Source organism: Arenimonas sp. (assembly GCF_041919775.1).
Lineage (GTDB): Bacteria > Pseudomonadota > Gammaproteobacteria > Xanthomonadales > Xanthomonadaceae > Arenimonas.
In genome coordinates this window covers 111,044-164,012 of sequence record NZ_JAYRTE010000004.1, presented here as the reverse complement: position 1 = coordinate 164,012, position 52,969 = coordinate 111,044, and the positions used below count along the sequence as shown (strand labels likewise).

At 69.1% G+C, this 52,969-nt stretch carries 59 protein-coding genes (2 of these 59 cut by a window edge); 37 read left to right on the top strand and 22 right to left on the bottom strand.

The genetic code is table 11. The features are described from left to right. From ACE3TE_RS04485 to ACE3TE_RS04470, 4 genes are all read left to right on the top strand, one after another. A protein-coding gene (locus tag ACE3TE_RS04485; protein WP_374602618.1) for a M14 family metallocarboxypeptidase crosses the window boundary here: on the top strand, positions 1-445 show its 3' end. Its footprint begins 479 nt before the window's first position; 445 of the gene's 924 nt are visible here — the last part of the coding sequence; the start codon falls outside the window, past its left edge; it ends in the stop codon at positions 443-445. A 16-nt stretch (positions 446-461) separates the two neighbouring features. Beyond that, positions 462-656 carry a hypothetical protein gene (locus tag ACE3TE_RS04480; RefSeq protein ID WP_374602571.1) on the top strand — a complete coding sequence of 65 codons (195 nt, stop codon included), beginning with the start codon at positions 462-464 and terminating at the stop codon, positions 654-656. A gap of 2 nt (positions 657-658) precedes the next feature. Next, on the top strand, positions 659-1,747 hold the full coding sequence (locus ACE3TE_RS04475; RefSeq protein ID WP_374602569.1) for a DUF1615 domain-containing protein: 1,089 nt from the start codon (positions 659-661) through the stop codon (positions 1,745-1,747). Positions 1,748-1,840: 93 nt separating this feature from the next. After that, positions 1,841-2,368, top strand: a complete 528-nt coding sequence (locus ACE3TE_RS04470; RefSeq protein WP_374602567.1) for a type 1 glutamine amidotransferase domain-containing protein — start codon at positions 1,841-1,843, stop codon at positions 2,366-2,368. 48 nt (positions 2,369-2,416) lie between these two features. Here the strand turns inward: ACE3TE_RS04470 and ACE3TE_RS04465 are convergent, their stop codons facing one another. Then, the gene (locus tag ACE3TE_RS04465) at positions 2,417-3,067 is read right to left on the bottom strand and encodes a hypothetical protein (RefSeq protein WP_374602565.1); all 651 of its coding nucleotides are present in this window, start codon (positions 3,065-3,067) and stop codon (positions 2,417-2,419) included. A 163-nt stretch (positions 3,068-3,230) separates the two neighbouring features. Here ACE3TE_RS04465 and ACE3TE_RS04460 point away from each other — a divergent pair, with 163 nt between their 5' ends. Further along, positions 3,231-4,373: an NAD-dependent epimerase/dehydratase family protein gene (locus ACE3TE_RS04460; RefSeq protein WP_374602564.1), complete on the top strand. Its 1,143-nt coding sequence runs from the start codon at positions 3,231-3,233 to the stop codon at positions 4,371-4,373. A gap of 93 nt (positions 4,374-4,466) precedes the next feature. Then, a complete protein-coding gene (locus tag ACE3TE_RS04455; RefSeq protein WP_374602562.1) occupies positions 4,467-5,543 on the top strand; it encodes a c-type cytochrome in 1,077 nt (358 codons plus the stop codon). On the opposite strand, the gene ACE3TE_RS04450 is transcribed toward ACE3TE_RS04455, so the two are convergent. Next, on the bottom strand, positions 5,510-6,727 hold the full coding sequence (locus ACE3TE_RS04450) for a diguanylate cyclase (RefSeq protein ID WP_374602560.1): 1,218 nt from the start codon (positions 6,725-6,727) through the stop codon (positions 5,510-5,512). The two genes, ACE3TE_RS04455 and ACE3TE_RS04450, sit on opposite strands and share 34 nt — an antisense overlap. A gap of 150 nt (positions 6,728-6,877) precedes the next feature. Here ACE3TE_RS04450 and ACE3TE_RS04445 point away from each other — a divergent pair, with 150 nt between their 5' ends. After that, positions 6,878-7,117 carry a hypothetical protein gene (locus ACE3TE_RS04445; protein ID WP_374602559.1) on the top strand — a complete coding sequence of 80 codons (240 nt, stop codon included), beginning with the start codon at positions 6,878-6,880 and terminating at the stop codon, positions 7,115-7,117. 64 nt (positions 7,118-7,181) lie between these two features. Next, complete coding sequence (locus ACE3TE_RS04440; protein ID WP_374602557.1) at positions 7,182-7,448, top strand: DksA/TraR family C4-type zinc finger protein; 267 nt, start codon at positions 7,182-7,184, stop codon at positions 7,446-7,448. Between the two features lie 2 nt (positions 7,449-7,450). On the opposite strand, the gene ACE3TE_RS04435 is transcribed toward ACE3TE_RS04440, so the two are convergent. The 4 genes from ACE3TE_RS04435 to ACE3TE_RS04420 all read right to left on the bottom strand — a co-directional run bounded on the left by ACE3TE_RS04435 (position 7,451) and on the right by ACE3TE_RS04420 (position 13,737). Next, positions 7,451-10,033 (bottom strand): hypothetical protein, encoded by a 2,583-nt coding sequence (locus ACE3TE_RS04435; protein WP_374602555.1) that lies wholly within the window; start codon positions 10,031-10,033, stop codon positions 7,451-7,453. Positions 10,034-10,102: 69 nt separating this feature from the next. Then, a complete protein-coding gene (locus tag ACE3TE_RS04430; RefSeq protein ID WP_374602553.1) occupies positions 10,103-11,785 on the bottom strand; it encodes a Zn-dependent hydrolase in 1,683 nt (560 codons plus the stop codon). Positions 11,786-11,855: 70 nt separating this feature from the next. Then, on the bottom strand, positions 11,856-12,902 hold the full coding sequence (locus ACE3TE_RS04425) for a diguanylate cyclase (RefSeq protein WP_374602551.1): 1,047 nt from the start codon (positions 12,900-12,902) through the stop codon (positions 11,856-11,858). Between the two features lie 67 nt (positions 12,903-12,969). Continuing rightward, the gene (locus ACE3TE_RS04420) at positions 12,970-13,737 is read right to left on the bottom strand and encodes a histone H1-like repetitive region-containing protein (protein ID WP_374602549.1); all 768 of its coding nucleotides are present in this window, start codon (positions 13,735-13,737) and stop codon (positions 12,970-12,972) included. A 235-nt stretch (positions 13,738-13,972) separates the two neighbouring features. On the opposite strand from ACE3TE_RS04420, the gene ACE3TE_RS04415 reads away from it, so the two are divergent. The 3 genes from ACE3TE_RS04415 (at position 13,973) to ACE3TE_RS04405 (ending at position 16,887) form a co-directional block, all read left to right on the top strand. Continuing rightward, a complete protein-coding gene (locus tag ACE3TE_RS04415; protein ID WP_374602547.1) occupies positions 13,973-14,842 on the top strand; it encodes a transporter substrate-binding domain-containing protein in 870 nt (289 codons plus the stop codon). Between the two features lie 112 nt (positions 14,843-14,954). Continuing rightward, positions 14,955-15,530 (top strand): hypothetical protein, encoded by a 576-nt coding sequence (locus ACE3TE_RS04410; protein ID WP_374602545.1) that lies wholly within the window; start codon positions 14,955-14,957, stop codon positions 15,528-15,530. An 88-nt stretch (positions 15,531-15,618) separates the two neighbouring features. Beyond that, on the top strand, positions 15,619-16,887 hold the full coding sequence (locus ACE3TE_RS04405) for a response regulator (protein WP_374602544.1): 1,269 nt from the start codon (positions 15,619-15,621) through the stop codon (positions 16,885-16,887). A 3-nt stretch (positions 16,888-16,890) separates the two neighbouring features. On the opposite strand, the gene ACE3TE_RS04400 is transcribed toward ACE3TE_RS04405, so the two are convergent. Then, entirely contained in the window at positions 16,891-17,724 is an 834-nt protein-coding gene (locus tag ACE3TE_RS04400; RefSeq protein ID WP_374602542.1) for a PhzF family phenazine biosynthesis protein, read from the bottom strand. A 128-nt stretch (positions 17,725-17,852) separates the two neighbouring features. On the opposite strand from ACE3TE_RS04400, the gene ACE3TE_RS04395 reads away from it, so the two are divergent. Beyond that, positions 17,853-19,187 (top strand): M24 family metallopeptidase, encoded by a 1,335-nt coding sequence (locus ACE3TE_RS04395; RefSeq protein ID WP_374602540.1) that lies wholly within the window; start codon positions 17,853-17,855, stop codon positions 19,185-19,187. A gap of 6 nt (positions 19,188-19,193) precedes the next feature. On the opposite strand, the gene ACE3TE_RS04390 is transcribed toward ACE3TE_RS04395, so the two are convergent. Further along, on the bottom strand, positions 19,194-20,150 hold the full coding sequence (locus ACE3TE_RS04390; protein WP_374602538.1) for a DUF808 domain-containing protein: 957 nt from the start codon (positions 20,148-20,150) through the stop codon (positions 19,194-19,196). A 69-nt stretch (positions 20,151-20,219) separates the two neighbouring features. Here ACE3TE_RS04390 and ACE3TE_RS04385 point away from each other — a divergent pair, with 69 nt between their 5' ends. The 4 genes from ACE3TE_RS04385 to ACE3TE_RS04370 all read left to right on the top strand — a co-directional run bounded on the left by ACE3TE_RS04385 (position 20,220) and on the right by ACE3TE_RS04370 (position 22,714). Continuing rightward, complete coding sequence (locus ACE3TE_RS04385) at positions 20,220-20,792, top strand: hypothetical protein (protein ID WP_374602537.1); 573 nt, start codon at positions 20,220-20,222, stop codon at positions 20,790-20,792. A 62-nt stretch (positions 20,793-20,854) separates the two neighbouring features. Further along, the gene (locus tag ACE3TE_RS04380; protein WP_374602535.1) at positions 20,855-21,406 is read left to right on the top strand and encodes an SRPBCC family protein; all 552 of its coding nucleotides are present in this window, start codon (positions 20,855-20,857) and stop codon (positions 21,404-21,406) included. A 2-nt stretch (positions 21,407-21,408) separates the two neighbouring features. Continuing rightward, entirely contained in the window at positions 21,409-21,777 is a 369-nt protein-coding gene (locus ACE3TE_RS04375; RefSeq protein WP_374602533.1) for a DUF6164 family protein, read from the top strand. After that, positions 21,770-22,714 (top strand): acyltransferase, encoded by a 945-nt coding sequence (locus tag ACE3TE_RS04370; RefSeq protein WP_374602531.1) that lies wholly within the window; start codon positions 21,770-21,772, stop codon positions 22,712-22,714. Before ACE3TE_RS04375 ends, ACE3TE_RS04370 begins: the two co-directional genes overlap by 8 nt. Before the next feature lie 24 nt (positions 22,715-22,738). On the opposite strand, the gene ACE3TE_RS04365 is transcribed toward ACE3TE_RS04370, so the two are convergent. Together ACE3TE_RS04365 and ACE3TE_RS04360 are read right to left on the bottom strand one after the other, a co-directional pair. After that, positions 22,739-23,602: a neutral zinc metallopeptidase gene (locus ACE3TE_RS04365; protein ID WP_374602529.1), complete on the bottom strand. Its 864-nt coding sequence runs from the start codon at positions 23,600-23,602 to the stop codon at positions 22,739-22,741. 36 nt (positions 23,603-23,638) lie between these two features. After that, positions 23,639-24,850: a lytic murein transglycosylase gene (locus tag ACE3TE_RS04360; protein ID WP_374602527.1), complete on the bottom strand. Its 1,212-nt coding sequence runs from the start codon at positions 24,848-24,850 to the stop codon at positions 23,639-23,641. An 85-nt stretch (positions 24,851-24,935) separates the two neighbouring features. On the opposite strand from ACE3TE_RS04360, the gene ACE3TE_RS04355 reads away from it, so the two are divergent. From ACE3TE_RS04355 to dbpA, 3 genes are read left to right on the top strand one after another with little or no spacing between them, the layout of a single operon-like run. Continuing rightward, a complete protein-coding gene (locus ACE3TE_RS04355) occupies positions 24,936-25,388 on the top strand; it encodes a hypothetical protein (RefSeq protein WP_374602525.1) in 453 nt (150 codons plus the stop codon). Between the two features lie 25 nt (positions 25,389-25,413). Next, on the top strand, positions 25,414-26,019 hold the full coding sequence (locus ACE3TE_RS04350) for a rhomboid family intramembrane serine protease (protein ID WP_374602523.1): 606 nt from the start codon (positions 25,414-25,416) through the stop codon (positions 26,017-26,019). 34 nt (positions 26,020-26,053) lie between these two features. Then, the gene (gene dbpA, locus ACE3TE_RS04345) at positions 26,054-27,424 is read left to right on the top strand and encodes an ATP-dependent RNA helicase DbpA (RefSeq protein WP_374602521.1); all 1,371 of its coding nucleotides are present in this window, start codon (positions 26,054-26,056) and stop codon (positions 27,422-27,424) included. Between the two features lie 66 nt (positions 27,425-27,490). On the opposite strand, the gene ACE3TE_RS04340 is transcribed toward dbpA, so the two are convergent. Beyond that, complete coding sequence (locus tag ACE3TE_RS04340; RefSeq protein ID WP_374602519.1) at positions 27,491-27,673, bottom strand: hypothetical protein; 183 nt, start codon at positions 27,671-27,673, stop codon at positions 27,491-27,493. Between the two features lie 243 nt (positions 27,674-27,916). Here ACE3TE_RS04340 and ACE3TE_RS04335 point away from each other — a divergent pair, with 243 nt between their 5' ends. Further along, positions 27,917-28,630, top strand: a complete 714-nt coding sequence (locus tag ACE3TE_RS04335) for a pseudouridine synthase (protein ID WP_374602517.1) — start codon at positions 27,917-27,919, stop codon at positions 28,628-28,630. Between the two features lie 49 nt (positions 28,631-28,679). Continuing rightward, the gene (locus ACE3TE_RS04330) at positions 28,680-29,558 is read left to right on the top strand and encodes an FKBP-type peptidyl-prolyl cis-trans isomerase (RefSeq protein ID WP_374602516.1); all 879 of its coding nucleotides are present in this window, start codon (positions 28,680-28,682) and stop codon (positions 29,556-29,558) included. Here the strand turns inward: ACE3TE_RS04330 and ACE3TE_RS04325 are convergent. Beyond that, entirely contained in the window at positions 29,555-30,799 is a 1,245-nt protein-coding gene (locus tag ACE3TE_RS04325; RefSeq protein ID WP_374602514.1) for a TIGR03862 family flavoprotein, read from the bottom strand. The genes ACE3TE_RS04330 and ACE3TE_RS04325 overlap by 4 nt on opposite strands. 43 nt (positions 30,800-30,842) lie before the next feature. Between ACE3TE_RS04325 and ACE3TE_RS04320 the strand changes: the two genes are divergently transcribed. Next, positions 30,843-31,328: an NUDIX domain-containing protein gene (locus tag ACE3TE_RS04320; RefSeq protein WP_374602616.1), complete on the top strand. Its 486-nt coding sequence runs from the start codon at positions 30,843-30,845 to the stop codon at positions 31,326-31,328. A 255-nt stretch (positions 31,329-31,583) separates the two neighbouring features. Beyond that, a complete protein-coding gene (locus ACE3TE_RS04315; RefSeq protein ID WP_374602512.1) occupies positions 31,584-32,033 on the top strand; it encodes a PA2169 family four-helix-bundle protein in 450 nt (149 codons plus the stop codon). 78 nt (positions 32,034-32,111) lie between these two features. Here the strand turns inward: ACE3TE_RS04315 and ACE3TE_RS04310 are convergent, their stop codons facing one another. After that, positions 32,112-34,271, bottom strand: a complete 2,160-nt coding sequence (locus tag ACE3TE_RS04310; protein WP_374602510.1) for a M3 family metallopeptidase — start codon at positions 34,269-34,271, stop codon at positions 32,112-32,114. A gap of 161 nt (positions 34,272-34,432) precedes the next feature. Between ACE3TE_RS04310 and ACE3TE_RS04305 the strand changes: the two genes are divergently transcribed. Beyond that, entirely contained in the window at positions 34,433-34,915 is a 483-nt protein-coding gene (locus tag ACE3TE_RS04305; RefSeq protein WP_374602508.1) for a glutathione peroxidase, read from the top strand. A 2-nt stretch (positions 34,916-34,917) separates the two neighbouring features. On the opposite strand, the gene ACE3TE_RS04300 is transcribed toward ACE3TE_RS04305, so the two are convergent. Further along, complete coding sequence (locus tag ACE3TE_RS04300; protein WP_374602506.1) at positions 34,918-35,451, bottom strand: TlpA family protein disulfide reductase; 534 nt, start codon at positions 35,449-35,451, stop codon at positions 34,918-34,920. A 62-nt stretch (positions 35,452-35,513) separates the two neighbouring features. Continuing rightward, positions 35,514-36,290 (bottom strand): ferredoxin--NADP reductase, encoded by a 777-nt coding sequence (locus ACE3TE_RS04295; protein ID WP_374602504.1) that lies wholly within the window; start codon positions 36,288-36,290, stop codon positions 35,514-35,516. A gap of 176 nt (positions 36,291-36,466) precedes the next feature. Between ACE3TE_RS04295 and ACE3TE_RS04290 the strand changes: the two genes are divergently transcribed. The 9 genes from ACE3TE_RS04290 to ACE3TE_RS04250 all read left to right on the top strand — a co-directional run bounded on the left by ACE3TE_RS04290 (position 36,467) and on the right by ACE3TE_RS04250 (position 43,751). Next, positions 36,467-36,676, top strand: coding sequence for a cold-shock protein (locus tag ACE3TE_RS04290; RefSeq protein WP_034220063.1), 210 nt, complete (start codon positions 36,467-36,469; stop codon positions 36,674-36,676). Between the two features lie 164 nt (positions 36,677-36,840). Continuing rightward, positions 36,841-37,323: a peptidylprolyl isomerase gene (slyD, locus tag ACE3TE_RS04285; protein ID WP_374602502.1), complete on the top strand. Its 483-nt coding sequence runs from the start codon at positions 36,841-36,843 to the stop codon at positions 37,321-37,323. A 3-nt stretch (positions 37,324-37,326) separates the two neighbouring features. After that, a complete protein-coding gene (locus ACE3TE_RS04280) occupies positions 37,327-37,773 on the top strand; it encodes a CoA-binding protein (RefSeq protein WP_374602500.1) in 447 nt (148 codons plus the stop codon). A gap of 98 nt (positions 37,774-37,871) precedes the next feature. Next, positions 37,872-38,261 carry a hypothetical protein gene (locus ACE3TE_RS04275; protein ID WP_374602498.1) on the top strand — a complete coding sequence of 130 codons (390 nt, stop codon included), beginning with the start codon at positions 37,872-37,874 and terminating at the stop codon, positions 38,259-38,261. Positions 38,262-38,298: 37 nt separating this feature from the next. Then, complete coding sequence (locus ACE3TE_RS04270; RefSeq protein WP_374602496.1) at positions 38,299-40,191, top strand: ATP-binding cassette domain-containing protein; 1,893 nt, start codon at positions 38,299-38,301, stop codon at positions 40,189-40,191. 139 nt (positions 40,192-40,330) lie between these two features. Then, complete coding sequence (locus ACE3TE_RS04265; protein WP_374602494.1) at positions 40,331-41,848, top strand: fumarate hydratase; 1,518 nt, start codon at positions 40,331-40,333, stop codon at positions 41,846-41,848. Positions 41,849-42,111: 263 nt separating this feature from the next. Next, on the top strand, positions 42,112-42,321 hold the full coding sequence (locus ACE3TE_RS04260) for a cold-shock protein (RefSeq protein WP_188661981.1): 210 nt from the start codon (positions 42,112-42,114) through the stop codon (positions 42,319-42,321). 109 nt (positions 42,322-42,430) lie between these two features. After that, positions 42,431-43,063, top strand: a complete 633-nt coding sequence (locus ACE3TE_RS04255) for a glutathione S-transferase family protein (protein ID WP_374602492.1) — start codon at positions 42,431-42,433, stop codon at positions 43,061-43,063. Positions 43,064-43,067: 4 nt separating this feature from the next. Next, positions 43,068-43,751 (top strand): NAD-dependent dehydratase, encoded by a 684-nt coding sequence (locus ACE3TE_RS04250; protein WP_374602490.1) that lies wholly within the window; start codon positions 43,068-43,070, stop codon positions 43,749-43,751. Positions 43,752-43,755: 4 nt separating this feature from the next. Here ACE3TE_RS04250 and ACE3TE_RS04245 read toward each other — a convergent pair whose 3' ends face one another. Continuing rightward, positions 43,756-44,892 carry a PQQ-dependent sugar dehydrogenase gene (locus tag ACE3TE_RS04245; RefSeq protein WP_374602488.1) on the bottom strand — a complete coding sequence of 379 codons (1,137 nt, stop codon included), beginning with the start codon at positions 44,890-44,892 and terminating at the stop codon, positions 43,756-43,758. A gap of 25 nt (positions 44,893-44,917) precedes the next feature. After that, a complete protein-coding gene (locus ACE3TE_RS04240) occupies positions 44,918-45,520 on the bottom strand; it encodes an arylesterase (RefSeq protein ID WP_374602486.1) in 603 nt (200 codons plus the stop codon). An 82-nt stretch (positions 45,521-45,602) separates the two neighbouring features. Between ACE3TE_RS04240 and ACE3TE_RS04235 the strand changes: the two genes are divergently transcribed. Continuing rightward, positions 45,603-46,301: an ABC transporter ATP-binding protein gene (locus ACE3TE_RS04235; RefSeq protein WP_374602484.1), complete on the top strand. Its 699-nt coding sequence runs from the start codon at positions 45,603-45,605 to the stop codon at positions 46,299-46,301. Then, entirely contained in the window at positions 46,298-48,793 is a 2,496-nt protein-coding gene (locus tag ACE3TE_RS04230; protein ID WP_374602482.1) for an ABC transporter permease, read from the top strand. The genes ACE3TE_RS04235 and ACE3TE_RS04230 overlap by 4 nt, the downstream gene beginning before the upstream one ends. Before the next feature lie 3 nt (positions 48,794-48,796). Here the strand turns inward: ACE3TE_RS04230 and ACE3TE_RS04225 are convergent, their stop codons facing one another. Together ACE3TE_RS04225 and ACE3TE_RS04220 are read right to left on the bottom strand one after the other, a co-directional pair. Beyond that, positions 48,797-49,285: a DUF456 domain-containing protein gene (locus tag ACE3TE_RS04225; RefSeq protein ID WP_374602480.1), complete on the bottom strand. Its 489-nt coding sequence runs from the start codon at positions 49,283-49,285 to the stop codon at positions 48,797-48,799. 68 nt (positions 49,286-49,353) lie between these two features. After that, positions 49,354-49,860, bottom strand: coding sequence for a fasciclin domain-containing protein (locus ACE3TE_RS04220; protein WP_374602478.1), 507 nt, complete (start codon positions 49,858-49,860; stop codon positions 49,354-49,356). A 180-nt stretch (positions 49,861-50,040) separates the two neighbouring features. On the opposite strand from ACE3TE_RS04220, the gene ACE3TE_RS04215 reads away from it, so the two are divergent. Further along, positions 50,041-50,880 carry an alpha/beta fold hydrolase gene (locus tag ACE3TE_RS04215; RefSeq protein ID WP_374602477.1) on the top strand — a complete coding sequence of 280 codons (840 nt, stop codon included), beginning with the start codon at positions 50,041-50,043 and terminating at the stop codon, positions 50,878-50,880. On the opposite strand, the gene ACE3TE_RS04210 is transcribed toward ACE3TE_RS04215, so the two are convergent. Both ACE3TE_RS04210 and ACE3TE_RS04205 read right to left on the bottom strand, forming a co-directional pair. Continuing rightward, positions 50,870-51,268: a hypothetical protein gene (locus ACE3TE_RS04210; RefSeq protein ID WP_374602475.1), complete on the bottom strand. Its 399-nt coding sequence runs from the start codon at positions 51,266-51,268 to the stop codon at positions 50,870-50,872. The genes ACE3TE_RS04215 and ACE3TE_RS04210 overlap by 11 nt on opposite strands. An 86-nt stretch (positions 51,269-51,354) precedes the next feature. Continuing rightward, positions 51,355-51,855, bottom strand: a complete 501-nt coding sequence (locus tag ACE3TE_RS04205; RefSeq protein ID WP_374602473.1) for a peptidoglycan-associated outer membrane lipoprotein precursor — start codon at positions 51,853-51,855, stop codon at positions 51,355-51,357. A gap of 134 nt (positions 51,856-51,989) precedes the next feature. Between ACE3TE_RS04205 and ACE3TE_RS04200 the strand changes: the two genes are divergently transcribed. Then, the gene (locus tag ACE3TE_RS04200; RefSeq protein WP_374602472.1) at positions 51,990-52,778 is read left to right on the top strand and encodes a ThiF family adenylyltransferase; all 789 of its coding nucleotides are present in this window, start codon (positions 51,990-51,992) and stop codon (positions 52,776-52,778) included. 6 nt (positions 52,779-52,784) lie between these two features. On the opposite strand, the gene ACE3TE_RS04195 is transcribed toward ACE3TE_RS04200, so the two are convergent. Then, a protein-coding gene (locus ACE3TE_RS04195; RefSeq protein WP_374602470.1) for a TatD family hydrolase crosses the window boundary here: on the bottom strand, positions 52,785-52,969 show its end. It continues 577 nt past the right edge of the window; only the last 185 of its 762 coding nucleotides appear in the window; the start codon falls outside the window, past its right edge; the stop codon is at positions 52,785-52,787.

The following is a 52,969-nucleotide window of genomic DNA, read 5'->3' as shown; positions in this document are numbered from 1 at the left end:
GCAGCCTTTCGGCGACCGGTTCGTGCTGCACATCGACCTGCATGAAACCACCGACAGCGACGAATCCGAGTTCCGGCCCGCGAAGTCGGCCCGCGACGGCAAGTCATTCGAGGAAGAAGGCATTCCGGACGGTTTCTACCTGGTCGGCGACACCGAAGACCCGCAGCCGGACTTCCAGGCCGCGATCATCGCGGCGGTGGAGAAGGTGACCCATATCGCGCCGGCCGACGGCAAGGGCGAGATCATCGGGTCGAAAGTCGTCGCACCAGGCGTGATCAACTACCCCTGCCGCGAACTGGGCCTGTGCGCCGGCGTCACGCGTGCGAAATACCGGAGCACCACCGAGGTGTATCCCGACAGCCCGCGCGCCACGCCCGAAGAGTGCAATGACGCCCAGGTCGCCGCGGTGCGGGCGGCGCTGGACTACGTGCTGGCGCATTCCTGAGTCCGCGCGCCGGCCGATGAACATGCATCCTTCGCTCTATTATTTCCTGCCGGCCTGCGCGCTGTTGTTCGTTTTCCTGCCGCTGACCTGGATGCGGGTGCGGGCGGGCATGCGGCCGAATGGCTGGACGTATCTCACCTGGGCCTTCGCGGCGTTCATGTTTTGCTATTCGATGGTCATGGGCGTGATCGCCCTTCGGCAGGCGGGCTGATCATGCGCCCGGTCTCCGCCTTGCGCGTCGCGTCATGGGTTGTCCTGCTAGTCATGCTGGGCGCCTGCGCCACGGCGCCGAAGGGGCCTTCGGTCGATCAGGTGCGGGCCGACGTCGCCCGCCGCATCCCGGCGGACGTGGCCGACCGGCAGGGCTGGGCCACCGATATCGCCGTGGCCCTGCGGGCGCAGCGCATCCCGGCCAACCCGGAGAACATCTGCTCGGTGCTGGCCGTGCTGGAGCAGGAATCGGGCTACGTCGCCGATCCGGTCGTGCCGAACCTGGCCAGGGTTTCCCGCGCCGAGCTCGAGCGCCGCGCCAAGGCCAAACACATCCCGCTGTTTGCCTTGAATGCCGCGCTGAAGCTGCCCTCCAGCGACGGCCGCAGCTACGCCGACCGGCTGGCGGTCGTGCGCACCGAGCGCGAGCTCAGCGAGGTGTATGAGGATCTGGTCGGTCGGGTGCCGCTGGGCAAGCGCCTGTTCGAGAACTGGAACCCCGTGCAGACCGGAGGCCCGATGCAGGTGTCGATCCCGTTCGCCGAGGAGAATGCCCGCGACTATCCCTACGAGGTCCAGGGCAGCATCCGGCGCGAAGTATTTACGCGCCGCGGCGGCATGTATTTCGGCATTGCCCACCTGCTCGGCTACCAGACGCCCTATGTCCGCAAGGTGCATCGATTCGCGGACTACAACGCCGGCTGGTACGCCAGTCGCAACGCGGCCTTCCAGAATGCGGTTGCCGTGGCGACGGGCCGCAAACTCGCGCTTGATGGCGACCTGCTCAACCCCGGCGCCCCGCTGGACGAACCCGGGGAAACGGAAGCTGCGCTGCGGCAGCTCGCGGGCCAGTTGGGCATGGATGCGCGGGCGATCCGCCGGTCGCTGGGGCAGGGCAATCGCCTCGGGTTCAGCGACAGCGCACTGTTCCGGCAGGTGTACGCGATTGCCGAGAGCCGCGCCGGCAAGCCGCTGCCGCGGGAAATGCTGCCGGGCATAAGGCTGGAAAGCCCGAAGATAACGCGCGAACTGAGCACCGCCTGGTTCGCAAACCGCGTCTACGATCGCTACCGCCGCTGCCTGGCCCGCTGAACCTGCGCTTGCCGCGCACCGGTGCGGATTCACTTCATGGCAATACACGCGGCGCGATACTCGGGCTCCCCCCAAAGTTCGAGGAGCCCACGCATGAGCAAGAACAAGCGCATCGCGATACTCGCCACGAATGGCTTCGAGCAATCCGAGCTGATGGAGCCACGCGAGAAGCTCAAGGCCGCCGGGTTCACCGTCGACGTGGTGTCGCCCGAGTCGGGCAGCATCCGAGGCTGGAAGGGCAAGGACTGGGGCGAATCGGTCGACGTGGACGTCAAGCTGTCCAGTGCCAGGGCCGAGGACTACGACGCCCTGGTGCTGCCCGGCGGCGTGATCAACCCCGACCAGCTGCGCACCGACAAGGCTGCGCTCGATTTCGTCCGCAGCTTCGACGCCGACAAGAAAACCATCGCGGCGATCTGCCACGCGCCCTGGCTGCTCGCCGAAACCGGCATCGCCAAGGGCCGCGACCTGACGTCCTGGCCCTCGGTGCGCACCGATGTCGAGAACGCCGGCGGCCGCTGGCAGGACAAGGACGTCGTCGTCGACGACAACCTGATCACAAGCCGCAAGCCCGACGATCTCCCGGCCTTCAACCAGGCCATCATCAGCCGCCTTGGATAAGGCCTCGATGGGGCCAGGGATGGCCCGGCACGGCTGAAACCCCGGAGACTAGCGGCTGCCTGCGGCGGGAAGCTGGCTCGCCGGCAGCCGCCAGCCCAGCAGCTTCACAAGCGCGAGCACGCTGAAGTAGAAGACGCTGAAGGCCACGACGGACTGCGGGTGCGTCACCCACAGTCCGCTCGTGCCGGGCAGCTCGGCGGCGCCGACGACGTCACGGGTCAGGCCCAGGCGGGGGATCGGCAGCAGGGTGGTGATGGCCGCGCCGGCCAGGTAGGCCATCACGCCGATCGCCCAGTCCGAGGCCAGCTGGTGACGCCTGTCCGCGTCCGGCATGGGCCGGATCACCAGGGCGACCTTGCCGGCGAGCAGCCAGGCCAGCGCCAGCAGCGGCCACCAGGCCTGGAACTGCCAGGCCCAGGCGGCGATGAAGACCAGATACAGCACGCCCACGCCAAGTACCGGTTTCCAGCGCCGGGCCGTTCCGGCGTCCCGCGCCAGCACGATGCCGCCCAGCATGCCGGCCGCATGCACCAGGATGAATTCGACCAGCATCATCAGCAGCCCGGTACGCAGGGCCTGGGGCCAGAGCATCTGCGGCGCCAGCCACAGCACCGCGAAGAAGCAGGCCGTGGCCACATCGGGCAGGGCACCCAGCAGGCGTACGAAGGCAGGGCCGCCGTGGCTACGCGGCTTCCGCAAGGCGGCTTCCTCGACAGGGGAATCGTGCATCGCGGGCTCGCCCGATGACCGGCGGCCAGTGTAGTCCCGGGCTCGCGCAGCCCCCAACTTTCGCCATGTGCACCGGGGGCCATGCCCTGCCACTGTGCGCACTGACGCCACGCCCACCATCAGGGGAACTCCCATGACCACCCGTCGCGACCTGCTCAAGCTCGGGGCCCTTGCGGCCGCCGGTGCCGCCCTGCCGTCCTTCGCCGCTGCGCAGGCCGCGGTGGCCGGCATCCCGCAGGTGGCCAAACCGCTCAACATCCTGATCCTGGGTGGCACCGGCTTCACCGGGCCCTTCCAGGTCGCCTATGCACTGGCGCGGGGCCACAAGGTGACCACCTTCAACCGCGGCAAGCGCCCGGCGCTGGAGTGGGCGGACCAGGTCGAGCAGCTTTCCGGCGACCGCACTACCGGCGACCTCAAGTCGCTCGAAGGTCGCAAGTGGGACGTATGCATCGACAACCCCACCAGCCTGCCGTACTGGGTGCGTGACGCCGGCAAGGTGCTGGCCGGCAACGTCGGGCATTACCTGTTCATTTCGACGATCTCGGTTTATGCCGACGGCAGCAAGCACGGCATCGACGAGAACTCCGCGCTGGCGCAGTACACCGGCAAGGACGCCATGGCCGAAACCTGGGAAACGATGCGCGCCAACATGGAGCTCTACGGCCAGCTCAAGGCGCTCAGCGAAGCCGAGGCACACAAGCAGTTCGGCAAGAACGTCACCATCGTTCGCCCCGGTTACATCGTCGGGCCGCGCGACGAAACCGACCGGTTCACCTATTGGCCCAGGCGCGTCGCCGAAGGCGGGGAGATCCTGGTGCCGGGCGACGGTGAGGACCCGATCCAGATCATCGACGGGCGTGACCTCGGCGAGTGGATGATCCGCCTCGCCGAAAATGGCACCACGGGCACCTTCAATGCCTGCGGTCCCGACTACACGCTGACGATGGACGCCGCCGTGCACGGCTGCCATGCGGTCACCGGTGGCCCGGCCAGCTTCACCCACGTGCCGCTGGAGTTCATCGAGAAGAACGAGGTGTCGCTGCCGATTTGGGTGCCGCGCGCCGGCTCGCCGTATTCGGGCTACGGCACGGTCAGCAATGCCCGCGCCATCGCCGCCGGGCTGAGCTTCCGGCCCCTGGCCACCACGATCGCCGACCTGCTGGCCTGGTACCGCGCGCTGCCGGCGGAGCGCCAGGCCGAGGTGCGCGCAGGCATCTCCCGGGAGCGCGAGGCGGAGTTGCTGGCGGCCTGGCACGCGACGAAGCCAGCCTGACCGGCTCCCCGCGCTCCTCGGCGCGGCTGCGGTGGTGACTGCCGGGACCTGTGGCAAAGTAAGGGCCCGTCCCGGCACAAGCGAGCGCGTGGCATGAGCAGATCGATCCTCATGGTGTTGCTGGCGACCCTGCTGTCGCCGGCGCTGGCCCATGCCGCCGAGCCGCGGCCCATCCCCAAACTGGCGCCCGAAGAGGCCGCCGCCGCGGAAGCCGACTACCAGCGCTACTGCGCGCTCTGCCATGGTCCGGACCGCGCCGGCCACGCCAACGACCACGCGCCGTCGCTGAAGTCGGACTCTCTGCTGCGCACCGCCTTTCCCTGGCTGCTGCGCGAGTCCATCGCGTATGGCCGTCCCGGAACGCCGATGGGCGGGTATCTCGATGAGATCGGCGGCCCGATGAGCCTGGACGAAGTCCGGCGCATGGTCTTGTGGCTGCATGAGCAGGGCGGTAGCCCGGAACCGATCCGCGTCGGCAGCGACCGCGTGGCTGGCAATGCCGAAGCCGGCGCCGGCGTGTACGCGCAGCACTGCGCCAGCTGCCACGGCGACGAGGGCGAGGGCGTTACCGCGACTGCGCTGGGCAATCCGGCGATGCTGGCCACCACGCCGGACAACTTCCTGCGCTACGCCATCGAACACGGCCGCGACGGCACCCCGATGGAAAGCTTCGCCGGCACGCTGTCGCCGACGCAGATGGACGACGTCACTGCCTTCCTGCGCAGCCGCGCCACCGGCTGGAACAGCGATCCACGGCCGCTGGTGCCGCCGCCTGCGCTCGCCGACGCCGTGCTCAATCCGGAAGCCGCCGCGCCGGAATTCGAGTTCAAGAACGGCCACTACATCACGGCCGCCGACCTCGACCGCATCCTCAAGGAAAAACGCCGGCTGGTGCTGCTCGACACCCGCGTCGCGTCGATGTGGCAGATCGCCCACATCGAAGGCGCGGTGCCGATTCCCTACTACAGCAATCCCGGGGAAGTGATCTCGGCCCTGCCGCGCGACGGCACCTGGATCATTAGCTACTGCGAGTGTCCGCGCGCTGCCGCCGATTCGGTGAACAAGTTCCTGCGCGAGGAAGGCTTCACCAACACCGCGGTGCTCTGGGAAGGCATCGGCGGCTGGGTGGCGCTGGGTTACCCGACCGCCGTGGGGCGCGCCGACAAATAATCCGACGGAGGCTGATTCCAGCCCACCACGCGGTTGCGCCCGATGCGTTTGGCTGCGTACAGCGCTTCGTCGGCGGCCCGGAACAGTCCGCGCGGGTCGGTGAAGGCCTGCCCGGCGGTGCTGGCGAAGCCGATGCTGGCGGTCACCGGAATGCCGGGCGAACCCGCGGCGACCGCCCGCCGGAGTTCCTCTGCCAGCCTCATCAGCGCCGCGTCGTCGGTGCGTGGCACCAGTACCACGAATTCTTCGCCGCCGTAGCGACTGGCCACGGCCTGGGGCGGCAGGTGCCGGCGCAGCGATTCGGCCACGCCCTCGAGCACGCGGTCGCCGATCGCATGTCCGTGCGCGTCGTTGACCTGCTTGAAGTGGTCGACGTCGATTACCAGCAGGCCCAGCGTGGATCCGCTCGCTTCGGCCTGGGCGAAAGCATGTCCGACCAGTTCGTCGTAGCGGCTGCGGTTGGCCAGGCCGGTGAGGCTGTCGGTGCGGCTTTGCTGGCGGATTTCCTTGACGCGGATGCCCAGCGCGACCGACAGCAGCACGAACTCGAAGATCGTGCCGATCTGGAACCCATACTGCGTCAGCCAGGTGTGCGGCAGCAGTCCCAGCGCCTCGGGTCCGTACAGGACCAGCGCCGCGTTCACCGGGCCCTCGGAGTGGGCACGCAGGTAGATCGAGAGCGTCTGCCCGGGCTCCATCGTGAGCGGGAACAGGTAGTCGCGATGGGGGATGGGGCGGGTCGAATAGGGCAGCGTGTCGCCGGTGGTCCAGTGCCGCAGCACGCGTCCCTGGTCGACCAGGTAGAGGTCGAAATAGTCGAGCAGAACATAGCTCTGGCGCAGCACCAGGTCCCGGGGCTGGCCCGAGGTGTTCGCCACGCGGGCACGCAGCCACCAGGCGGAATCGCTGTAGCCGAAGCTGGCGGTTCGGTCGCCGAGTGGCGTGAACCGGCTGGCGGCGCTTCCGTTCAGCACGTCGGCCAGTTGCAGGCCCTGGTCGGGATCCTCGAGCACCGCCAGGTGCGGCAGCAGGTCCAGCTCGTGCACGCCGGCGTCCAGCGTGGCGGGCGGCACCGTGGCACCGGCGACGCCAGCCAGCAGCAGGCCCAGGCACCACGCGGCCGCCCGCAGGGTCCGGGCAACGAGGGCATGCAGGGGTGCGGTCCTTCGGCAGGCGACGCTCAAGGGGGCGGGGCCAGGGATCGGGGTCGTTGCCCGATGTTAATTAATCCCGGGGTCCGGTGCATTCCGGCTTGACCCGCGTCAGGGCGGCAGGCGTGCGCGCACGCCAATCTGCTCACCTTGAGGCCCATGGGCCATCGACGGGAGTCATTCATGGAATTTGATGTCGTGCTTCAGCAGCCGGGCGTGGACCTGGCGGTCGTACGCAAGGTGCTGTGCGACGTGGATCCGGCGGCGCTGGTGGACATGGATCCACTGCAGCCGGGCATCCGGGTGGCGGCGCAGCTCACCACCGGCGAGCTGGCCGGACTGCTGGCGGAAGCGGGCTATCCGGTCGAAGCCGGTGCCATTCGCCCGCGCCCTTCGGTTTGCTGCGGCGGCTGCGGGGGCTGAAACAGCCCGGGTTAATCTTCCATCGCTGGCTGCGGGCGATAATCGCGGCCCAGAGGAGATTGCCATGGCTACCGGTTGGGCCGGCGACGGCGCCGTACAGGACCAGATAGACGCGACCGTAAAGGACGCGATCAAGCGTGCACGCAGCCAGCTGCCCAAGGGCCCAAGTCTGGAACACTGCGAGGAGTGCGACGTCGCGATCCCGGAGGCCCGCCGCAAGGCGCTGCCGGGCGTCCGGCTGTGCGTGCAGTGCCAGGAAGCCCTGGACCGCGAACAGCGCGCCAGCGGCGGCTACAACCGTCGCGGCAGCAAGGACAGCCAGCTGCGTTGAGCTCAGCCGCCCTGCGCGGCCCTCTGCTTGCGCAGGCGTTGCACCCAATCCTCACGCACCGCCGGCGGCATGCGCATCACCGAGTCCACGGTGTCGCGCACCATCTCGCTCCGGTCCGGTTCCAGCATCTCGCGCATCATCCAGCGGGTCAGCGCCTCGATCTCGGCGCGGGGAGTGGCGCCTTCCGCGGGGCAGGCCGCATAGGTCGCCGCGAAGGTGGCCCGGCAGGAATCACTGACCTGGCCGGCACGGAAGGCGTCGCAATCCAATGGGCAGGGCCCGTGCGCCGCGACCGCGGTGGCCGCGGGGCGCTGCTGACGGGCCGTCGGAAGGTTGCGTTGCATGCGTTCGCGCAGCTCGTCCAGGCTTCCGCCCGTGTTCGCGACCATCAGCAGCATGTCGCTGGAGACCAGGTCCAGGGCGTCCACGGGCGGCAGGCGCTCGTGCGAGACCGCCCGCCAGACGGTGAATTCGCCGCTGACTTCGCCGGCCACGTCATCCTTCTTCGCGTCGAATCGCGCCCGGTAGCTTCCGGCCACGGTGCCGGCGGTCGATTCGCGGATGTCCACCTGCACGTCGCGCGTGCGTGCGCTGACGAAGTCGTTCCTGCCCAGCGCCGGGTCGCGCCAGGCGACCCGGGCGCGGGCGCCGTCGATGGGGCCGGTGTGGCCCACCGGGACGTGCGGCAGGTCCAGTGTCACTTCCGGCTCGCGCGGTGGCTGGATGTCGTCGCGGCTGGCGCCGGCGGTCATGCCCAGGCAGATGCCGGCCAGTTCGGGTGAGACGGAAGTCCTTTTCGACGGCGTGCCTGCCTGGGCGCCGCCGCCGGCGATCTTGGCGGTGGCATTGAGGCAGTCATCGCGCGCCGCCAGCGGCGACGGCGTGGTTTCCACGGACATCGATTCGCCCTGCGCGACGTTCGGAGCCTGGGCGGGCAGGGCGCGACGCCGCGGGGCGACCGTCACGGCCGAGGCCGGTTTGTTTTGCTTTGGTTCCGCGGGCTTCACAAGATTGCCCTGCGAAGTCGCGCTGGCCATGCCAAGCACGATGTCGTAACCGAAGGCCGAGGTCTCGAGCGGCTTGCGGGCGACGTTGGTGAACGTCAAAACCGCCTCGCCGTTTGTGCTCACGCCATTGAGGGGATCCAGCGCCAGTCCGGTCCACAGCAGGCTGGGTTTTCCCGTCGCCGGATCGCGGATGACCTGCGGCTTGCCGAGGTTCACGCCGTGCATCCCGAGATGGAAATCCTCAAGCGCCTTCAATGGGCGATCCTGGTTCTGCACGTGACCCGGCTGCGACTCCAGCGGATTGCGGTAGGTCACGGCCAGTGAAGCCGCCGGCCAGCCGCTGCGCCCCATCGTCGCCCCCGTCCACTTGACCCGGACGCAGCGCGCGGCCAGGTACCTGATGCTGATGTCGAGCTTCACCGTGGGCGTGGACTCGTCCAGCTCGACCAGCGGGCAGCCGTCGCTGAAGGCGTGGCCAATCCAGCGCTCGTGGGCGAATTCGCCGCGACGGCTGCGCATCACCTCGTCCGGGAACTGGACCCACCAGGCGATGAAGGCCGGCAGCGCGTCGTACAGTCCGCGCCGCCAGACGGGGTGGTGCCGGCGAAGGCTGCGGTCGGCCCAGAGCGTGCTTTCCTCGCGCAGGTTCCGGGCCGCGCCTGCCACGGGGCCGTCGTCGAGCGCGGGGACGAGCGGGCGCCAGGCCCGGTCCCCGGGCAGCGAGGCCTCGAACACGTAGCGCCAGAAGGAGCTGCTCATGTAGGACGTCATGAGCGCCCGCTGGTCCGGCCGGACCCCCTGGGCATAGATCTCCATGCGGGTCGGCGCGGTCCGCACGTCCAGGGGATAGTCGTAGGGCCGCATCCCGAGGACCTTGCCGAAGCGTTGGCTGCCGCTGGCGAAGCGCCGACGCCAGTCGAACGGAGGGCTGCCCCAGAGCGAAAGGTCCTTGATGGTCCACAGGCCCAGCGCATCGGGCAGGGCTTCGGTCACCCATTGGCCATCGTGGCGTTGGCCACGCGCATGCGTGCTCCAGGCGGGGTAGGCACGCTGGATGCCGTGGAACAATTCGTGACCCACCGAGAGCGCACCCTTTTCCGGGTAGATGCCGAAGTCCTTGCCGAACGCGCCGTCTTCTCCCACCACCACCGCCCAGTCCCAGTCGTCGGTCCTTAGGCGCTCCCGCTCGATGTCGCCGAACTCGCGGTAGCCCGGGCCGTAGTGCGCCGCGGAGCTGCCCAGGCTCTTCACGAGGTACAGCGGGTAGTGGTCCTCGTGGATCGTCAGCACCGGGGCGCGAAGACCCAGGCGCCTGAGCCGTTCCGCCGTATGGCGCGCTGCCACGGCAAGGGCATGGTTGCGGGCCTCGTCTGGCTGGACGGGGGGCAGGTACCACTGCCATTGGCCGGCTTCGGCCAACGGGCGGGTGGCCCGGCCATTGCCTCCCGGTCCGGCGAGCCCCTCGTCATACACCTCGAACGGCGGCGGCGACTGCCGCCACAGGGTCGCGCTGTCCTCGGCTCCGGCCAGCGCGGGCAGCAGGGCGAACAGGCAGGCGGTGGCTCGGGATAAGAACATGCGCTGGCTCCGGGTCTCTGCCCGGAGACTACGAAGTGCGCGATCGAACTCCGCCAGCACGAGCGGGATTTACAGCCCCAGCACCGCCGGCCCCTGCTTGAACACGATGTCCACCGGGATGCCGGCGGCCTGCACGCGGTCGAGGTCGGACTGCAGCTGTGGTCCGATCAGGCCCTGTTCCTCGAGCAGCGCCTTGGCGCCTTCGTAATCGCCGTCGCCCTGCAGGGTGAGGATCTTCGCCGACAGCGAATCCACCGCGGCTTCCATGCGCTCGTAATCCACGCGGTACTTGCCGGTGTCCGGGTCGCGGCTGAAGGCGCCTTCGCGTTCAAGCCAATTGAAGGCCAGCATGTTGGCCTTGCCGTGCGCGCTGGAAGCGCCGAAGCGCACCGAGCGGAAGATGCCGGCAAGGAAGGTGACGTAGTTGTCCATGCGCTTTTGCTTGTCCAGCTCGCCCATGTCGCCCAGCGCGCCGATCATGTACAGGCCCAGGATGTCGGCCTTGCCTTCTTCGTAGGCGCTGGTGAGGTCGGTCAGCGCTTCGCGCACGGTGCCTTCGCCGTCGAGGGTGTTCTTGATGCCCAGGCCGTGCGCGACTTCGTGGAACATCACGTTCTCGAAGAAGGCGTCGAAGGTGATGTTGGCCTGCTGGTCGTCGGCGATCAGTTCGTCGCTGATCGGCACCAGGATTCGGTCGAACTTCGCGCGCATCGCGTTCTTGAGCTGCAGGCGGCGCGAACCCTTGGCCAGCTGCACCTCTTCGTCATTGGGCAGGTTGATGGCGATGGTCTTGGCGCCGGAGTTGGCGTCGCCGCCGTAGAAGATGGCGTCGTAGGCGTTGAGGTCGGCATCGGTGCCGGGCATCTCCGCCTTGTAGGCCTCGTCCACCGGCAGGCCGCGCTGCAGCGCCGGCAGGTGGGCGGCGAATTTCGCCAGGCGTTCGCTCCATTCGATGTCGCGCACCAGCACGAAGGCCTCGAAGGCCGTCTTGGTGCCGAACAGCGCGTCCTGGTAGCTCTCGATCGGGCCGATAACGACGTCGATGGGGCTGGTCTTCATGTCCATCCAGGCCATGTCGCTGGGCTGGTAGTCGCCCGACACCAGCGCATCGGCGCGCAGGCGCAGGTAGGTGCGGAAGCCCTCGTCGCTGGCGACCTCGGCGGCCTGGCGCAGCAGGTCCGCGGCCTTGCCGAGTTTTTCGGCCCACTCGACGTGATACGGAACGACGATCAGCTTACCCGCCTCGTTTCGGCGCACCAGGGTGTACAGCCCGTCCTTGTCGGGCAGGTCGGCCGCTTCGAACTCCTGCTTGTCCATGTCCTGCGGATAGAAACGCGCCCCCGGCGGACGCGGGCCAACGCCCTCCACGAAGGGCTTGTCGCCGTCCAGCCGGTCCCAGGGTCCGTAGTTGATCTCGACGAAGCGACGGGTGGCCTTGTCGTCGATGCCGGCCAGCAGCGTGTCCTTGTCGCCGTAGACCTGCTCCCAGAACAGGGCATCCATGATTTCGCCGGCCTGGAGCAGCAGGCGGATGGCGTCGCGGTCACCGTCGGACAGGTGTGACAGGTCGGCCGTCAGCGGCACCTCGGCGTAGGCGTTCACCTTGGCCGCGATGTCGGTATCGGAGGACGTCCCTTCGGCACCGGCAGCGGCGCCAGCTTCCGGTTGCGGGGCTTCCACGGCGGGCTGGCAGGCGATGAGGCCCAGGGCGAGGGCGGTCGCAGCGGCGAGAAGGGGCAGGCGGCGCGTCATGGCAGGCTCCGTGGGCAGCAGGAAGCCCCAATCGTAGTGCAATTGCCGGCGACAGGGGCCGGGCCGAAACTCAGGACGGCGAGCCGGCCACCTCGGGCGTCAGGTGTTCGGTCCGGTTCCGTCCGCCGTGCTTGGCGCGGTAAAGGGCGGCATCGGCGGCTTCCAGCCACGCACGCAGGTCGCCGGTGGCGGGCGGGGATGCCAGGCCGACGCTGATCGAAATTTCCAGATCGGGCTGCCCCGGGAACGACAGCGACTGCACCGCCGCACGCAATCGTTCCGCCTGCGCCAGGGCTTCGTCCGGACGGAGCGGCAGGGCCACGACGAACTCGTCGCCGCCCAGTCTTCCGCGGATGCCATCAGGCGGAAGCGACTCCCGCATGCGCCCGGCCAGCGCCCGCAGCACGTCGTCGCCGACGCCGTGGCCGTGGCGGTCGTTGATGCGTTTGAAGTGGTCGATGTCGAGCAGCAGCAGGCTTGCCGGCGCGTCCTCGCCGCGATGCCTCTGCAGGAGGCGTCGGGCCTGGTCTTCCCAATGGCCGCGGCTGTCGAGACCGGTGAGGCCGTCGCGCCGGTTTACTTCTTCGAGCTGGACGTTCTGGGCCTGCACGCGCCGCATCAGCCGGTAGATGTTGGCGCTGACGGCCAGGGTGTGGATCATCATGATCGGCAGGCAGGCCAGCACGACCGCCGTGCGGCTGGGCAGGTCCACCTCGAATCCGGTGGCCAGCCCGACCAGCAGCATCGACAGCAGCATCGCGGGCAGGGCGCGCAGCCACAGCCCGGGAATGCCGGAGTTGACCTTGTCGGCGGTCACCACCGTGACCAGCACGGCCGAAGGCAGCAGGTTGAAGTGCATCATCGGCACCCAGCTGCCGGCCAGGATCGAGTCGACCAGGAAATTACGCGCTTCCGCGGCGTAGGGATCGGCGCTGCGGCGCGCCCAGACATAGGCCAGGTGCGGCCAGATCCCGCAGCTCAGGACCAGCCAGGCCCAGGGCAACCAGCCGGCCTGCAGGTCGTGCAGCACCACGCCGATCGGCAGGGCCGCCAGGCTCATGCCCAGGACGCGGAAAGGATAGGTGAGCCGGGGAAGGTAACGGGGACGAAAGGCCATGCCGCCATCTCACCATAAATGGCGCCGCGTGGCGCGCCGGGCGGCCGATGCCGCCCGGCGCCCGGCCTCAGCGCGGGATCTTGCGGTGCATGTACCGGTGCCCGTTGTTGGGCTGGAACTTCGATCCGTGTGGTCCCGGAAGCTCCCGCTGCAGCGGGATGTGTGCCTTTTGCGAGCGTGCCTGCATGGGCCCCTTGCTGCTTTCGTTGCTGGCCGCGGCGGCCACCGGTAGCGCGGGTGCCAGGGCGGCTGCGGCGGCCACAGGGGTCGCGCTGGCCGTCTTCGGCGCCGGAACCTTCGCCGCAACGGGCTTGCGCGCCCCGCGTGCGGCGGCCTTGCGCGCGGACGGCGGGCTCGCGGTGGACTTGCTGGCCGGTGTTTTCCTGGCGACGGGCTTCTTCGCGGCCGACTTCTTCGTGACGGCCTTTTTTGCGGCCGGCCTCCTGGCAACTGCCTTCTTCGCAGCCGGCTTTTTCGCGACGGACTTCTTCGCGGCGGTTTTCCTTGCAGCCGACTTCTTGGCGACTGACTTCTTCGCAGCCGGCTTCTTCGCAGCAGATTTCTTCGAAGAGGATTTTTTCGCGACAGGCTTTTTCGCAGCGGACTTCTTCGCGACAGCCTTCTTTGCAACCGATTTCTTGGCGACTGCCTTCTTCGCAGCCGGCTTCTTCGCGACAGACTTCTTCGCAGCGGACTTCTTCGCGGCGGGCTTGCTGGCAGCAGTCTTCTTCGTGGCGGACTTCCTGGCGGCGGCCTTGCTGGCTGCCTTCTTCTTCGCCGGGGCTTTTTTCGCCGCCGGTTTGCGGGCAGGGGACTTGCGGGCGGAACTGGCCATTGCAACCTCCTTGGCTACGGGGGGAAGCGAACGGCTTGAGTCTAGACCAAACCCGGCCCGCCGCCACCGGCTTGCATGGCCGTCGCGGTGCCCTATGATCAAGCCACCGCCGAAGGGGCTTCTGGCCGATGGAATGCACGAATCAGGCGATTTCGCCGCCCAAAGGGACGAGGCCCGCATCGGCGGGAAAATCAATCGTGGATGAACAGGCGGCTTGTAAGGGAGCCGTGCTGGCATGCGTCTGAAGTCCGTGGCTGCTGCGGCGTTCGCCTGCGCGCTGTGCGTGGTGGCTGTGTCCGCCCTGGCCCGGGATGTCGCCCCGGTGCGGGTCGGCGGCGATCCGCACTACCCGCCGCACCATTATCTGGATGTGGACGGCGAAGCGGCCGGGTTCGATGTCGGCGTGCTGCGCGCTGTCGCGCAATCGCAGCAGCTGGAACTCGCCTTCGAGTTTGGCGAGTGGAGCCGCACCCTCGAGCGGCTCGAGCGCGGGGACCTGGACGTCGTGCCGATGTTCAACTCGGCCGACCGCCAGCAGCGGTTCCTCTTCAGCAAGCCCTTCATGCGTCGCGGTCACCTGCTCTTCGGCCGGGGCGGCGAATGGATCGAGGATCCGCAGCAACTGGCCGGGCGTCGGGTTGCCGTGCAGTTCGGCGGCATGGCCTGGGAATGGCTGATCAACGAACGCATCGACGCCGTGCTGCGCCCGGTCAACGAAGAATCCCTGGTGCTGGTGGAGGTGATGCGCGGGGATGCCGACTTCGCGCTGCTGCCGTCGGACACCGGCCATTACGCCATCGCGATGCAGGGACTGGAGGGCGTCGAGCCGGCCAGCCCCGCCTGGCTCGAAAGAGACTATGCGTTCGGCATCAACCCGGCCCGCCCCGACCTGGTCGCCCGCCTGGATGCCGGCCTCGCCGAACTGGAGGCGAGCGGCGAACTGCAGGCCTTGCGCAAGCGCTGGCTGGAGCCGCCTGCCGCCCAATCCGCTCCGGAGTGGTCACGCTGGTGGCTGGTACCGGCGGTGCCCGTGCTGCTGGCCGGGCTTGCTTATCTGGTGGCCGGCCGGCGTGCGGCCCGGAAGCGTCAGGTGCGCCCGGACTGAACCATTGCATCGGCGCATCGCGGCGACAACCAGCGCGGCTGGCCGGACACGGGGCAGGGCTGCGTAGTTCCTGATTAGCGGCCCCGCGGGGCCTGGCCTGGGATCGTGCACGATGTCCATTCGCCTCCGCTGGTTTCTCGGATTGGTGCTTGCCGGCGTGGGCTGCGCCCAGGCCGCAGGTGGCGGTGGCGGCGCGGCGGGCAGCGTGGCGCCGCAGGGCCTGGCCGCTCCCGCCGGCGAAGCCCTGCTGGGCGGCAACCAGGTCAGTTTCGAAGTCGACGGCCAGCCCTTTTCCTTCCGGACGCCGGAGGTCCGGCACAGTCGCGCACGCGTGGCGGAAAACGTGGTGGCCTACAGTTTTGAACTCGCCAACCCCGACAACAGCCTGTATGCCCGCCTGGTGCTGAACGTGCCCGAAGGGCAGCAGGACCTGTCCGGCGAGTATGCCGCGGTGTCGCTTGGCGACCCGGCCCAACAGGCACGTTCCGGCGTCGGCGAAGTGGTCCTGGCCGAAGAAACCGACCCGGGGCGCGGACGGCGCATGCTGCCCAGCGGCAGCGGCGTCATCGAAGTCGACCACCAGGCCGGACGACTCCGGGTGAGTTTCGAGACCCGTGGGGATGGCCTGTTCCGGGAAGCGGGCGCCGCGCCGGTGACCGGGCTCCTCGATTTCCACTGGCGCCACTGAGGCCCGGGGCTGAAATGTGATGCCGATCTTGGGCAGCCAGGCAGGCTTGCGGTAACGTGGGCCGGGACTCGCAGGGCAGGGGCGACCGATGAGCGTCGAGGGCACGGGCAAGGCCCGCATCCTGGTGGTGGATGACTCCAAGCTGATGCGCAAGGCCGCGCACAAGATGCTCGGCGATGAATTCGACGTCATCACGGCCGAGGACGGCCACGACGCCTGGAGCCAGGTCGGGCGCGACGCCGGCATCCAGGTGGTCTTCACCGACCTCAACATGCCCAACATGGACGGCTACGAACTGCTGCGCGAAATCCGCGGCGCACAGGACGCCGGCATCCAGGGCCTGCCGGTGATCGTGGTCACCGGCGCCGAGAACGACGAGAAGGCGCGGATGAAGGCGCTGGACCTCGGCGCCACCGACTTCATCACCAAGCCCTTCACCACCTCCGACCTGGTGGCGCGTGCCCGCGCCCACTCGACCTACCAGCGCGTCACCCGCCAGCTGCAGTCGCAGGTGATGCTCGACGGCCTGACCGGCCTGGCCAACAGGGCCGGTTTCATGGACCGCCTTCGCCAGGACATGGCCTATGCACGCCGGCACGAACAGGCGCTTTGCCTGGTCCGCCTGGACGTAGAGGATTTCCAGCGGTTCTTCCTCCACAACGGCCGTGACGTCGCCGAGGCCCTGGTGCTGCAGGTGGCGCGCCTGCTGCGCGCCCGCATCCGCAAGGAGGACACGGCCGCGCGCGTGGGCCTGGGCAGCTTCGCGCTGAGCCTGCCGGGCGGCGAGGAAGCCGGCATCGCCGCGATGGTCGAACGCCTGCAGGCCGAGGTGATGGCCAACCCGCCGCTGCACGAGGGCGAGCCGGTGGCGGTGGTGCTGCACGCCGCCGTGCTGACGCCGCTGACCGATGCCAGCCTGGGGCCGGACGAGGCCATGGACGCCTGCCAGGCGCGTCTGGATGTCGCCCGCGAATCCGGGCTGGCGGTGCTGCCGCCGGCGCCTCAGCTGGCTCCGGCGGCCGACGCTGTCCCACCTGCACCGGCACCCGTGGCTGAGCAAACGGTCCCAACCGTTCCAGCGCCCGAACCGCCGGTCGCGGTGCCGACGCCAACGCCAGCCGCGCCGGCCGTTCCGGCGCCGACGCAAGCCACCGTCGCCGCACCAACGGCGCCCGCCCCGGCGCCGCCACCTGTGCGCGAAGTGGTGCGGGTGGACGAGGTCCTGGACCACCTGCAGGCGGGACGGGTGCAGGAGGTGATGCCCAGGCTGCCGGCGGTCATTGGCCGGCTGCTGCCGCTGCTGCGCCTGCTGGGGCCGAACCAGCGCAGGCAGCTGATCGAGTTCCTGCAGAAGTAGGCTTCAGTCATCGATGCGGTGGGTTTCGCCGCTCACCCGCACCGATTCTCCCGGCTCCGGGCCCACCTGCACGTGCAGCCGCGAGGGCGAGCCCATGTCCTGGCCCTGCAGGATGTCCACGGCGCCCCCATGCGGCCAGCCCAGGTCGCGCAGCATCCCGCCCAGCGCCGCTGCGGCTGCTCCGGTTGCCGGGTCCTCGACGACGCCGCCAATCGCGAAGGCATTGCGCGCATGGAAGCGCTGCGGTGACTCCGCGACGACCAGGGCGATGGTGGTGAGCCCGGCGTCCTGCATCAGCCGGCGACCTGCCTCGAAGGGGTAGCGCATGCTGGCCAGCCGCTGGCGGTCCCGCAAAGCGAGCAAGAGATGGTCGGCGCCGGCGTGCATCAGGCCCGGCGGCAGTGACGGATCGAGATCGCCTTGGTCCAGGTCGAACAAAGCCATGGCCTCCGATACCAAACCCGGCTCCGCGGGGCGGCTGCGGGTGGGCGGCGACTGCAGCGCCGCCATCACCCGTCCGCGTTCGCGCCACGCCTCGACCTGGATATGCGCGCGGCTGAGTTGCAGCGCGTACACGCCATCGCCTTCGCGATTGGCCAGGGCGGCTCCCAGTGCGATCGTCGCGTGACCGCAGAAGGGGACTTCCGCCAGCGGCGAGAAGTACCGTACACGCCAGGCATCGCCAGCGGGTGCGGCGAACACGGTTTCCGAGTAGCCCACGTCCGCTGCCAGGGCCTGCATGCTGGCGGCGTCGGGCAGTGCGTCGGCCAGGACCACGCCGGCGGGGTTGCCGCCGCGGCCGGACTCGGAAAATGCGGCGATTCGCTGAAGGTGCACGGGATCCTCCTGAGGCTGCGGGTGATAGTGCGCCGGTCACGCGATGGCCTGCATGGGCCGGAAGTGCCGGCGACGGTGACTGCCGAAGGTATGCTCGGCGGGAACGAACGAACAGGAAATTCGCCGCCATGAATCGCAAGCCCTTGGGCCTGGCCCTGCTGCTGTGCCTGCCTGCGCCCGCGCTGGCAGCCCCGGACTCGCCGGCCATGCCCAGGCTGCTGGCGCCCGAGGCCCGGATCGAGGTCGAAAACCAGATCCTCGCCGAGCGGCTGGAAACCCTGCTGCCGCGCCTGATGGCCGAAACCAACCTGGACATGTGGCTCGTGCTGTCGCGCGAGTACGCCGAGGACCCGGTGTACTTCACGCTGGTGCCGCAGCCGAGCTTCGCCGCACGCCGGACCACGCTGCTGGCTTTCCATCGCCGCCCGGACGGCACGGTCGAACGGCTGGCGGTGAACCGCTACCCGCTGGGCGATCCGTTCGAGTCCGCCTGGGCCGGCGGTGACCTCGATGAACAATGGCAGGCCCTGGGCCAGCTGATCGCCACGCGCGACCCGGAACGCATTGGCATAAACGTTTCGCGTGACTGGGCCATCGCCGACGGCCTCAGCCACGGCCTGCGCCAACGTCTGCTGGCGGTGCTTCCGGAGGGCTGCGAAAGCCGTCTGGTATCGGCGCAGGACCTCGTCGTGCGCTGGACCGAAACCCGGCTTGCCTCCGAACGCGAGCACCACGCAGCGGCGATGCAGGCGGCCCGCGCCGTCATCGCCGAGGCGTTCTCCAACCTGGTGATCGAACCCGGCAAGACCCACACCGACGAGGTGGCCTGGTACATCCGCAGGCGCCTCGAGGCCCTGGGCATGCCCGTCTGGTTCCACCCGGACGTCAACCGCCAGCGCGCCGGCGACGACTGCAGCCGCGACAGCGTCTTTTGCGGGAGCGAGGGTGTCATTGAACGGGGCGACGTGCTGCACACCGACATCGGCGGCTGTTACCTGAAGCTGTGCACCGACACCCAGGAAATGGGCTACGTGCTGCGGGAAGGGGAAACCGATGTCCCCGAAGGACTGCGCAAGGCCCTGGCCGCGGGCAACCGCTGGCAGGACCTGCTGGCTGCGAACTTCATCACTGGCCGCAGCGGCGATGAGATCCTGCACGCCACCCATGCCGCGGTGGAAAAAGAGGGGCTTGCCGCCAGTACCTACACCCATCCGCTGGGTTTCTTCGGCCACGCCGCCGGCCCGACCATCGGCATGTGGGACGCGCAGCAGGGCGGTACGCCAGGCAGCGAATGGCCGCTGCATCCCTCGACGACCTACGCCATCGAAGGCAACGTGCGTTCACCCGTGCCCGAATGGGGCGACACCTGGGTGCAGGTGAAGCTGGAGCAGGGCGGCCATTTCGACGGCGAACGGCTGTCGTTCCCGGCTGGCCGCCAGACCCGCTGGCACGTGGTGCGCTGATCGCGTTCAGTGCGCCGCGGCAGGTTTTCCGCGCAGCTTGCCCCAGGCGGTGATCGCCGCCACCACGACGATGCCCACCAGGATGCCGACCACGGCGTCCACCAGCAGGGTGACGGGCATGCCCAGCGCACCTTCGGGGATCACGGCCTCGGCCAGGTGGTGCAGGAACGGGATGGAGTGGGTGAAGATGCCGCCGCCGACCAGGAACATCGCCGCGGTGCCGGCCACCGACAGGAACTTCATCAGCCAGGGCGCGCTGTAGAGGATGCCGCGACCAAAGGCGCGGATCGCCTGGCCCATGCCGCCGCTGCCGGGGCGCTTGCTAAGGTGCAGGCCGGCGTCGTCGAGCTTGACGATGCCCGCGACCAGGCCATACACGCCGACGGTCATCAGCGCGGCAATGGCCACCAGCACGCCAATCTGCACGCTGAATTCCCGGCCGGCCACCGTGCCGAGGGTGAGCACGATGATCTCGGCGGAGAGAATGAAGTCGGTGCGGATCGCGCCCTTGATCTTGTTCTTTTCAAACGCGACCAGGTCGATCTTTTCGTCCGAGGCGGCTTCGAGCAGCCGCGCGACCTCGGCTTCGTCTTCCTCCGGGGAATGCAGGAACTTGTGCGCGAGTTTTTCCACGCCCTCGTAACACAGGAAGGCGCCGCCGATGAGCATCAGCGTGACGATGATCGGGATGTCCCAGCCGCGCCCGCGCAGCCAGGCCTCGAAGGCCGCGATGGCGAGCGCGCCGGGCACGAGGATCAGCTTGTTGCGTGCCGAGCCCTTGAAGACCGCCCAGACGACCGGCAGCTCGCGGTCCGGCTTCACCCCGGAAACCTGCTGGGCATTGAGCGCCAGGTCGTCGCCCAGCACACCGGCGGTTTTCTTGGTGGCGACCTTGGTCATCACCGACACGTCGTCGAGCAGGGTCGCGATGTCGTCGAGCAGGGCAAGCAGGCTGGAGGCCATTGGCGGTTCCGGACGAAAACAGGCCCCGATTCTGGCATAAGGTCTTTGCCCCTGGTTCCGGAGATCCCCATGTTCAGATCCATTCTCTTGCTGCTGCTCGCTGCCGGCCTGCTGGGCTGCCAGGGCAGCGACACGCCGGATGCCGGTGCGGCGCAGGACGCGGAGCTCGTCGCGGAACGCGCCGAGCTCGAACGCCTGGAGTCGCAGGTGGTCGCTTCCCGCGATGCGGTGACGGGCTTTGAAGTGCTGCACGCCAGCTATGGCCACGGGCCCGACCCGGTTACCGGCCAGCAGGTGCCGGCGGTGAAGGTGGCGCTGGCCAACGGCAGCCCGGTCACGGTGGCCCGGGTTTCGCTGCTGGCAAGTTTCGCCAATGAAGGCGGGGGCGATCCCTGGCTCGATCAGGTGTTTGACGTGCCACTGGCCGAACCGCTGGTTCCGGGCGGCGGGCAAGCCATCACGATGACGCCGCGCGGAGACAGCGACTGGGCGCTCAAGGCGCCACCCGAAGGCACGCCGGTGCGCGTTCGGGTGCTTGCGCTCGCGCTCCAGGATCCGGACGGCCAGCGCCTGTTGACCGAACACGCCTTCAGCGCGGAGCAGCGCGAACGCCTTGCCGCCTTGCGCGCCTTGCAGCCCTGAACCGGGCTTGCCAGCGCGCCCCCGGGGCGGGCTAAATGGCGGTCTTCTGCCGGAGATTGACCATGCGTTTGCCCGCGATTGCCCTGTTGGTCTGCCTGCTGCCGTGGACCGCGGCCGCCGGGGTCAAGGACAGCCGCCCGGAAGGTTTCACGCTTGAGAACAGCGCGTCGGTGCCCGCGTCGGCGGATGAAACCTGGGAGGCGCTGGTAAACCACGTGGGCCGCTGGTGGCCGGCCGACCACACCTGGTGGGGCGAGTCCGGAAACCTCAGCATCGAAGCGCGCGCCGGCGGCTGTTTCTGCGAACGGGACGGTGATCGCCAGGCGCGCCACCTCGAGGTTGTGTTCGTGGATCCGGGCAAGACGCTGCGCCTGGCCGGTGGTCTCGGCCCGCTGCAGGGCATGGGCCTGGACGGCACCCTGGAGTTCCGTCTGGCAGCGGCCGACGAGGGCGGCACCCGGATAACGCTGTGGTATCGCGTCGGCGGCTACAGCCCCGATGACCTGTCGCAATTCGCGCCGGTGGTCGACCGGGTACAGGCGCAGCAGCTCGACGGCCTTGTGCAGTTTCTCCTGAAGCGTCAGGCCGGTCCCGGCGCGACGAAGGGCGACTGACGATGCCGACGCTCCTGCTCAACCTGCGCAACGTGCCCGAGGACGAGGCCGACGAGGTCCGTTCGCTGCTCGAAGGGCAGCACATCGAGTATTACGAGACCAAACCCAGCCTGTGGGGCGTCTCCGGAGGCGGCCTGTGGCTTCCCGACGACAGCCAGGTCGCCGTCGCCCGCGCACACCTGGCCCGCTACCAGGCCGAGCGCGGCGAGCGCATGCGCCGCGAGCGCGCCGAGGCCATCGCCGAAGGGCGTGCTCCCAGCGCCTGGTCGGCGTTCCGGGAAGACCCTCTGCGCGCCCTTGCGACGGTTCTGGGCATCCTGCTGATGCTGGGTCTGGTGACCCTGCCGTTCCTGTTCCTGGCCCATGGCTGAGTCGTCCGGGCCGGAATCGCCGGCACCCCGTTCGCTGTTCCTGCACCTGCCCGCGGCGCTGCGGGTGCCGCTGGCGGCTATCGGGTTCATCGCCAATACGCTGGTTTACGGGCCGCTGCTTATCGTCGCGGCCCTGGTGAAGCTGTTGCCGGTGCCGGCGCTGCAGCGCTGGCTTGAACACCGTCTGCCGGGCATCGCCGAAAGCTGGATCGCGGTCAACAGCGCGATGATCGACGGCTTCACCCGCACCCGCTTCGTGGTCGAAGGCCTCGAATCGCTGCGGCCCGGTGGCCACTACCTGGTGCTGGCCAACCATCGCAGCTGGGTCGACATCCCGGTGCTGCAGAAGATCTTCAACCGGCGCATCCCGCTGCTGCGGTTTTTCCTCAAGCGCCAGCTGATCTGGGTGCCGGTGCTTGGCCTGTGCTGGTGGGCGCTCGACTTCCCCTTCATGCAGCGCGCGACCAAGAGCCAGCTGGCGCGGCGACCCGAACTGGCCGGACGCGACCTGGAAGTGACGCGCCGGGCCTGCGAAAAATTCCGGCACCTGCCGGTGTCGATCATGAATTTCGTCGAAGGCACGCGTTTCACGCCGGCCAAGCACGCCAGCCAGGGCAGTCCGTACCGGCACCTGCTGCGTCCGAGGGCCGGCGGCGCGGCCTTCGTGCTGGGTGCGATGGGGGATGCGCTCGACGGGGTGCTGGACGTCACCGTCCACTACGACCGGGCGCAGCCGAGCCTGGCCGACCTGTTCGCCGACCGGATCCGCACCGTGCGCGTGCGCGTGGTGGAACGGCCGATTCCGGACGGTTTCGTGGGTGCCGACTACGACGGCGACCGCGACTTCCGTCGCCGTTTCCAGGCCTGGCTCAACCAGCTTTGGCTGGAGAAGGACGCGTGCCTGCAGGCATGGGGAGATTCCCACGCCGACCCCTGAAGCAGGGGCCGGCGCGCCGAAGGCTCAGAGCTGGCTCGCGGCGAAGGTATCGCAGCGGCCCACGTCGCCGGATTCGAAGCCGATGCGGAACCAGCGGACCCGCTGCGCCGCGCTGCCGTGGGTGAAGGAGTCGGGCACCACCTGGCCCTGGCCTTGGCGCTGCAGGGTGTCGTCGCCGATCGCGGTGGCGGTGTTCATCGCCTCCTCGAGGTCGCCGTCCTCGAGCCAGGCGTGGCGCCGCTGCGCGTGGTGGGCCCACAGCCCGGCGTAGCAGTCCGCCTGCAGTTCCTGGCGCACCAGCGGGCCCTCGGCACCCTCGACGTTGCCGCCGCGCTGGCGGATGGCATTCACCCGGCCGGAAATGCCGGTGAGCGTCTGCACGTGATGGCCGACTTCGTGTGCGATGACGTAGGCCTCGGCGAAATCGCCGCCGCCGCCGAGCCGCCGCTCCATCTGGTCGAAGAAGCTCAGGTCGATATAAACCTTCTGGTCGGCCGGGCAGTAAAAGGGACCCACCGCCGCGCTGGCGCCGCCACAGGCCGACTGTACCTGTCCGCTGAACAGCACCAGCTGCGCCGGCGTGTACTGGCTGCCGCTGGCCTCGAAGATCGCGCCCCAGACATCCTCGGTCTCGCCCAGGATGCTGGCGACGAACTGCGAGGCCTCGTCGTTCACCGGCGGCGCGTCGCCCTGGCCGGCAGGACCGGCGGGCATCTGCTGCTGGACCTGGTTCACCAGCCCCAGCAGCTCCATCGGGTTCTTGCCCAGCAGCAGGCCGATCACGACCACCGCGGCAACGCCGCCCAGCCCGAGCTTCATGCCACCGCCGCCGCGCCGGCCGCGGATGTCCTGAACGTTACTGCTACGTCGAGCGCTTCGCCACTTCATGGAATAACCTCCGCGGGGGACGGGTCGGATTGTGTGTCATTCGGACGGTGCAGGCGAGCCGCGATCCGCACGCAGGGCCCGGAGCACGCGCTGGCCGGCGCGACCGTCGGCCGGCAGGCCCAGGCGGGCCTGTTCCAGGGCCAGGGCTTCACGGGTCTTCTTGCCCACCATGCCGTCGACCGCTCCAATGTCGTGGCCCAGGTCGACCAGATATTGCTGCAGCTCGCGCCGCTCGGCGCGGGACAGGCCCGGATCTTCGGTGGGCCAGTCGGCCTTGAGCCCGCCGGCGCCGCGCAGCCGGTCCGACAGCAGCGAAATGGCCAGCGCGTAACTCTCCGCGGCGTTGTAGGAGTAGATGGCGTCGTAGTTGCGGAAAACGAGGAAGGCCGGACCCTTGTCCCCCGTGGGCACCAGCAGCGCGGCGGCGCGGTCGTCCCCGGGAAGTTCGCCGCCGTCGGCCCGCACCAGGCCGCGGCTTCGCCAGGCCGAAAGCGGGCGCCGCGCGGTGCGGCCGTTCACCGAAGTATCGAAGCCGGCCGGCAGGGTCACTTCATGTCCCCAGGCCTGGCCGGTCCGCCAGCCCGAGCGCTTGAGGTAGTTGGCGGTCGACGCGAGCGCATCGGGCACCGATCCGACCAGGTCGCGCCGGCCGTCGCCGTCGCCGTCCACTGCGATCCGGGCGTAGGTCGACGGCATGAACTGGGTGTGCCCGAAGGCGCCGGCCCAGGAGCCGGTCAGGTTGTCGGCCGCCAGGTCGCCGGACTGGATCAGCTTGAGCACCGCGAACAGCTCGCCGCGGAAAAAGTCCTGTCGCCGGCCGGCGCAGGACAGCGTGGCGAGCGAACGGAGCAGCGACTTGCTGCCGAAGGTGCGGCCGTAGTCGCTTTCCACGCCCCATACGGCCACCACCGTCGCCGGGTCGACGCCGTACTCGTCTTCGATCTGCGCGAGAAGACCGGCGTGCCCGGCCAGCATGGCCCGGCCGTCGTCCACGCGCTGCTGGTCGACCAGGCCGGCGAGGTAGTCCCAGAGCGGCGTGCGGAACTCGGGCTGGTAATCCAGGGCTTCGAGCACCGACGGGTCGGACTCCAGGCCTGCGGTGTGTTCGCGGAACAGCGCTTCGCCGATGCCGGCGGTGCGGGCCTGGGCTTGCAGTCGATCCAGGCAGGCACCCAGGTCGGTGGCCGCGAGACCGGTCGCGGGGGCGAGGGCCAGGAGGAGGGCGGGCAGCAGCGGGTTCGTTCGCATGCCCGCCACTTTGCCAGCCCGCAGATGAATCGTGACCCCTGCGCCCGCGTTATGCTGCCGCCGACGAATCGAAAGGAGCGTCGCCATGTCACGCCACTCCCGGGCCGGCCTGCTGGCCGGTCTTGTCCTTCTTTCCCCGCTGGCCCTCGCCGCGACGGCGGGCCCGGCAGCGCCCGCCAGCCCGGCTGCCGGAGTGGCAGCGGCGGATCCGGCTGCAGCGCACCTGGCGTTCGCCGCCGCGCTGGAAGCCTGCGTGCCGGCCAGCCACCAGTCGCCGCATCCGTTCGTGCGCGATTTCGTGATCGAACATGCCATCACCGGCCTTGACGAAGGGCTGTGCGGCTACAGCCAGACGATGCCGGGCGAGATGCGCATGGCGTGCCGGCTCGACGAGGCTGGACGCGCCGGCCTGGCCGCGGAATTCCGTGAGCTTGCCGAAGGGCGCATGCAGGGTGGCACGGGCGAGCAGCCGGCCTGGACGGGCAGCTGCGAGGTGCTCACGCCCGATGGCGGACGCATGAAGCTGGGCAAGGATTGACCAGGCTACGCCGGAAAGGATTCCCATGGAACTGAACTTCACCATCGGCATCATTGCCGTCACCGGCCTGGTGTCGTGGCTGGCCTTCAAGAATGACAAGCTGCTGCAGCGGCTGCTGCTGTGGCCACCGGCGGTGACCCGGGGCCGCGAGTTCCACCGGTTCATCACCTACGGCTTCGTGCATGGCGACGTCATGCACCTGGCGTTCAACATGATCACGCTGTACTTCTTCGGCCGGCTGATGGAGGGGTTCTACGCGCAGTACCTGGGGCCGGCGGGCTTCGTGGGTTTTTACCTGTCGGCCCTGGTCGTGTCGGCGCTGCCGAGTTACCTGCGCCACCGCAACGACCCCAACTACGCGACGCTGGGAGCCTCGGGCGCCGTTTCGGCGGTGCTGTTCGCCTTCATCCTGCTGCAGCCCTGGCAGCTGATCTTCGTCTACGTGATCCCGGTGCCGGCGATCATCTATGCCTTGCTCTACGTGGGTTATTCGATCTACGCCGAACGCAGGCAGGCCGATCGCATCAACCACAGCGCCCACCTGGCCGGCGCGGCCTACGGCGTGCTGTTCACGGTGCTGATGGAGCCGCGGGTGCTGGCGCACTTCTGGCAGAGCCTGCTCTCGCCCTGAGCGGAAGCTCGACGGCGGCATGCGAGAATGCGCCATGACTTCCTTCTCAAACCTCCCGCTGCCCGCCGCCCTGGCGGAAACCCTGGCCTCCCTGGGGTTCGACACCCCGACCCCGGTGCAGGCCGCCAGCCTGCCGGCCCTGCTCGAAGGCCGCGACGTCAGCGCGCGGGCGAAGACCGGAAGCGGCAAGACCGTTGCCTTCGGCCTGGGCCTGCTGGCGCGGGTCGATGCCGCGGCCGGGGGCGTTCAGGCGCTGGTGCTTTGCCCCACGCGTGAGCTGGCCGACCAAGTGGGCAAGGAAATCCGCCGCCTCGGCCGCCAGCTGCCCAACCTGAAGGTGTCCGTGTTCTGCGGCGGCGTGCCCCTGCGTCCGCACCTGGCCTCGCTGGTGCATCCGCCGCAGGTGGTGGTGGGCACCCCGGGCCGGCTGCAGGAGCTGATGGACGAGGGCGCGCTGAAGCTCGACGGGCTGCGCGTGGCGGTGCTCGACGAAGCCGACCGCATGCTCGACATGGGCTTCGCCGACGCCATCGCCGGCATCCTCGGCCAGGCGCCGGCGTCGCGCCAGACCCTGCTGTTTTCGGCCACCCTGCCCGAAGCGGTGCGGGAGCTGGGCGCGCGCTACCAGCGGGACCCCGCATCGATCGAAGTGGCCGACCCGGCCGGCGAAGCCATCGAGCAGCGCTTCTACGAGGTCGAGGCGCCGCGCAAGGCCGACGCCGTGGCGCTGCTGCTGGGTGACCTGGCGCCGGAATCGGCGCTGGTCTTCTGCAATACCCGCCGCGACGTCGCGCAGCTGCACGAGGACCTGCTGCAGCGCGGTTTCGCGGCCCTGGCCCTGCACGGCGACCTCGACCAGCGCGAGCGCGACGAGGTGCTGGTGCAGTTCGCGAATGGCAGCTGTCGGGTGCTGGTAGCCACCGACGTGGCCGCGCGCGGCCTGGACATCGCCGGCCTGCCGCTGGTGATCAGCCACGGCCTGGCCAGCGACGCCGACATCCACACGCATCGCATCGGCCGCACCGGCCGCGCCGGCCTGGCCGGCATGGCGCTGGCCCTGGTCTCGGGTGACGAGCGCCGCCGGGTGATCCCGATCGAAGAAGCCCTGGGCGGCGCCGTGCGCTGGGAGCGCATCGACCTGTCGCGCCGGCCGGCGCGGCCGCCGCTGCCGGCGATGCAGACCCTAGTGATCGACGCCGGCCGGCAGGACAAACTGCGGCCGGGCGACGTCGTCGGCGCGCTTACCGGCGCCGGCGGCCTCGACGCCGCGGCGATCGGCAAGATCGCCGGCTTCGCGACCCGGACCTACGTCGCCATCGAACGCAGCCAGGTCCAGAAGGCCATGGACAGGCTGCGCACGGGCAAGGTCAAGGGCCGGAGTTTCCGGATCCGGAAGCTGGGCTGATGGCGGTGGCGCCGCCGGGCGCGGCCGCGCTGCGCCCAGCGGGTTTCGATCCTCACGGCGGTGGGCTCAGCGGGCCGGCATGGCGACGCTGGCGACCGGGGAACGCGCGGCGCGGCGACGGTTGATCTCGGCGTCCAGGCGGCGGTATTCGGTGCTGCCGATGTCGCCGGCCATCACCAGCTCCCAGAGCTGGATGGCCAGTTCGTCGTCCAGGACCTGCTTGGTGGGGAAGGGGATGACGATGCCCATGGTGTTCTCCTGCGCAGTCGGGGGATTGGCTTGCAGGCAAAGCGCTGCATTTTCCGTGCCATATCCCGAGGGGGGGCGACCCGCTGGGAAGAACAACGCCTTGCAAACCCAAGAGGGGACACCCGGACCGGCCCGGACCCCCATATCTTCGGGTCCACCCGAAACCCGTGGTGCCGCGACCGGGATGACTTGCCGGGCGCGCCGTGCCAGCATTCGCGCCACTTCTGACGCGGCGCGGCACCCATGCGAGTCAACAAGCACATCGCCGAAACCGGCTTCTGCTCCCGCCGGGAGGCCGACCGCCTGGTGTCCGAGGGCCGGGTCAGCGTCAACGGCGTGCGGGCCGGCATCGGCACCCAGGTCGGGGAGGGTGACGAGGTCCAGGTCGACGGCCAGGTGCTCCGGGCCCGCGACAGCCGGCCGGGGCGACGGCGGCATGTGTACATCGCCCTGTACAAGCCGGTCGGCATCACTTGCACCACCGATACGACGGTGAAGGGCAACATCGTCGACTTCGTCGGCCACGAGCAGCGCATCTTCCCGATCGGTCGCCTGGACAAGGACAGCGAAGGCCTGATCCTGCTCACCAGCAACGGCGACATCGTCAACCGGATCCTTCGTGCCGAAGAGAAGAAGGAAAAGGAATACCTCGTCGGCGTGAACCAGGCGGTCACCGAGGACTTCCTGCGCGGCATGGCCCGGGGCGTGCGCATCCACAACCAGATGACGCTGCCTTGCCGCACGCGCAAGATCGCGCGCTTCGGTTTCTCGATCGTGCTGACCCAGGGCCTGAACCGCCAGATCCGCCTGATGGCGGCGGCGTTCGGCTACCGCGTCACGCAGCTGCGGCGGATCCGGATCGCGAACGTGAAGCTCGGCGAACTCAAGCCAGGCCGCTGGCGCAACCTGACCGATCAGGAGCTTCGTGGCCTGCTGCCCGAGCATACCGACTGGTAGCGACCGCGGTGCTACCCTTTGCCCCCGTCTGATTTCTGAAGTCCGCTGCATGCCCCGTTTCGTCCTGCTGGTCCTGTTGTTGCTGGCGTCCCTCGAAGGTTGGGCGGCGGTAAAGCCGCTGCCCGCGCCGCGCCCGCTGGACGCGCCGCCGGCGCAGGCGACCGGCACCGCCACCGGCATGGCCTACCAGGTGCTCACGCCGGGACCGGATCCGTCGAACCTGGTGCGTGAGCCTTTCATCGAATACCGGCTCGACGGCTGGAGTGCCGATGGCGTGACGCGTTTCAATGCCGCCGAATCGGGCAGCACCGTGTCGCCGCTGCGCGAACTCGTGCGCTTCCAGCCCGGCCTGGCCCGTGCCTTGCTGACCACGCCGGTCGGCGAAACCCGGCGCTGGTGGCTGACGGCGGAGGTCCTGGCACCGGGCTACCCGGGCATGCCGGCCTTGCCCCACGTAATGGACGTGACCGTGCTCGGCGGCAGTGACCCGACCCGGGCGCCGCCGGATGTCGCCGTGGTGCCCGCGGACGCGCAGCGCACCCCGAGCGGGCTGGCCTACAAGGTCCTGGCCCGCGGCAAGGGCGGGGCGACGCCGGCTCCCGGCGACATCGTGCTGGTCCACTACACCGGTTGGACGCCGGACGGCCGGGTGTTCGACAGTTCGCTGCGTCGCAACGTCCGTTCGTCCCTGCCGCTGGACCAGGTGATTTCCGGCTGGCGCGAAGGCATGGGAATGATGGCGCGCGGCGACCGGTTCCGGTTCTGGATACCCGGCGAGCTGGCCTACGACGCCGTGCCGATGCAGGGCGCGCCGCGCGGGATGCTGGTGTTCGATGTCACGCTCTATGGCTTCGCCAGGCCCGGGCAGGCGCAGGCGCACGGCGGCAACATCATGGCTGCGGACCCGCAGGCCCTGCCGGAAGGCTAGGCGGTGCCGCGCTTGAGCCAGGCCGCGGCGCGTGCACCGGCCAGGCGGCCGCTGGCGAAGCAGGCGGTCAGCAGGTAGCCGCCGGTCGGCGCTTCCCAGTCGAGCATTTCCCCGGCCGCAAACAGGCCGGGACGATCGCGCAGCATGAGCCCCTCGTCCAGGCCTTCCAGCCGGACCCCCCCGGCGGTGGAGATGGCCTCGGCCAGCGGCCTGGCGGCACGCAGGTGCAGGGGCAGGGCCTTGATTGCCGCAGCGAGGGTCGCGGGCTCGCCATTGAGGACGTTGGCCGCAAGCACTTCGCGAAGCAGGCCCGCCTTCACCCCGGACAGACCGGCCTGTCGGCGCAGGTGTTCGCTGAGGCTGCGGCCGCCGCGGGGCCGCGCCAGGTCGCGGGCCAGGCGGTCGGTCTCGCGTCCCGGCAGCAGGTCGGCCAGCAGGATTGCTTCGCCGTCGCGGGCAATCGTGTCGCGAAGCTCGGCGGACAGGGCGTAGACGAGGCTGCCTTCCAGGCCGGTGGCGGTGGCCACGCATTCGCCCTGGCGCCAGCGCAGCGGGGTGCGGCCGGCGATCGCCAGCCGCACCGGCTTGATCGGCGCGCCGGCGAAGCGCTGGGCGAAATGCTCGCTCCAGCCGACGTCGAAGCCACAGTTCGCCGGCTGCAGCGGCGCGATGTCCACGCCCGCGTCCGCCAGCCCTTCGGTCCAGGCACCATCCGAGCCCAGCTGCGGCCAGCTGCCGCCGCCCATGGCGAACACCGAGGCGCCGGCCCGGAGCCGGCGTTCGCCCTCGGGCGTCCCGAAGCGGTGCGCGCCGTTCTCGTCCAGTCCCAGCCAGCGATGGTGCACGTGGAAACGCACCCCCTGTTCGCGCAGTCGGCGCACCCAGCCGCGCAGCAGGGGCGCGGCCTTGAGGTCGGTGGGGAAGACGCGGCCGGACGAGCCCACGAAGGTATCCACGCCCAGGCCGGCGGCCCAGTCGCGAAGCTGGTCCGGCCCGAAGTCGCGCAGCCAGCGCGAGACGTCGTCGCTGCGTTCGCCAAAGCGGCGGCAGAAGGCGTCGAAGGACTCGCCGTGGGTCAGGTTCAGCCCGCCCTTGCCGGCGATCAGCACCTTGCGGCCCACCGACCCCTTGGCGTCGAACAGGTCGACCTCGACGCCGGCGGCACGTGCGGTTTCGGCGGCCATCAGGCCGGCGGGGCCACCGCCGATGACGGCCAGGCCGGGGAGGTGGGTTGGTGGCATCGGGAGATTATGCTTGCATGCCTGCCGTCTTGCCGAGGAACGCGTGCCCTACACCCCGATCGTCGCCACCCTGGGTTATGTCCTGTCCCCCGATGGCCGCCACTGCCTGATGGTCCACCGCAATGCCCGGCCCGGGGACAACCACCTGGGCAAGTACAACGGACTCGGTGGCAAGCTCGAGCCCGACGAGGACGTGATGGCCGGCATGCGCCGAGAGATCCGCGAGGAGGCCGGCATCGAGTGCCAGTCGATGCAGCTGCGCGGCACCATCAGCTGGCCGGGTTTTGGCAAGAACGGCGAGGACTGGCTCGGCTTCATCTTCCTGGTCGGGCAGTTCAGCGGCGAACCGCCGGCCCGTAATGCGGAGGGTGACCTGCACTGGGTTCCCCTCGACCAGATGGAAAGCCTGCCGCTGTGGGAGGGGGACCGGCATTTCCTGCCCCTGGTGTTCGACGGGGATCCACGGCCGTTCCACGGGGTGATGCCGTATCGGGCTGGTCAAATGGTGTCCTGGGCTTATTCGCGCTGAATTTGTCGCTAAACTGCCGACAACGTCTTCGAACGGGTTTGTGAAGGGCGTTTGAAACCGCCCCGGCCTGTGGATAACCTAATTTTTACGCGCCGAAGCGTATCCTTAACCGGTTCCAGCCACCCGCCATGGGTGCTGGTCCGGTTTCAAGAGCTTTCCTTCGTGATCGCCTGGTCCCGGTTCCGGGACACTCCGCCGCCTGGTCTGGGCCGCGGGACGATCGCGCTGCCCTACCATCACGCCAAGGAGCGCCGCATGACCGACACCACCAGCAGTATTTCCGACCTGATCGAGATCAGCGAGGATGGCACCGCGTTCTATGAAGAAGCGGCGCAGAAGGTGAAAGACAAAAAGGTCAGCACGCTGTTTGCCCGCCTGGCCAAGGCCAAGTCGGAGCTGGCCGCGGAGCTCTCGGGGGAAATGAAGCCGGCGCCGAAGGCCGGGGCGAAGAAGGCGGTGAAGAAGCCCGCCAGCAGCCTGGGTGAACTGAGCAAGGTCTATGCCGGCATGCGCAAGCAGTGGCCGGATTCGCCGGTCGAGCGTTTCACCCGCATGGCCGAAATCGAAGGCCAGCTGCAGACTACCTTCCAGAAGGTCGTGCTGGACCGCGACCACAGCTTCGTGGTCCGCGTCCTGGCCAAGCAGTACGTGTCCAAGGCCGAGGTCCTTAACAAGGAACTGCGCGCCTGCCAGCGCAACGCCTGATCCACGTCGCCGGTTCGTCCGGCGCAAAAAAACCGCCCGAAGTGATTCGGGCGGTTTCTTTTTGCCTGGTGCCGGGGTTTATTCGGAATCAGGCTTGGCTTCCAGGCCGCGGCGCTTGAGCAGCGGACCGACTTCCGGGTCGCGGCCGCGGAAGTCGCGGAAGATCTGCATCGCATCGGCGCTGCCGCCGCGCGAGAGCAGGGTCTTGCGGAAGTGGTCGCCGTTCTCGCGCTTGAGGCCGCCGTTCTCCTTGAACCATTCCACCGACTCGGCGTCCAGCACCTCGGACCACAGGTAGGCGTAATAGCCGGCCGAGTAGCCGCCCATGATGTGCGAGAAGTAGGCGCTGCGGTAACGCGGCGGCACCGGCGGATAGTCCAGACCCGCGGCCTCGAGCGCCTTGGCCTCGAAGGCCAGGGTGTCGGTGGCGACGTTGCCGGCGACCTGCTGGTGGATGGCCTGGTCGAGCATGGCCGCAGCCAGGTACTCGGTGGTCGCATGGCCCTGGCCGTACTGCTCGGCGGCCAGCACCTTGTCCAGCAGCGCCTGCGGGATCGGCTCGCCGGTTTCATGGTGCTTGGCGTAGTTGGCCAGGATCGAGGGCCAGGTGGCCCACATCTCGTTGACCTGCGACGGGTATTCGACGAAATCGCGCGGCACCGAGGTGCCCGCGAACTGCGGGTACTTCACGTCCGAGAACAGGCCGTGCAGCGCGTGGCCGAACTCATGGAACATGGTGGTGACCTCGTCGAAGGTCATCAGGGTCGGCTGGCCGTCGGCCGGCTTGGGGATGTTCTGGTGGTTGGCGACCACCGGCTGGGTGCCGGTCAGGCCGTTCTGGGGCACGTAGGCATTCATCCAGGCGCCGCCGCGCTTGCTCGGGCGGGCATAGAAGTCGCCGTAGAAAAGGCCCAGCTTGCTGCCGTCGGCCTCGAAAACCTCCCAGACGCGCACGTCGGGATGGTAGACCGGGATGTCCTTGCGCTCCTTGAAGCTCAGGCCGTAGAGCTGGCCTGCCGCGTAGAACACGCCCTTCTCGAGCACGTTGTTGATCTCGAAGTAGGGCTTGAGCTGCGCTTCGTCGAAGGCGTACTTCTGCTGGCGCACCTTGTCGGCGTAGAAGGCCCAGTCGGCGGCCTCGAGCTGGAAGTCGCCACCCTCGGCGTCGATGATCGCCTGCATCTCGGCCGCTTCCTTGCGGGCGTTCGCGACCGCGGCCGGGGCCAGGTCGGAGAGCAGCTTGTTGACGGCTTCGACGGTGCCGGCGGTTTCGTCCTCGAGCACGTACTGCGCGTGGGTGTCGTAGCCGAGCAGCTTGGCGCGTTCGGCGCGCAGCCTGGCGACCTTGGCGACGATGGCGGTGTTGTCCCACTCGTTGCCGCGGGTGCCGCGCACCAGCGATGCGGCCATGATCTTCTTGCGCAGCTCGCGGTTGGTGAGGTTGGTCAGCGGCGGCTGGCCGGAGGTGTTCTGGAGGGCGATGAGGTACTTGCCTTCGTGGCCGGCTTCCTTGGCCGAGGCGGCCGCGGCGGTGATCGCCTGGTCGGACAGGCCGTCGAGCAGCTTGATGTCGTCGACCAGCACCGCCGAATCGTTCACTTCCTTGAGCACGTTCTGGCTGAAGGTGGTCGCCAGGCTGGCCAGCTCGGCGTTCATGGCCTTCAGGGTTTCCTTGTCCGCGTCGGACAGGTTGGCGCCGGCGCGGATGAAGTCGGTGTGGTAGCGCTCGAGCAGGCGCTTGGACTCGGCGTCGAGGTCGAGCGAATCACGCTGGTCATAGAGCGACTTGATGCGGGCGAAGAGCTTGCCGTCCAGGACGATCGCGTCCTGATGGGCGGCGAACTTCGGGGCCAGCGTGGCCTGCACCTTCTGGATTTCCGGATTGGTGTGCGCGCCGGCGAGATTGCCAAACACCGCGGCGGTGCGGTTGAGCAGGGTGCCGGTCTTTTCCAGCGCGACGATGGTGTTCTGGAAGCTCGGTGCCTCCGGGTTGGCGGCGATCGCGGTCACCTCGGCGCGCTGCTCGGCCATGCCGCGCTCCAGCGCCGGTTGGTAGTGCTCGTCCTTGATCAGGTCGAATCGCGGCGCCTGGTAGGGCAGGTTGCTGGCCACGAAGAAGGGGTTGCCGGACACCGGCTCGACCGCGGAATCGGCGGCCTGCTCGGCCTGGGCCATCACGAGGCCCGGGGAAGCGGCGGCCAGGGCGGCCGCGAGCGCGAGGGAGAGCTTGTGGTTCATGGGGATCCTTGCGGGACAGGTAAACCACGAGCGTACTCCATGGCCCCTGAAGCCGACCGTGACGAAAGACATGGGCCGTTGCCGGCGTCGTAAAGGCTGCGTGAAAAGCCGGCCGGCCGGTTCTCCATGCGCTAGGCTGGCAGTCCCGCCAGGAGACCCCCATGACTACTGCATTCGATTTCTCCGCCACGGCCCTCGACGGCAGCCCGCAGCCACTGGAAGCCTGGCGCGGCAAGGTGCTGCTGGTGGTCAACACCGCGAGCAAATGCGGCTTCACGCCGCAATACGCGGGGCTCGAACAGCTCTGGCGGGATTTCAGGGACCGTGACCTGGTGGTGCTGGGTTTTCCCTGCGACCAGTTCGGCCACCAGGAGCCGGGCGACGCCGACGAGATCCGCAACTTCTGCTCGCTCACCTACGACGTCAGTTTCCCGATGTTCGACAAGGTCGAGGTCAATGGCGCCGCCGCCCACCCCCTGTGGAAGTGGCTCAAGTCGGAGAAGGCGGGGCTGCTGGGCCTGGAAGGCATCAAGTGGAACTTCACCAAGTTCCTGGTCGGCCGCGACGGGCAGGTGATCAGGCGTTACGCCCCGACCGACAAGCCCGAGTCGATCCGTCGGGACATCGAGAAGGCGCTGGGCTGAGCCTACTGGCCCGCAGGGCGCGCGAGCGCCTCGGGCGGAAGCAGGGCGAGCATTTCGCCGGCGATCTTCTGGATCGAGGATTCGCCGTAGCCGATATGCCGCGACGAGATCGTTCCGTCGCGGTCGACGATGAACATGTTGGGCAAGGCCTTCACGCCGTAGGCCTCGGCGATCCTTCCCTTGCGGTCGTGCACCCAGGTCAGCGGTGAATCGGGCAGTTCGCGAACAATGCGCAGGAAGTCCCGGCGCGGCTCCTCGAAGTTCACGGCGATCACTTCCAGGTGTTCGCTGCCGACGGCGCGCCTGATCTTGTCCAGCACGGGCAGCTCACGCAGGCAGGGGCCACACCAGGACGCCCAGAACGTGATGATGACCACCTTGTCCGGATGCCCGGACAGGGCGACCGGATTGCCGTCCTTGTCTTTGCCGAAGATGTCCGGCGGCGCCGTGCCGACCGCCGGCCTCGTGTCCTCCGCGGCCAGGGCCGGAAAGGCGGCCAAGGTAAGGAGGCAGGCAAGCAGGAAGGAAAGGCGCATGGAGGGATCCGCGGTCCGGGTGGCCCGAGGCTAACCCGGACCGGCGCCCGCCGCCTATGGAGCTACTTCTCGACGAAGGCGCGTTCGAACACGTACTGGCCGGCCGTGCCGATGCGCGGCGCGGCGGTGAAGCCCCGGCCATCGAGCAGGCTGCGGAAGTCGGCCAGCATCTGCGGACTGCCACAGATCATCGCGCGGTCCTTTTCGGGGTCCAGCGCGTCAAGGCCCAGGTCGCGCATCATCTGGCCCGATTCCATCAGGCTGGTCAGGCGACCGGCGTGGCGGAAGGGCTCGCGGCTGACGGCCGGGTAATAGAGCAGCTTTTCGCTGATGACCTCGCCCAGGTATTCATGCCGCGGCAGTTCGCGGGTGATGTAGTCGTGGTAGGCCAGGTCGGCGATGTTGCGCACGCCGTGGGTCAGGATCACCCGGTCGAAGCGTTCGTAGGTCTCCGGGTCCTTCACCACGCCCAGGAAGGGCGCCAGGCCGGTGCCGGTGCCCAGCAGGTAAAGATTGCGGCCCGGATGCAGGTCGGAAATGAGCAGGGTGCCGGTGGGCTTGCGGCTGACCAGCAGGTCGTCGCCGGGCTGGATGTGCTGCAGCCGGGAGGTGAGCGGGCCGTCGGGCACCTTGATCGAGAAGAACTCCAGGTGCTCTTCCCAGTTGGCGCTGGCGATCGAATAGGCGCGCATCAGCGGCCGGCCGTTGACCTCCAGCCCGATCATCACGAACTGGCCGTTGTCGAAGCGCAGCCCGTCGTCACGGGTGGTGGTGAAGCTGAAGTAGGCATCGGTCCAGTGCCGTACGGACAGGACCCGCTCGGTGGCGAAGGCGGACATGGCTTACCCGGGGAAGGCTTTTGAGGGGGGATCGGCGGGCGGCAGCGGGCGATCCATTAACCCGCCATTCTAAAGCATTCGCTTTCCCGGCCGTAAGCGCGTATGTTCAGCAAACTACGGTTGCCCGGTATGGCCGATCGTGGGTACCCAACCTTAATTGTTACAAGGAATGAGATATGTCTGACCGTCAGACCGGCACCGTGAAGTGGTTCAACGACGCCAAGGGCTTTGGCTTTATCACCCCCGAAAGTGGCGAGGACGTGTTCGTCCACTTCCGCTCTATCCAGGGCACCGGCTTCAAGTCCCTGCAGGAAGGCCAGAAGGTCTCCTTCAAGGTCGTGAAGGGCCAGAAGGGCATGCAGGCGGACGAAGTGCAGCCGGAATAAGGCGCCTTCCCGCGTGAACCCGGGGCCCCGGTCGGAAACGACCGGGGCCTCGTGTTTTATGGGCGCCTGGTTTGCGCCCGCCGGGCGCATCGCCTAGCCTATGCCCCCTCACTTTACCCATGCCGCCGGGCGCCCGGCCGGCCCGATTCCCCAAGGATTCCCCTATGCAGATTGCCGAGCGCACCGTCGCCACCTTCCACTACACGCTGACCGACGATGCCGGCAAGGTGATTGATTCTTCCTCCGGCGCCCAGCCGCTGGCCTACCTGCACGGCGCCGGCAACATCGTGCCGGGCCTGGAAAAGGCGCTCGAAGGCCGCAGCGCCGGCGACAAGTTCGACGTCGTCGTCAGCCCGGAAGAAGGCTACGGCAGCCCCAACGATATGCTGGTCCAGACCGTGCCGCGCGAAGCCTTCCAGGGCGTCGACGACATCGAGGTTGGCATGCACTTCCAGGCCCAGACCCCGCAGGGCGCCATCTCGGTCGTGATCGCCAAGATCGAGGACGGCATGGTCACCGTCGACGGCAACCACCCGCTGGCCGGCCAGAACCTGCACTTCGCGGTCGAGGTGATGGACGTGCGTGACGCCAGCGTCGAAGAGCTGGCGCATGGCCACGTGCACGGCGCCGGCGGCCACGAGCACTGAACCATGGCGAGCCCCGGCCGACTGATCAACGACGACGACGGCCTGCGGGCACTGCTTGGCCGGGTGCGGCGCATCGCCGTGCTCGGCATCAAGACCGAAGCCCAGCGCGGCCAGCCGGCCATCGACGTGCCGCGCTACATGGAGCGCGCCGGCTACGACATCGTGCCGGTGCCGGTTTATTACCCTGAAGTCGAACGGATCCTCGGCCAGCCGGTTTTCCGGCGGCTGCAGGACATCCCGGGCAACGTCGACCTGGTGAACGTCTTCCGGCGCCCGAAGGACCTCGCCCCGCACCTGGACGACATCCTGGCCAAGCGGCCGTCGGCCGTCTGGCTGCAGCTGGGCATCCGCGACGACGCCTTCGCCGCGGCGCTGGTCGCACAGGGCATCGACGTGGTGCAGGACCGCTGCATCCTGGTCGAACACCGCCGCCTGCTGGCGGCCGGCTAATCGCAGCTTGGCCTTGTCCGTTGGCCGGTAAGGCGCGGGCACGGGCACCGGCACCGGCGAAACGCTAGACTACGCGTCCCCCCGACGCCCCATCTCCCGTGAATCCACTCCCCCCCGACATAAGGCTCGTCTTCGAAGACCGTGCCGACTACCTCCATGCCGCGGTCAGCGGCCCCCGCGACAGCCTGGATATCTCCAGGGCCTACTGGCAGGCGATTGCCGCCGAGTGCGAACGCCGCAAGACCCGCAAGCTGATGGTCGTCGAGAACCTGGGCGACTTCGAAGGCGAGCGCGACCTGGCCAGGATCCTCGACTTCCTGTTTGAACTGGGCCTGGACAAGCTGCAGGTCGCCTTCGTCGTTGGCCGCATCGAACTGCTGGCGCATATGGAACACGGTGAGATCCTGGCGCTGGAGCGCGGTGCGATGGGCCGGGTCTTCGGCTCGGCCTCGGTGGCCGAACGCTGGCTGCGCCACGGCGCCGCCTGAACCGCCGCGCCGCCCGCCGGCGCGGTAGAATCGCCCCATGTCCCTGATAACCCTGCAAGGCGTCGATTACGGCGTCGGTGGCCCGCTGCTGCTTGAATCCGTCGACCTGGCGATCGAGCCCAACGAGCGCGTCTGCATCGTCGGCCGCAACGGCGCCGGCAAATCCACCCTGCTGCGCCTGCTGGCGGGCGAGATCGTGCCCGACGACGGCGTGCTGCGCCGCGAGGGCCGGGTCGCCGGCCTGGCCCAGGAAGTGCCGCAGGGCCTGGCCGGCAGCGTCTTCGACGTGGTCGCGCTGGGCCTGGGCGAGGTGGGCGCCGACCTGGCGCGTTACCACCACATGCTGCACGACGGCGCCGACATCGACATGGACGAGCTGGGCAATGTGCAGGCCCGCATCGACGCCGGCAACGGCTGGCAGATCGAACAGCGCGTCGAGCAGGTGATCAGCAAGCTTGACCTGCCCGAAGACGCCGATTTTTCCGCGCTGTCGGGCGGCATGAAGCGCCGCGTCCTGCTGGCCCAGGCCCTGGTGGCCGCGCCCGACCTGCTGCTGCTCGACGAGCCGACCAACCACCTGGACATTGAATCGATCGCCTGGCTAGAGGAGTTCCTGAAGAACTTCGGTGGCTCGGTGGTCTTCGTCACCCATGACCGCCAGTTCTTGCGCAACCTCGCCACGCGCATCATCGAGATCGACCGGGGGCAGGTGAGCAGCTGGCCGGGCGACTACGACAACTTCCTGCGCCGCCGCGAGGAACGCCTGCACGCCGAGGCCCAGGCCAACGCGCTGTTCGACAAGAAGCTGGCCCAGGAAGAAGTCTGGATCCGCCAGGGCATCAAGGCCCGGCGCACCCGCAACGAAGGCCGCGTCACCGCGCTCAAGGCCATGCGCCGCGAGCGCGCCGAGCGACGCGAGCAGCAGGGCAACGTCAAGCTGGCCGCCGCGGGCGCCGAGAAATCCGGCAAGCGCGTGTTCGAGGCCAAGCACGTCGATTTCGCCTTCGGCGACCGGGTGCTGGTGCGGGATTTCAGCACCGTCATCCAGCGCGGCGACAAGGTCGGCCTGATCGGGCCCAACGGCTCGGGCAAGACCACGCTGCTCAAGCTGCTGCTGGGGCAGCTGCAGCCCGATGCCGGCGAGATCCGCATCGGCACCAACCTCGAGATCGCCTTCTTCGACCAGCTGCGCGGCGCCCTGCGCGAGGACTGGAACGCGCTGGACAACGTTTCCGAAGGCCGCGAGTTCATCGAGATCAACGGCGCCCGCAAGCACGTGATGGGCTACCTGCAGGACTTCCTGTTCAGCCCCGACCGGGCCCTGGCGCCGATCACCAAACTCTCCGGCGGCGAGCGCAACCGGCTGCTGCTGGCCAAACTGTTCGCCAAGCCCTCCAACCTGCTGGTGATGGACGAACCGACCAACGACCTGGACGTGGAAACGCTGGAACTGCTGGAGGAACTGCTGGCCGACTACCCGGGCACGCTGATCCTGGTCTCGCACGACCGTGCCTTCATCGACAACGTCGTGACCAGTTCGCTGGTGATGGAGGGCAGGGGACGCGTGGGTGAATACGTGGGCGGTTATTCGGATTGGCTGCGCCAGCGCCCGATCGCCGACCGCGTCGGCGCCGCCGCGGCCCAGGCCTCGCCCAAGCTGACCCCGCAGGTTGCGCCCGTACCGAAGCCGGCACCGGCACCCGCCGCGCCCGCCAAGCGCAAGCTGTCGTTCAAGGAACAGCGCGAGCTCGACGAACTGCCGGGCCGCATCGAAAACCTGGACGCCGAGATCGCCGCGCTGACCGCGCGCATCCAGGACCCGGGCTTCTACCGCCAGCCCGCCGACGAAGTCACCGCCACCAACGCCCGCCTGGCCGCCCTGCAGGCCGAGCTCGAGCAGGCCTACGCCCGCTGGCAGGCGCTGGAATAGCCCCGGGGTGTGGTAGGAGCGCCTTCGGGCGCGAATCCCTTCTTTGCCAAGGGCAAAGTCAAAAGATTCGCGCCTGAAGGCGCTCCTACCGGGGCAGGGCGGCTAAAATGGCGGCTTCCCCGCCAGCCAACCGCCCGCCGTGAGCCAGATCAAGCAGGAAGACTTCATCCAGTCCGTCGCCGACGCGCTGCAGTACATCTCCTACTACCACCCGGTCGACTACATCCGGAACCTGGCCGCCGCCTACGAGCGCGAAGAATCGCCAGCCGCCAAGGACGCGATCGCCCAGATCCTGATCAATTCGCGCCTGTGCGCCGAAGGCCACCGGCCGATCTGCCAGGACACCGGCATCGTCACGGTCTTCCTGGAGATCGGCATGCAGGTGCAGTGGCCCGACGCCACGATGGGCATCGAGGACATGGTCAATGAGGGCGTGCGCCGGGCCTACAACCATCCCGACAACAAGCTGCGCGCCAGCGTGCTGGCCGATCCGGCCGGCAAGCGCACGAACACGAAGGACAACACCCCGGCCGTCGTGAACATGAAGGTCGTGCCCGGCGACACCGTGGACGTCATCGTCGCGGCCAAGGGCGGCGGCAGCGAGGCCAAGTCCAAGTTCGCCATGCTCAACCCGTCCGACTCGGTCGTGGACTGGGTGCTGAAAACCGTGCCGACCATGGGCGCCGGCTGGTGCCCGCCGGGCATGCTCGGCATCGGCATCGGCGGCACCGCCGAGAAGGCAATGCTGATGGCCAAGGAATCGCTGATGGAGCCGATCGACATCACCGACCTGCAGGCCCGCGGCCCGTCCAACCGCGCCGAGGAGCTGCGCCTGGAGCTGTACGAGAAGGTCAACGCGCTGGGCATCGGCGCCCAGGGCCTGGGCGGCCTGACCACGGTGCTCGACATCAAGGTCAGGGATTGCCCGACCCACGCCGCCAACCTGCCGGTGGCGATGATCCCCAACTGCGCCGCCACCCGCCACGCCCACTTCACCCTGGACGGCAGCGGCGCGGTGCAGCTCGACCCGCCTTCGCTGGAAGACTGGCCGAAGCTGACCTACGACGCCTCCAAGGGCCGCCGCGTCGACCTGGACACGGTCACCCGCGAGGAAGTCGCCAGCTGGAAACCCGGCGAGGTGCTGCTGCTCAACGGCAAGCTGCTCACCGGTCGCGACGCCGCGCACAAGCGCATGGTGGACATGCTCAACAAGGGCGAGCCGCTGCCGGTCGACCTCAAGGGTCGTTTCATCTACTACGTCGGCCCGGTCGATCCGGTGCGCGACGAAGTGGTGGGCCCGGCCGGCCCGACCACCGCCACCCGCATGGACAAGTTCACCGAGCAGGTGCTGGCGCAGACCGGCCTGATGGGCATGGTCGGCAAGGCCGAGCGCGGTCCGGCCGCGATCGAGGCCATCCGCAAGCACCGGTCGGCCTACCTGATGGCGGTGGGCGGGGCCGCCTACCTGGTGTCCAAGGCGATCAAGGCGGCCCGGGTGGTGGGCTTTGCCGACCTGGGCATGGAGGCGATCTACGAATTCGAGGTCAGGGACATGCCGGTCACCGTGGCCGTGGACGCCCAGGGCGAGTCCGTGCACCGCACCGGACCGCGGGAATGGCAGGCGCGGATCGGCAAGATCCCGGTCACCGTCGAATGAGCCCGCCGGGCCGGCCAAACTGAACCGCAGGTGCGCGGACCGGCCCGGTATTGCCCCGAGGCACCGAAATCATTGGCATTCCTCGCCGGAACGGTGTAGGGTGCGCCGGACTGTGTTTGCGAAGGGTCACTGTGAATCGTGGCCTGATGCGGTAGATCCAAAGATCCGCTACATCTTTTCACCTCGCTTCTCCTTGCAACCCCAGTCGCGCGGCGGGATGTCCCCGTCAGCGATATCCATTTAATTGTTCCAAGGAGTTAGCAATGTCGGATCGTCAGATCGGTACCGTAAAGTGGTTCAACGATGCCAAGGGCTTCGGCTTCATCAGCCGCGAGAACGGCGAGGACGTGTTCGTCCATTTCCGTTCCATCCAGGGCACCGGCTTCAAGTCGCTGCAGGAAGGCCAGCAGGTCTCCTTCAAGCTCGTCAAGGGCCAGAAGGGCATGCAGGCTGACGAAGTGCAGCCGATGTAATCGAAGTCCCCACGGACTTTGGCGAAGCCCCGGGTGGCGACACCCGGGGCTTTTCTTTTGCCTGCCCGGCCATCGTATGCTTGCCCGGGACTTTCGATGGGATGCATGCATGTACACGCTGTACTACGCCCCCGGCGCCGCCAGCCTCGCCGTGCACTGGCTGCTGATCGAAATCGGCGCCCGCCACGAACTGCGCCGGCTCGATCTCGCGGCCCGCGAACACAAGCGTCCCGAATACCTCGCCCTCAATCCCGCCGGCCTGGTGCCGACCCTGCTGATCCACGGCGAACCGATGACCGAAGCCGCGGCGATGGTGTTGCACCTTGCCGACGCCCATCCCAACTTCGGCCTGGCGCCGGCGCCGGGCACCGTGGAGCGGGCGCGTTATTACCAGTGGATCGTGTTCCTCGCCAATACGCTGCAGCCGGCCTTCCGCGACTGGTTCTATCCGGAAGAAGCGGCGGGCCCCGACAATGCCGCGGCCGTGCGGACCCGCGCCGCCGAAAGCATCGAAGCGGCCTGGGACCAGGTGGAGGCACACTTGGTCCGGCGCGGTCCCTACCTGCTCGGACCGTCGGTGAGCGCGGCGGATTTCCTGCTCACGATGCTGATGCGCTGGTCGCGCAACCTGCCGCGACCCGCTACCGACTGGCCGCAGCTGGGTGCGCTCGCGCAGCGCATGAAGGCGCGCCCGGGTTTCCGGCTGCTCTACGAACGCGAAGGCCTTGAAGAGTGGGCGTAAGCCCGTGATCACCCGCCCGGCGGTGCTCCTGGCCGGCGCCACGGGACTGGTCGGCGGACTGGCCCTGCAGCGCTGGCTGGCGAAGGCCGATGGCCCGCTGGTGGTGGCGCCGGTACGCCGGCCGCTGGCGCTGACGCATCCGCGCCTGCTGGCCCTGCCCGGCGGGTGGGACGAAGCGGGTATCCAGGACGCGCTCGAAAGCCAGGGTGCGCGATTGCTTGCCTATGCCTGCTGCCTGGGCACCACGATAAGCAAGGCCGGGTCGCGGGAAGCCTTCCTGGAAGTAGACCGCGACCTGGTACTCGCGCTGGCCGGCGTGGCGCAGCGGCTCGGCGCCCGCCAGGCCCTGCTGGTCTCATCGGTCGGTGCCAGCGCCCAGTCCGGCAACTTTTACCTACGCGTGAAGGGCGAGGCGGAGCGTGGCCTGTCGTCCCTGGGTTTCGAGCGCGTTGACTACCTGCGTCCGGGCCTGCTGCTGGGCGAGCGCGAGGATCGGCGTGCCGCCGAGGCGCTGGGGCAGAAGATCGCGCCCCTGGCCAACCTGCTTGCACGCGGCCCCTTGCGCCGCTATCGGGCGATCGCCGCCGCGGACGTCGCGGCGGCGCTGGTCAACCTGTGCGGCCGCGGCGGCGAAGGCCGCCATGTGCACGAATACGCCGCCCTTATGGCCGCTGCGGGGCGCGACTGAGCTTTCAGTCCTTGCTGCCCAGGCCAATCCGCAGGATCTCGCCCTTGGCGTCGTCGGTCAGCAGGTACAGGTAGCCGTCCGGGCCCTGGCGCACGTCGCGGATGCGTTCGCCCAGGTCCACCAGCAGCGGTTCCTCGGTGACCACCTTGTCGCCCTCAAGCTCCAGGCGCACCACGCGCTGGAAGGCGAGGGCACCGACGAACAGGTCGCCCTGCCAGGCGGGGAAACGCTCGGCCGTGTAGAAGGCCAGGCCGCTGGGCGCGATCGAGGGCGTCCAGTGGTGGATGGGCTGTTCCATGCCTTCCATTTCCTGCGTGCCGGAACCGATGGGGGCGCCGCTGTAGTTCACGCCCAGGGTGATCACCGGCCAGCCGTAGTTCTTGCCGGGCTCGGGGATGTTGAGCTCGTCGCCGCCCCGGGCGCCGTGTTCGGTCTGCCAGAGTTTGCCGGTGCCCGGATGCAGGGCCGCGCCCTGCACGTTGCGGTGGCCGTAGGACCAGATCGCCGGATTGGCGTCGTCGCGGCCGACGTAGGGATTGTCGGCGGGGATCGAGCCGTCCTTGTTGATGCGGAAGATCTTGCCCTGGCCCTTGTCCAGCAGCTGCGGGTTGTCCCAGTTGCCGCGGTCGCCGCTGGTCACGTAAAGCCGGCCCTCGCGATCGAAGACCAGCCGCGAACCGAAGTGCTGGCCGGCGTCGAGCTTGGGCGCCTGGCGGAAGATGATCTCCACGTCCTCAAGCGCGTTGCCGGCCAGCTTGCCGCGGCCGACCGAGGTGCCCGCGCCGCCTTCGCCCGGTTCGGAGAAGCTGAAGTACACCCAGGGCGTGCTGGCGAAGTCCGGGTCGACGGCGACGTCGAGCAGGCCGCCCTGGCCGCGTGCCCAGACTTCGGGCAGGCCGGCCAGGGGTTCGGACAGGTTTCCCCCGGCGTCCACGATGCGCAGGCGGCCCGGGCGTTCGGTCACCAGCATGCGGCCGTCGGGCAGGAAGGCCAGGCCCCAGGGGTGTTCCAGCCCCGTCGCGACGGTGCTGACTTCAACCGGGCCGTGTTCGCTGGCGAAGCTGCGGGAGGTGCTGTCGCTGTCGCTGGCGGCGCAGGCGCCGACCGACAGCATCAGGGCGAGGGCGAGGGGCGTCTTCATGCACGGGCTCCTTGGAAAGTTGGATTCAATCGAGCAGCGGCGCGAGCGCCGGCCAGACGTGGTCGCGCAGCCTGGGCTGGGCATCGGCGACCGGGTGCAGGTTGTCGGGCTGGAAGGCATCCCGGTCCATCGCGATCGGCTCGAGCAGGAAGGGCAGCAGCGCGACGTCGTGCTCTTCGGCCAGCGTGGTGTAGTTGCGTTCGAAGCCCCGCGTGTAGTCGGGGCCGTAGTTGGGCGGGATGCGCATGCCCAGCAGCAGCACCTTCGCCCCGGCGTCCTTGGCGGCGGTGACCATGCGTTCGAGGTTGGCGCGGGTCTGGGCAAGGTCGAGGCCGCGCAGGCCGTCGTTGGCACCCAGTTCGATCACCACCACGTCAGGCTGGTGGCGCTGGAGTTCGCCGGCGATGCGGCTGGCGCCGCCGGCGGTGGTTTCGCCGCTGATGCTGGCGTTGGCGACCTTCCAGCCGGGGCTTTCGCGGCGCAGGCGATCGGCCAGCAGCGCCACCCAGCCCTGTTCGGGTGCCAGGCCGTAGGCGGCCGAAAGCGAATCACCCATCACCAGCACCGTGCGCTCGGCGGCAAGCGCCGGCAGGGACGCCAGCCACAGCAGCGCCAGCAGCGCGACCATGACTCCGCGTTGAACCCCGCTGGTGCAAGCTCCATATACTGACCCGACACGCTTCATCACATTCATTCCTCACGAGTAAACCATGGCCGATAGTCCCGGAACGCCCGTCACCCGAACCTCGCTGCAGGTGGAAAACCTCGGCAAGCGGGTGCCTCTGCCCTCCGGGGACCTGACCATCCTGGATGGGGTCGGTTTTACCATTCAACAGGGTGAAGCGGTCGCGATTGTCGGGGCCTCCGGTTCAGGAAAGAGCACGCTGTTGTCGCTGATGGCGGGTCTGGACGTGCCCAGCGCCGGCGAAGTCCGGCTCGACGGCAGCGCGCTATCGGGCCTGGACGAGGACGGGCGGGCGAAGATCCGCGGCGAAAAGGTCGGCTTCGTTTTCCAGAGTTTCCAGCTGCTGCCGTCGCTGACCGCGCTGGAGAACGTGATGCTGCCGCTGGAACTGCGCGGCGACGCCGATGCCGAAGGCCCGGCGCGGGCGATGCTGGGGCAGGTGGGCCTGGCCGAGCGCCTGGGCCATTACCCGCGCCAGCTTTCGGGCGGTGAACAGCAGCGTGTCGCGCTGGCCCGCGCTTTCGTCACCCGCCCCGCGGTGCTGTTCGCCGACGAACCCACGGGCAACCTCGATACCCGCACCGGCCAGGCCATCATCGAACTGCTGTTCCGGATGAACCGCGAATCCGGCACCACCCTGGTGCTGGTGACCCACGACGAGGCGCTGGCCGCGCGCTGCGGCCGCCAGCTGCGGCTCGAGTCGGGCCGGCTGGTGGCGGCATGATCTCGCCGGGACTGGCCCTGCGCCAGCTCCGCCGCGACCTGGCCTCGGGCGACGTCCGCATCCTGCTGGCCGCGCTGGTGCTGGCGGTGACCGCCGTGTGCGCGGTGGGTTTCATCACCGACCGCGCCGAGCGCGCCCTCGCGCAGGAAGCCAACCGCCTGCTGGGCGGCGACGTGGTGGTCCGCGCCGATTCGCCGATCGAAGAACCGCTGCGCGGGCTTGCCGCCGGGCCGGGGCTTTCCAGCACCGAGACCCGCTCCTTTCCGAGCATGGTGCGCGTGGGTGAGTCGCTGCGCCTGGGCGACATCAAGGCGATGGCCGAAGGTTTCCCGCTGCGCGGCGAGTTCATCGTGCGTGAGCGCGCGGGCGGTCCGGAAACCGTCGCCGGCAGCATTCCCGCGCCCGGCACGATCTGGATGAGCCGGGCCGGCGCCGACGCGCTGGACGCGTCGATCGGCGACGAGGTGGGCATTGGCAACAGCCAGCTTCGCCTGGCCGCGCTGGTCGTGCAGGAACCCGACGCCGCGCTCGATTATTTCAACACCGCCCCGCGGGTATTCCTGAACCTCGCCGACCTGCCGGCGACCGGCCTGGAGCAGCCCGGCAGCCGCATTTCCTATCGCCTCGTCGTTGCGGGCGACGCGAACGCGGTGGCCCGCTTCACCACTGCCGCGGCGGAAAGCCTCGGCCGCGGCCAGCGCCTGGAAACGGCCGCCGAGGCGCGCCCGGAAATCCGCCGCGCGCTTGATCGCGCCGATCGCTTCCTGGGCCTGGCGGCCCTGGTGTCGGTGGTGCTCGCCGCCGTCGCGGTCGCGATGGCGGCCCGTCGGCACAGCGCACGCCACCTGCAGGGCGCCGCGGTAATGCGCTGCCTCGGCGCCAGCCAGGCCACGCTGGTCGGCATCCACGTCGGCGAATTGCTGCTGCTGGGCCTGCTGGGCAGCCTGCTGGGCGTGGCGCTGGCCTTCGGCCTGCAATGGGGCGTCGCCGGCTGGCTGGCCAGTGCGCTCAGGCTGGAGCTTCCGCCGGCCGGCCTGGCGCCGGCGCTGGAAGGACTGGGCGTCGGCCTGACCGTGCTGCTGGCGTTCGCGGTGCCGCCGGTGCTGGCGCTGCGCCGCGTACCGGCCCTGCGCGTGCTTCGCCGCGACCTCGATCCCACCGAACCCGCGGCCTGGGTGGTGGGCCTGGCCGGCCTCGCCGGCCTGGCCGCGCTGCTGTGGTGGAAGGCGGGCTCGGCGACGCTTGGCACCTACATGCTTTTCGGCATCCTGGTCACGGTGGGCGTGCTGGCCCTGCTGGCCTGGGGCCTCATCCAGCTGATGCGCCGGCTGCGCGGGCGCCTGCGCGGGCCGCTGCGCTACGGCCTGGCCAACGTCAGCCGGCGTGCCGGCGCGTCCATCGCGCAGGTGTCGGCGCTTGGCCTGGGCCTGATGGCCTTGCTGTTGCTGACCTTCGTGCGCACCGACCTGCTCGACCGCTGGCGCGACGCGATGCCGGCGGATGCGCCGAATCGTTTCATCGTCAATGTACAGCCCGACCAGGTGCAGCCGGTGCGCGAGTTCCTGGCCGCGCAGGGCGTGTCCGAACCCGAGCTGTACCCGATGATCCGCGCCCGCCTGCTGGAAGTGAACGGCGAGGCGGCGACGGGTGAAAGTTTCCCCGAAGGCAGCCGTGCCCGGCGCATGGCCGAGCGGGAATTCAACCTCTCCAGCGCCGCTGCCCTGCGCGACGACAACCAGGTCACCGCCGGACGGTTCTGGACCGGCGTGCCCGAAGAAGCGGAACTGTCGGTCGAGGAAGAATTCGCCGAATCGATGGGCTGGAAGGTCGGCGACGAGGTCGCCTTCGACATCGCCGGCTCGCGCTACGCCGGCACGATCACCAGCCTGCGCAAGGTCGACTGGGAAAGCTTCCGGCCCAATTTCTTCGTGATCGGCTCGCCCGGTTCGCTCGAGGCGTTTTCCGGCAGCCACATCACCGCGGTGAAGGTGCCGGAAGGGCGGCCCCGGTTCACCGCCGAACTGGTTTCGGCCTTCCCGAACCTGTCGGTGATCGACATCGACGCGGTGCTCGAGCAGGTTCGCGGCACGGTGGAGCAGGTGAGTCTTGTGGTGGAGTCGGTGTTCGGCTTTTCGCTGCTGGCCGGGTTGCTGGTGCTGCTTGCAGCCGTCAGCGCCAGCCAGGACGAACGCCTGCTCGAGGGCGGCGTGATGCGCGTGCTGGGCGGCAGCGGCCGGCAGCTTCGACTGGCGCAGGCTTCGGAGTTCGCGGCCATTGGCCTGCTGTCGGGCGTGGTCGCGGCCATCGCTGCTTCGGTCCTGGCCGGCGTGGTCGCGAAGGAAGTGTTCGACCTGCCCTGGCAAACCGACTGGGGCCTGGCTGCAAGCGGCGCGCTGGCGGGCACGCTGGCTGCACTGGTCGCCGGCATGTGGGCGACCCGTCGCATCGTGCGCGCGCCGCCCTCGGTGACGCTGCGCGAACTCGACGCCTGAGCGTCAGTTCACCAGCAGGGCACCGACGAAGATCACCAGCATTGCCAGCGCCAGCAGGACCTTGAAGATCGCGCCGACCAGCAGGCCGATCCAGGTGCCGACGCCGATGCGCGACGCGTCGCGCCAGGCGCGGCCGTGCGCCATTTCCCCCGCGGTGGCGCCCAGGAGCGGCCCGGCGAGCAGGCCGGGCAGGCCGAAGAAAATGCCCAGGAAGCCGCCGATGCCGGCGCCCCACAGTCCCTTGTTCGACGCGCCTGCACGCCGCGCACCCAGCAGGCTGGCCAGCAGGTCGGTGACGATGGACAGCGCGACCAGCACGCCGAGAACCACCAGCACGCCCGTGCCGATGCGCTGGTAGCCGTCGGCCCAGGCCGCCAGCCACATGCCGGCGAACATCACCGGCAGCCCCGGCAACACGGGCAGCACGGTGCCCAGCAGCCCGACGACGATCAGGGCGCCGGCGACGATGTACCAGGTGGTCTGCATGTCCATGCCGGCAGCATAACAAGACGGCCCGCCGAGGCGGGCCGTCCGGAATCAACGCAGGGGACGGGGAAGGATCAGTCCGGGATGATGACGGTGTCGATCACGTGGATGACGCCGTTGCTGGCCTTGATGTCGGTCGCGGTGACGGTGGCACCGTCGACGCGGACGGTGCTGCCGCTGACTTCGATGTCGGCGGCCTGGCCGTTGACGGTGGTGGCCGAATCAAGCTTCACGACGTCGGCGGCCTTCACCTTGCCGGCGACCACGTGGTAGGTGAGGATCGCGACCAGCTGGTCCTTGTTCTCGGGCTTGAGCAGCGACTCAAGCGTGCCAGCCGGCAGCTTGGCGAAGGCATCGTCGGTCGGTGCGAACACGGTGAACGGGCCTTCGCCCGACAGGGTCTCGACCAGGCCGGCGGCCTTGACGGCGGCGACCAGGGTTTCGAAGTCGGCATTGCCGGCGGCGACGTCGACGATGGTGCCGGCGGCCTTTTCCTTGCCTTCGTGGTGGCCGGCGAGCGCCGGGGTGGCGACGAGGCCGGACAGCATCAGGGCGAGCGCGGTTTTGCGAAGCAGGGTCATGGTCTTCTCCAGGGTGGGGGTGATGCCCGTTTGGGCACGCTCGCAGTCTCCGCGACGGGCCGTCATGGGGCTGTCGCGGCGGCGTCAGGGGCGCGTGTCGGCCGCGTGTGGCCGTCGTGAGGGCAGGGGCGCAGGGCGGGGATGGCTGGGTATGCTTGCGTTTTTGCGGAGAGTCGGCGGATGCCGTTGGAAGAATCGAAGCTGCAGGCGCCCGACGGCCACGCCTTCGTGCTGCGCCGCTGGTGTCCGCAGGACGCGCGCGGTGGCCTGCTGTTCCTGCCGGCGCTCGGCGTGCCGGCGAACAAGTACGACGGCTTCGCGCAGGCGCTCAATCGACACGGCGTCGCCGTCGCGGTACCGGACTGGCGCGGCACCGGCAGCAGCGACTGGCGAGCCGCGCGGGACCGGGACTGGGGTTACGCTCATCTGCTTGAACAGGATTTGCCGACCGCACTCGACGCGCTGCCGACGGACCTGCCCTGGAGCCTCGGCGGCCACAGCCTGGGCGGACAGTTCGCAGGCCTGCTGGCTGCACGCCGGCCCGATCGCTGCGCCGGCCTGGCCCTGGTGGCCACCGGCGTTCCCGACTGGCGAAGCTATCGCGGCGGCAAGCGCTGGGGCATCGCCGGATTCGCCCATGCGCTGCCGGTCATCACCCATCTCGTGGGGCATTACCCCGGCGATCGCCTGGGTTTCGCCGGGCGCGAAGCCGGCGGGCTGATGCGCGACTGGTCGCGCACCGTGCGGCGCGGCTGTTATGCCGACTACGGCGAGTCGACGAACCTGGAAGCGGCCATGGCGCGGCTGTCGTGCCCGATGCTGGGCGTGCACTTCGAACACGACGCCCTGGTGCCGGAAGCGACGCTGCACCAGCTGCTGGAGAAACTGGGACCGGGGCCCCGGTGCATCGAACGCTTCGATGCCGCCCGCCTGGGAACGCAGGCGGACCACTTCCGCTGGATGCGGGAGCCAGGCGCCGTTGCCGCGGCCGTGGCGGAGTGGCTGCCGGTCAGCCCTTGAAGTCGCGGTGGCAGGCCTGGCAGCCGTTCTGGATGCGGTCCAGGGCGACGCCGGCGGCGGCGCAATCGGCAGGCGGCGTGGCCAGTGCGGCATCCAGCGCCGCCCGCAGCACGGTGGCGTGCTGGACGAAACGTTCGTCGTCCGGGGTCGGCAGGAAGGCCGGTTCGAGGTCGTTGCCGAGGTGGCGCAGGGTTTGCAGGCGCGGCAGCAGGTCGGTGCTGGCGCAGCGGTTCTGCTTCACGTTGGCTCCCAGCGCCTGCATCTGCGCCGACATCACTGCCATGACGCCGTTGGGGTAGGCCGTGCCCTGGCGCAGGGCGCTCATGGCGATCAGGGCGCAGGCGGCGCCGACGAACAGTCCGATCAGGACCAGGATCAGGGAACGCATGCACGGACTCCGGACAAGGAAAGACCGCCGGGAAGATACCACGGCGGTCCGTCCGTTCCAGCCGCGGCCCGCAGGCCGCGTGATGATCAGCGCAGCAGTTCGAGGCGGTTGCCGTCGACGCGCACGTAGGCGCCCTCGCGGATGCCGTTGCCGAGGCTGTTGCGGTTGATGACGATCAGGCGGCCATCTTCCATGCGCACGTGGATGTCGAAGGTTTCGTCGTTCACGCGGTTCTCGATCGCATTGCCGGCGACGGCGCCTGCGACCGCGCCGGCGACGGTGGCCGTGTTGCGACGGCCTTCGCTGCCGTGGTCCGGGATTTCACGGGCCGCGACCGCGCCGACCAGGCCACCGAGCACGGCGCCGGTGCGGCTGTTCTGGCGGGCACCGTAAACCTGCTCGATGCGTTCGATGCGGCCGCAGTTGTAGCAGCGCTGCGGCTGGGAGTAGCGGCGGTCATAGGGTTCGCTGTAGCCGCGATCACTGTAGCCGCGGTCGTAGCCGTAGCCGGACGAGCGCGGCTGGCTGGCGCAGGCGGCGAGGGACGTGGCGGCGATGGCGGCGACGACCAGCATGCGGGTCTTCATGGCGGACTCCTTGTGTTCTCGGGCAGCGGGGACATGGGGCCGAAACTAGGCCGGCCGCCCTGAACCGTGACCGACCGGTTCGACCCGGCACCCACCCACCGTTCATCCAACAGTGCCCGGCTAGAATGTCGGCCATGAACGATCCCCGATTCGCCGGCATCGACCGGCTTTACGGCCAGGGTGCGTCCGCGCGGCTTGCGCGCCGGCAGGCCTGCGTGATCGGCCTGGGCGGCGTCGGCAGCTGGCTGGTCGAGGCCCTGGCCCGCAGCGGGGTGGGGCGACTGGTGCTGGTGGATGCCGACGAGGTCTGCGTCAGCAACACCAACCGCCAGTCGCATGCGCTGCAGGGGCAGTACGGGCGCGGGAAGGGCGAGGTCCTGGCCGAGCGCTGCCTGGCCATCAATCCGGCCATTGAGGTGGAGGTGGTGCCCAGCTTCCTGCTGCCCTCGAACATGGAAACCATGCTCGACCGGGGCCACGATCTGGTGCTCGACGCCTGCGACAGCTTCCGCAGCAAGCTCGAGATGATCGCCTGGTGTCGCCGGCGCAAGCTGCCGATCATCGCCTGCGGCTCGGCGGGTGGCCGCACCGACCCGACCCTGGTGCGGGTGCGTGACCTGTCCCGGACCGAACACGACGCCTTGCTCGCCCTCGTGCGCAAGAAGCTGCGCGCCGACTTCGGCTTCCCGCGCAACCCCGACCGCTACTTCGGCGTGCCCGCGGTGTATTCACTCGAGAACGTGAAATACCCGCAGGCCGACGGCAGCGTCTGTGGCATCAGGCCGAAACTGGGCGCGGATGCGGCGCTCAAGCTCGACTGCGGCGCCGGGCTGGGGGCGGCGACCCACGTCACCGGCGCCTTCGCCTTCGCGATGGCAGGCAAGGCGGTGGAACTGCTGCTCAAGCCGCGCGACGGCGACTGAGGCCGCTCAGCCGAACAGGCGCAGGGCGTTGGCCGTGGTGGCTTCGGCGATGGCGGCTTCCGGCTGGCCGCGAAGTTCCGCAACCACTTCGAGGACGCGGCGCAATCGCGCCGGTTCGTTGCGCTCGCCGCGGCTGTCCGCGCCCGGCTGGTCCGGGGCGTCGGTTTCCAGAAGCAGGAAGTCGGGGGGCA

Coding starts and splice junctions, on each gene's coding strand:
- ACE3TE_RS04470 (WP_374602567.1), top strand. CDS start 1,841: ATGAGCAAGAACAAGCGCATCGCGATACTCGCCACGAATGGCTTCGAG.
- ACE3TE_RS04420 (WP_374602549.1), bottom strand. CDS start 13,737: ATGGCCAGTTCCGCCCGCAAGTCCCCTGCCCGCAAACCGGCGGCGAAA.
- ACE3TE_RS04205 (WP_374602473.1), bottom strand. CDS start 51,855: ATGAAGACCCGCATGCTGGTCGTCGCCGCCATCGCCGCCACGTCCCTC.
- ACE3TE_RS04350 (WP_374602523.1), top strand. CDS start 25,414: ATGGAACTGAACTTCACCATCGGCATCATTGCCGTCACCGGCCTGGTG.
- ACE3TE_RS04455 (WP_374602562.1), top strand. CDS start 4,467: ATGAGCAGATCGATCCTCATGGTGTTGCTGGCGACCCTGCTGTCGCCG.
- ACE3TE_RS04330 (WP_374602516.1), top strand. CDS start 28,680: ATGCCCCGTTTCGTCCTGCTGGTCCTGTTGTTGCTGGCGTCCCTCGAA.
- ACE3TE_RS04300 (WP_374602506.1), bottom strand. CDS start 35,451: ATGCGCCTTTCCTTCCTGCTTGCCTGCCTCCTTACCTTGGCCGCCTTT.
- ACE3TE_RS04480 (WP_374602571.1), top strand. CDS start 462: ATGAACATGCATCCTTCGCTCTATTATTTCCTGCCGGCCTGCGCGCTG.
- ACE3TE_RS04385 (WP_374602537.1), top strand. CDS start 20,220: ATGTTCAGATCCATTCTCTTGCTGCTGCTCGCTGCCGGCCTGCTGGGC.
- ACE3TE_RS04355 (WP_374602525.1), top strand. CDS start 24,936: ATGTCACGCCACTCCCGGGCCGGCCTGCTGGCCGGTCTTGTCCTTCTT.
- ACE3TE_RS04245 (WP_374602488.1), bottom strand. CDS start 44,892: ATGAAGACGCCCCTCGCCCTCGCCCTGATGCTGTCGGTCGGCGCCTGC.
- ACE3TE_RS04200 (WP_374602472.1), top strand. CDS start 51,990: ATGAACGATCCCCGATTCGCCGGCATCGACCGGCTTTACGGCCAGGGT.
- ACE3TE_RS04270 (WP_374602496.1), top strand. CDS start 38,299: ATGTCCCTGATAACCCTGCAAGGCGTCGATTACGGCGTCGGTGGCCCG.
- ACE3TE_RS04215 (WP_374602477.1), top strand. CDS start 50,041: ATGCCGTTGGAAGAATCGAAGCTGCAGGCGCCCGACGGCCACGCCTTC.
- ACE3TE_RS04240 (WP_374602486.1), bottom strand. CDS start 45,520: ATGGTCGCGCTGCTGGCGCTGCTGTGGCTGGCGTCCCTGCCGGCGCTT.
- ACE3TE_RS04305 (WP_374602508.1), top strand. CDS start 34,433: ATGACTACTGCATTCGATTTCTCCGCCACGGCCCTCGACGGCAGCCCG.
- ACE3TE_RS04370 (WP_374602531.1), top strand. CDS start 21,770: ATGGCTGAGTCGTCCGGGCCGGAATCGCCGGCACCCCGTTCGCTGTTC.
- ACE3TE_RS04415 (WP_374602547.1), top strand. CDS start 13,973: ATGCGTCTGAAGTCCGTGGCTGCTGCGGCGTTCGCCTGCGCGCTGTGC.
- dbpA (WP_374602521.1), top strand. CDS start 26,054: ATGACTTCCTTCTCAAACCTCCCGCTGCCCGCCGCCCTGGCGGAAACC.
- ACE3TE_RS04315 (WP_374602512.1), top strand. CDS start 31,584: ATGACCGACACCACCAGCAGTATTTCCGACCTGATCGAGATCAGCGAG.
- ACE3TE_RS04410 (WP_374602545.1), top strand. CDS start 14,955: ATGTCCATTCGCCTCCGCTGGTTTCTCGGATTGGTGCTTGCCGGCGTG.
- ACE3TE_RS04435 (WP_374602555.1), bottom strand. CDS start 10,033: ATGTTCTTATCCCGAGCCACCGCCTGCCTGTTCGCCCTGCTGCCCGCG.
- ACE3TE_RS04365 (WP_374602529.1), bottom strand. CDS start 23,602: ATGAAGTGGCGAAGCGCTCGACGTAGCAGTAACGTTCAGGACATCCGC.
- ACE3TE_RS04310 (WP_374602510.1), bottom strand. CDS start 34,271: ATGAACCACAAGCTCTCCCTCGCGCTCGCGGCCGCCCTGGCCGCCGCT.
- ACE3TE_RS04290 (WP_034220063.1), top strand. CDS start 36,467: ATGTCTGACCGTCAGACCGGCACCGTGAAGTGGTTCAACGACGCCAAG.
- ACE3TE_RS04360 (WP_374602527.1), bottom strand. CDS start 24,850: ATGCGAACGAACCCGCTGCTGCCCGCCCTCCTCCTGGCCCTCGCCCCC.
- ACE3TE_RS04230 (WP_374602482.1), top strand. CDS start 46,298: ATGATCTCGCCGGGACTGGCCCTGCGCCAGCTCCGCCGCGACCTGGCC.
- ACE3TE_RS04255 (WP_374602492.1), top strand. CDS start 42,431: ATGTACACGCTGTACTACGCCCCCGGCGCCGCCAGCCTCGCCGTGCAC.
- ACE3TE_RS04295 (WP_374602504.1), bottom strand. CDS start 36,290: ATGTCCGCCTTCGCCACCGAGCGGGTCCTGTCCGTACGGCACTGGACC.
- slyD (WP_374602502.1), top strand. CDS start 36,841: ATGCAGATTGCCGAGCGCACCGTCGCCACCTTCCACTACACGCTGACC.
- ACE3TE_RS04220 (WP_374602478.1), bottom strand. CDS start 49,860: ATGACCCTGCTTCGCAAAACCGCGCTCGCCCTGATGCTGTCCGGCCTC.
- ACE3TE_RS04235 (WP_374602484.1), top strand. CDS start 45,603: ATGGCCGATAGTCCCGGAACGCCCGTCACCCGAACCTCGCTGCAGGTG.
- ACE3TE_RS04210 (WP_374602475.1), bottom strand. CDS start 51,268: ATGCGTTCCCTGATCCTGGTCCTGATCGGACTGTTCGTCGGCGCCGCC.
- ACE3TE_RS04390 (WP_374602538.1), bottom strand. CDS start 20,150: ATGGCCTCCAGCCTGCTTGCCCTGCTCGACGACATCGCGACCCTGCTC.
- ACE3TE_RS04340 (WP_374602519.1), bottom strand. CDS start 27,673: ATGGGCATCGTCATCCCCTTCCCCACCAAGCAGGTCCTGGACGACGAA.
- ACE3TE_RS04260 (WP_188661981.1), top strand. CDS start 42,112: ATGTCGGATCGTCAGATCGGTACCGTAAAGTGGTTCAACGATGCCAAG.
- ACE3TE_RS04280 (WP_374602500.1), top strand. CDS start 37,327: ATGGCGAGCCCCGGCCGACTGATCAACGACGACGACGGCCTGCGGGCA.
- ACE3TE_RS04430 (WP_374602553.1), bottom strand. CDS start 11,785: ATGACGCGCCGCCTGCCCCTTCTCGCCGCTGCGACCGCCCTCGCCCTG.
- ACE3TE_RS04325 (WP_374602514.1), bottom strand. CDS start 30,799: ATGCCACCAACCCACCTCCCCGGCCTGGCCGTCATCGGCGGTGGCCCC.
- ACE3TE_RS04440 (WP_374602557.1), top strand. CDS start 7,182: ATGGCTACCGGTTGGGCCGGCGACGGCGCCGTACAGGACCAGATAGAC.
- ACE3TE_RS04475 (WP_374602569.1), top strand. CDS start 659: ATGCGCCCGGTCTCCGCCTTGCGCGTCGCGTCATGGGTTGTCCTGCTA.
- ACE3TE_RS04395 (WP_374602540.1), top strand. CDS start 17,853: ATGAATCGCAAGCCCTTGGGCCTGGCCCTGCTGCTGTGCCTGCCTGCG.
- ACE3TE_RS04335 (WP_374602517.1), top strand. CDS start 27,917: ATGCGAGTCAACAAGCACATCGCCGAAACCGGCTTCTGCTCCCGCCGG.
- ACE3TE_RS04375 (WP_374602533.1), top strand. CDS start 21,409: ATGCCGACGCTCCTGCTCAACCTGCGCAACGTGCCCGAGGACGAGGCC.
- ACE3TE_RS04460 (WP_374602564.1), top strand. CDS start 3,231: ATGACCACCCGTCGCGACCTGCTCAAGCTCGGGGCCCTTGCGGCCGCC.
- ACE3TE_RS04380 (WP_374602535.1), top strand. CDS start 20,855: ATGCGTTTGCCCGCGATTGCCCTGTTGGTCTGCCTGCTGCCGTGGACC.
- ACE3TE_RS04225 (WP_374602480.1), bottom strand. CDS start 49,285: ATGGACATGCAGACCACCTGGTACATCGTCGCCGGCGCCCTGATCGTC.
- ACE3TE_RS04405 (WP_374602544.1), top strand. CDS start 15,619: ATGAGCGTCGAGGGCACGGGCAAGGCCCGCATCCTGGTGGTGGATGAC.
- ACE3TE_RS04425 (WP_374602551.1), bottom strand. CDS start 12,902: ATGGCCTTTCGTCCCCGTTACCTTCCCCGGCTCACCTATCCTTTCCGC.
- ACE3TE_RS04445 (WP_374602559.1), top strand. CDS start 6,878: ATGGAATTTGATGTCGTGCTTCAGCAGCCGGGCGTGGACCTGGCGGTC.